The organism is Ruegeria sp. AM7 (assembly GCF_056535965.1).
Genome location: NZ_JBQFJE010000003.1, coordinates 843805 through 900956, shown reverse-complemented (window position 1 = coordinate 900956; position 57152 = coordinate 843805). Strand labels below are relative to the sequence as shown.

The 57152-nt window shown below is 57.5% G+C and carries 54 protein-coding genes (2 of these 54 only partly in view); 22 read left to right on the top strand and 32 right to left on the bottom strand.

The genetic code is table 11. The features are described 5' to 3' along the window. Nucleotides 1-717 carry the 5' portion of a trigger factor gene (tig, locus tag ACR3EG_RS08195; protein WP_480495921.1) on the bottom strand. It extends 615 nt beyond the left edge of the window, so 717 of the gene's 1332 nt are visible here — the first part of the coding sequence; its start codon is at nt 715-717; its stop codon lies off the left edge, out of view. 203 nt (nt 718-920) lie between these two features. Further along, on the bottom strand, nt 921-2708 hold the full coding sequence (locus ACR3EG_RS08190) for an NAD(P)H-hydrate dehydratase (protein WP_480494801.1): 1788 nt from the start codon (nt 2706-2708) through the stop codon (nt 921-923). A 170-nt stretch (nt 2709-2878) separates the two neighbouring features. Between ACR3EG_RS08190 and ACR3EG_RS08185 the strand changes: the two genes are divergently transcribed. The 5 genes from ACR3EG_RS08185 to ACR3EG_RS08165 all read left to right on the top strand — a co-directional run bounded on the left by ACR3EG_RS08185 (nt 2879) and on the right by ACR3EG_RS08165 (nt 7345). Then, nucleotides 2879-3217: a P-II family nitrogen regulator gene (locus ACR3EG_RS08185; RefSeq protein WP_170472761.1), complete on the top strand. Its 339-nt coding sequence runs from the start codon at nt 2879-2881 to the stop codon at nt 3215-3217. A 30-nt stretch (nt 3218-3247) separates the two neighbouring features. After that, nucleotides 3248-4654 carry a type I glutamate--ammonia ligase gene (gene glnA / locus ACR3EG_RS08180; RefSeq protein WP_480494799.1) on the top strand — a complete coding sequence of 469 codons (1407 nt, stop codon included), beginning with the start codon at nt 3248-3250 and terminating at the stop codon, nt 4652-4654. Between the two features lie 98 nt (nt 4655-4752). After that, nucleotides 4753-5382, top strand: a complete 630-nt coding sequence (locus tag ACR3EG_RS08175) for an MSMEG_1061 family FMN-dependent PPOX-type flavoprotein (protein ID WP_480494797.1) — start codon at nt 4753-4755, stop codon at nt 5380-5382. Nucleotides 5383-5442: 60 nt separating this feature from the next. Continuing rightward, nucleotides 5443-6231 (top strand): lytic murein transglycosylase, encoded by a 789-nt coding sequence (locus ACR3EG_RS08170; protein ID WP_170752551.1) that lies wholly within the window; start codon nt 5443-5445, stop codon nt 6229-6231. Between the two features lie 199 nt (nt 6232-6430). Beyond that, nucleotides 6431-7345, top strand: a complete 915-nt coding sequence (locus ACR3EG_RS08165) for a hypothetical protein (RefSeq protein ID WP_480494795.1) — start codon at nt 6431-6433, stop codon at nt 7343-7345. Nucleotides 7346-7380: 35 nt separating this feature from the next. Here ACR3EG_RS08165 and ACR3EG_RS08160 read toward each other — a convergent pair whose 3' ends face one another. Then, nucleotides 7381-8121, bottom strand: a complete 741-nt coding sequence (locus tag ACR3EG_RS08160) for a heme-dependent oxidative N-demethylase family protein (protein ID WP_480494793.1) — start codon at nt 8119-8121, stop codon at nt 7381-7383. A gap of 123 nt (nt 8122-8244) precedes the next feature. On the opposite strand from ACR3EG_RS08160, the gene dddP reads away from it, so the two are divergent. Further along, entirely contained in the window at nt 8245-9588 is a 1344-nt protein-coding gene (dddP, locus tag ACR3EG_RS08155; protein ID WP_480494791.1) for a dimethylsulfonioproprionate lyase DddP, read from the top strand. A 4-nt stretch (nt 9589-9592) separates the two neighbouring features. Here dddP and ACR3EG_RS08150 read toward each other — a convergent pair whose 3' ends face one another. Then, nucleotides 9593-9775, bottom strand: a complete 183-nt coding sequence (locus ACR3EG_RS08150; RefSeq protein ID WP_480494790.1) for a hypothetical protein — start codon at nt 9773-9775, stop codon at nt 9593-9595. A gap of 239 nt (nt 9776-10014) precedes the next feature. Here ACR3EG_RS08150 and ACR3EG_RS08145 point away from each other — a divergent pair, with 239 nt between their 5' ends. Continuing rightward, nucleotides 10015-11229: a bifunctional alpha/beta hydrolase/OsmC family protein gene (locus ACR3EG_RS08145; protein ID WP_170752542.1), complete on the top strand. Its 1215-nt coding sequence runs from the start codon at nt 10015-10017 to the stop codon at nt 11227-11229. A 6-nt stretch (nt 11230-11235) separates the two neighbouring features. On the opposite strand, the gene ACR3EG_RS08140 is transcribed toward ACR3EG_RS08145, so the two are convergent. The 5 genes from ACR3EG_RS08140 to ACR3EG_RS08120 all read right to left on the bottom strand — a co-directional run bounded on the left by ACR3EG_RS08140 (nt 11236) and on the right by ACR3EG_RS08120 (nt 13701). Then, nucleotides 11236-11592 (bottom strand): hypothetical protein, encoded by a 357-nt coding sequence (locus tag ACR3EG_RS08140; RefSeq protein WP_480494789.1) that lies wholly within the window; start codon nt 11590-11592, stop codon nt 11236-11238. Between the two features lie 11 nt (nt 11593-11603). After that, nucleotides 11604-12152, bottom strand: a complete 549-nt coding sequence (locus ACR3EG_RS08135; protein ID WP_480494787.1) for a hypothetical protein — start codon at nt 12150-12152, stop codon at nt 11604-11606. 132 nt (nt 12153-12284) lie between these two features. Continuing rightward, the gene (locus ACR3EG_RS08130; protein WP_170354541.1) at nt 12285-12872 is read right to left on the bottom strand and encodes a biotin transporter BioY; all 588 of its coding nucleotides are present in this window, start codon (nt 12870-12872) and stop codon (nt 12285-12287) included. 77 nt (nt 12873-12949) lie between these two features. After that, nucleotides 12950-13372, bottom strand: a complete 423-nt coding sequence (locus ACR3EG_RS08125) for a DUF6314 family protein (RefSeq protein WP_480494785.1) — start codon at nt 13370-13372, stop codon at nt 12950-12952. Beyond that, complete coding sequence (locus ACR3EG_RS08120) at nt 13369-13701, bottom strand: hypothetical protein (RefSeq protein WP_170354543.1); 333 nt, start codon at nt 13699-13701, stop codon at nt 13369-13371. The genes ACR3EG_RS08125 and ACR3EG_RS08120 overlap by 4 nt, the downstream gene beginning before the upstream one ends. A gap of 89 nt (nt 13702-13790) precedes the next feature. Here ACR3EG_RS08120 and purB point away from each other — a divergent pair, with 89 nt between their 5' ends. From purB to ACR3EG_RS08095, 5 genes are all read left to right on the top strand, one after another. Beyond that, a complete protein-coding gene (purB, locus tag ACR3EG_RS08115; protein WP_480494783.1) occupies nt 13791-15095 on the top strand; it encodes an adenylosuccinate lyase in 1305 nt (434 codons plus the stop codon). Between the two features lie 121 nt (nt 15096-15216). Further along, the gene (locus ACR3EG_RS08110) at nt 15217-15369 is read left to right on the top strand and encodes an adenylosuccinate lyase (protein WP_170752535.1); all 153 of its coding nucleotides are present in this window, start codon (nt 15217-15219) and stop codon (nt 15367-15369) included. A 103-nt stretch (nt 15370-15472) separates the two neighbouring features. After that, on the top strand, nt 15473-16015 hold the full coding sequence (locus tag ACR3EG_RS08105) for a tetratricopeptide repeat protein (RefSeq protein ID WP_480494781.1): 543 nt from the start codon (nt 15473-15475) through the stop codon (nt 16013-16015). Between the two features lie 68 nt (nt 16016-16083). Beyond that, entirely contained in the window at nt 16084-17175 is a 1092-nt protein-coding gene (locus ACR3EG_RS08100) for a flagellar motor switch protein FliG (RefSeq protein ID WP_480494779.1), read from the top strand. A 94-nt stretch (nt 17176-17269) separates the two neighbouring features. Next, nucleotides 17270-18193: a lysophospholipid acyltransferase family protein gene (locus ACR3EG_RS08095; protein WP_480494777.1), complete on the top strand. Its 924-nt coding sequence runs from the start codon at nt 17270-17272 to the stop codon at nt 18191-18193. Here ACR3EG_RS08095 and ACR3EG_RS08090 read toward each other — a convergent pair whose 3' ends face one another. Beyond that, entirely contained in the window at nt 18194-18895 is a 702-nt protein-coding gene (locus ACR3EG_RS08090) for a DUF1223 domain-containing protein (RefSeq protein WP_480494775.1), read from the bottom strand. Between the two features lie 246 nt (nt 18896-19141). Here ACR3EG_RS08090 and acnA point away from each other — a divergent pair, with 246 nt between their 5' ends. Next, nucleotides 19142-21832, top strand: a complete 2691-nt coding sequence (gene acnA / locus ACR3EG_RS08085; RefSeq protein WP_480494773.1) for an aconitate hydratase AcnA — start codon at nt 19142-19144, stop codon at nt 21830-21832. A 106-nt stretch (nt 21833-21938) separates the two neighbouring features. Here acnA and ACR3EG_RS08080 read toward each other — a convergent pair whose 3' ends face one another. From ACR3EG_RS08080 to yajC, 10 genes are all read right to left on the bottom strand, one after another. Continuing rightward, nucleotides 21939-22478 (bottom strand): DsbE family thiol:disulfide interchange protein, encoded by a 540-nt coding sequence (locus tag ACR3EG_RS08080; protein ID WP_480494771.1) that lies wholly within the window; start codon nt 22476-22478, stop codon nt 21939-21941. Then, complete coding sequence (ccmD, locus tag ACR3EG_RS08075; RefSeq protein WP_170354552.1) at nt 22471-22629, bottom strand: heme exporter protein CcmD; 159 nt, start codon at nt 22627-22629, stop codon at nt 22471-22473. Before ccmD ends, ACR3EG_RS08080 begins: the two co-directional genes overlap by 8 nt. Beyond that, complete coding sequence (locus tag ACR3EG_RS08070; protein ID WP_170752529.1) at nt 22626-23399, bottom strand: heme ABC transporter permease; 774 nt, start codon at nt 23397-23399, stop codon at nt 22626-22628. The genes ccmD and ACR3EG_RS08070 overlap by 4 nt, the downstream gene beginning before the upstream one ends. Nucleotides 23400-23460: 61 nt before the next feature. Next, nucleotides 23461-24117, bottom strand: coding sequence for a heme exporter protein CcmB (gene ccmB / locus ACR3EG_RS08065; RefSeq protein WP_170354554.1), 657 nt, complete (start codon nt 24115-24117; stop codon nt 23461-23463). Then, entirely contained in the window at nt 24114-24728 is a 615-nt protein-coding gene (gene ccmA, locus ACR3EG_RS08060) for a heme ABC exporter ATP-binding protein CcmA (protein WP_480494768.1), read from the bottom strand. The genes ccmB and ccmA overlap by 4 nt, the downstream gene beginning before the upstream one ends. Nucleotides 24729-24874: 146 nt before the next feature. Continuing rightward, nucleotides 24875-25228 carry an Mth938-like domain-containing protein gene (locus ACR3EG_RS08055; protein WP_170354556.1) on the bottom strand — a complete coding sequence of 118 codons (354 nt, stop codon included), beginning with the start codon at nt 25226-25228 and terminating at the stop codon, nt 24875-24877. Between the two features lie 9 nt (nt 25229-25237). Then, entirely contained in the window at nt 25238-25996 is a 759-nt protein-coding gene (locus tag ACR3EG_RS08050) for a TSUP family transporter (protein WP_480494766.1), read from the bottom strand. Continuing rightward, nucleotides 25977-26945, bottom strand: a complete 969-nt coding sequence (gene secF / locus ACR3EG_RS08045) for a protein translocase subunit SecF (RefSeq protein WP_170354558.1) — start codon at nt 26943-26945, stop codon at nt 25977-25979. The genes ACR3EG_RS08050 and secF overlap by 20 nt, the downstream gene beginning before the upstream one ends. 2 nt (nt 26946-26947) lie before the next feature. Continuing rightward, entirely contained in the window at nt 26948-28609 is a 1662-nt protein-coding gene (gene secD, locus ACR3EG_RS08040; RefSeq protein ID WP_480494764.1) for a protein translocase subunit SecD, read from the bottom strand. Nucleotides 28610-28642: 33 nt separating this feature from the next. Beyond that, the gene (gene yajC, locus ACR3EG_RS08035; protein ID WP_170325331.1) at nt 28643-28930 is read right to left on the bottom strand and encodes a preprotein translocase subunit YajC; all 288 of its coding nucleotides are present in this window, start codon (nt 28928-28930) and stop codon (nt 28643-28645) included. A gap of 202 nt (nt 28931-29132) precedes the next feature. On the opposite strand from yajC, the gene ACR3EG_RS08030 reads away from it, so the two are divergent. Both ACR3EG_RS08030 and serS read left to right on the top strand, forming a co-directional pair. After that, entirely contained in the window at nt 29133-30794 is a 1662-nt protein-coding gene (locus ACR3EG_RS08030; RefSeq protein WP_480494762.1) for a mechanosensitive ion channel family protein, read from the top strand. Between the two features lie 72 nt (nt 30795-30866). Continuing rightward, nucleotides 30867-32159, top strand: a complete 1293-nt coding sequence (serS, locus tag ACR3EG_RS08025; protein ID WP_480494760.1) for a serine--tRNA ligase — start codon at nt 30867-30869, stop codon at nt 32157-32159. A gap of 55 nt (nt 32160-32214) precedes the next feature. Here serS and ACR3EG_RS08020 read toward each other — a convergent pair whose 3' ends face one another. The 5 genes from ACR3EG_RS08020 to ACR3EG_RS08000 form a co-directional block, all read right to left on the bottom strand. Then, nucleotides 32215-32790, bottom strand: a complete 576-nt coding sequence (locus ACR3EG_RS08020) for a helix-hairpin-helix domain-containing protein (protein WP_480494758.1) — start codon at nt 32788-32790, stop codon at nt 32215-32217. 76 nt (nt 32791-32866) lie between these two features. Continuing rightward, nucleotides 32867-33853 carry a fatty acid desaturase gene (locus ACR3EG_RS08015; protein ID WP_480494757.1) on the bottom strand — a complete coding sequence of 329 codons (987 nt, stop codon included), beginning with the start codon at nt 33851-33853 and terminating at the stop codon, nt 32867-32869. 165 nt (nt 33854-34018) lie between these two features. Next, nucleotides 34019-35482, bottom strand: coding sequence for a ribosome biogenesis GTPase Der (der, locus tag ACR3EG_RS08010; RefSeq protein ID WP_480494755.1), 1464 nt, complete (start codon nt 35480-35482; stop codon nt 34019-34021). A gap of 48 nt (nt 35483-35530) precedes the next feature. Beyond that, nucleotides 35531-36853, bottom strand: a complete 1323-nt coding sequence (locus ACR3EG_RS08005; RefSeq protein WP_480494753.1) for a PQQ-like beta-propeller repeat protein — start codon at nt 36851-36853, stop codon at nt 35531-35533. A 41-nt stretch (nt 36854-36894) separates the two neighbouring features. Then, nucleotides 36895-37566 carry a hypothetical protein gene (locus ACR3EG_RS08000; RefSeq protein ID WP_480494751.1) on the bottom strand — a complete coding sequence of 224 codons (672 nt, stop codon included), beginning with the start codon at nt 37564-37566 and terminating at the stop codon, nt 36895-36897. Nucleotides 37567-37791: 225 nt separating this feature from the next. Here ACR3EG_RS08000 and ACR3EG_RS07995 point away from each other — a divergent pair, with 225 nt between their 5' ends. Together ACR3EG_RS07995 and ACR3EG_RS07990 are read left to right on the top strand one after the other, a co-directional pair. After that, complete coding sequence (locus tag ACR3EG_RS07995; RefSeq protein WP_480494749.1) at nt 37792-39024, top strand: efflux RND transporter periplasmic adaptor subunit; 1233 nt, start codon at nt 37792-37794, stop codon at nt 39022-39024. Next, nucleotides 39021-42782, top strand: a complete 3762-nt coding sequence (locus tag ACR3EG_RS07990; protein ID WP_480494747.1) for an efflux RND transporter permease subunit — start codon at nt 39021-39023, stop codon at nt 42780-42782. The genes ACR3EG_RS07995 and ACR3EG_RS07990 overlap by 4 nt, the downstream gene beginning before the upstream one ends. A gap of 33 nt (nt 42783-42815) precedes the next feature. Here ACR3EG_RS07990 and ACR3EG_RS07985 read toward each other — a convergent pair whose 3' ends face one another. The 3 genes from ACR3EG_RS07985 to ACR3EG_RS07975 form a co-directional block, all read right to left on the bottom strand. Continuing rightward, entirely contained in the window at nt 42816-43214 is a 399-nt protein-coding gene (locus ACR3EG_RS07985; RefSeq protein WP_480494745.1) for a DUF2147 domain-containing protein, read from the bottom strand. Nucleotides 43215-43254: 40 nt separating this feature from the next. Continuing rightward, nucleotides 43255-45060 (bottom strand): ABCB family ABC transporter ATP-binding protein/permease, encoded by a 1806-nt coding sequence (locus ACR3EG_RS07980; RefSeq protein ID WP_480495919.1) that lies wholly within the window; start codon nt 45058-45060, stop codon nt 43255-43257. A gap of 78 nt (nt 45061-45138) precedes the next feature. After that, the gene (locus ACR3EG_RS07975; protein WP_480494743.1) at nt 45139-46551 is read right to left on the bottom strand and encodes a LysM peptidoglycan-binding domain-containing protein; all 1413 of its coding nucleotides are present in this window, start codon (nt 46549-46551) and stop codon (nt 45139-45141) included. 126 nt (nt 46552-46677) lie between these two features. Here ACR3EG_RS07975 and ACR3EG_RS07970 point away from each other — a divergent pair, with 126 nt between their 5' ends. Further along, nucleotides 46678-47241 (top strand): LOG family protein, encoded by a 564-nt coding sequence (locus tag ACR3EG_RS07970; RefSeq protein WP_170752502.1) that lies wholly within the window; start codon nt 46678-46680, stop codon nt 47239-47241. A gap of 35 nt (nt 47242-47276) precedes the next feature. Here the strand turns inward: ACR3EG_RS07970 and ACR3EG_RS07965 are convergent, their stop codons facing one another. After that, nucleotides 47277-47729, bottom strand: a complete 453-nt coding sequence (locus ACR3EG_RS07965; RefSeq protein ID WP_480494741.1) for a host attachment family protein — start codon at nt 47727-47729, stop codon at nt 47277-47279. 803 nt (nt 47730-48532) lie between these two features. On the opposite strand from ACR3EG_RS07965, the gene ACR3EG_RS07960 reads away from it, so the two are divergent. The 3 genes from ACR3EG_RS07960 (at nt 48533) to ACR3EG_RS07950 (ending at nt 52942) form a co-directional block, all read left to right on the top strand. After that, a complete protein-coding gene (locus ACR3EG_RS07960) occupies nt 48533-49597 on the top strand; it encodes an efflux RND transporter periplasmic adaptor subunit (RefSeq protein WP_480596864.1) in 1065 nt (354 codons plus the stop codon). Then, a complete protein-coding gene (locus tag ACR3EG_RS07955; RefSeq protein ID WP_480494737.1) occupies nt 49597-52689 on the top strand; it encodes an efflux RND transporter permease subunit in 3093 nt (1030 codons plus the stop codon). Before ACR3EG_RS07960 ends, ACR3EG_RS07955 begins: the two co-directional genes overlap by 1 nt. Before the next feature lie 82 nt (nt 52690-52771). Beyond that, nucleotides 52772-52942, top strand: a complete 171-nt coding sequence (locus tag ACR3EG_RS07950; RefSeq protein WP_480494736.1) for a hypothetical protein — start codon at nt 52772-52774, stop codon at nt 52940-52942. Between the two features lie 368 nt (nt 52943-53310). On the opposite strand, the gene ACR3EG_RS07945 is transcribed toward ACR3EG_RS07950, so the two are convergent. Next, nucleotides 53311-53910: a superoxide dismutase gene (locus ACR3EG_RS07945; protein WP_480494734.1), complete on the bottom strand. Its 600-nt coding sequence runs from the start codon at nt 53908-53910 to the stop codon at nt 53311-53313. A 100-nt stretch (nt 53911-54010) separates the two neighbouring features. Here ACR3EG_RS07945 and ACR3EG_RS07940 point away from each other — a divergent pair, with 100 nt between their 5' ends. Next, a complete protein-coding gene (locus tag ACR3EG_RS07940; RefSeq protein WP_480494732.1) occupies nt 54011-54772 on the top strand; it encodes an FkbM family methyltransferase in 762 nt (253 codons plus the stop codon). Between the two features lie 784 nt (nt 54773-55556). Here the strand turns inward: ACR3EG_RS07940 and ACR3EG_RS07935 are convergent. Beyond that, entirely contained in the window at nt 55557-56123 is a 567-nt protein-coding gene (locus ACR3EG_RS07935) for a sarcosine oxidase subunit gamma (protein ID WP_480494730.1), read from the bottom strand. Continuing rightward, nucleotides 56116-57152, bottom strand: the 3' end of a protein-coding gene (locus tag ACR3EG_RS07930) for a sarcosine oxidase subunit alpha family protein (RefSeq protein ID WP_480494728.1). The gene runs 1993 nt beyond the window's last position; 1037 of the gene's 3030 nt are visible here — the last part of the coding sequence; the start codon falls outside the window, past its right edge; its stop codon occupies nt 56116-56118. Before ACR3EG_RS07930 ends, ACR3EG_RS07935 begins: the two co-directional genes overlap by 8 nt.

The following is a 57152-nucleotide window of genomic DNA, read 5'->3' as shown; positions in this document are numbered from 1 at the left end:
GCAGGTGAAAACAGCGTCTTTTCCGGCCAGATGCTCGGCACCGTATTCGGCCGGGAAGGTGACGTTAACGTCTTTTTCTTCTTCGGCTTTAACACCAACCAGCTGCTCTTCGAAGCCGGGGATGAAGCTGTTTGAGCCCAGAACCAACGGGTAGTCTTCGGCCGAGCCACCTTCGAATTCTTCACCGTCAACCTTGCCGACAAAGTCGAATACGATCTGGTCGCCATCCTTGGCTTTCGAGCCTTTACGGCGCGCTTTGAAATCCTGCGCGGTTTCTGCCAGGTTGTTCAGCGCCTCTTCAATGGCTGCGTCATCGGCTTTGACGACCAGTTTTTCCAGCTCGACTGATTTCAGGTCAACCTCGGGGATCGCGGGCAGAGCCTCATAGGACATTTCGACATGGACGTCATCGCCTTCTTTCCAGTCCTCGTTGGTCATTTTGACCTCGGGCTGCAGGGCCGGACGATCGCCGCTGTCTTCAAAATGCTTGTTCATCGCACCGTCGATGCTTTCCTGCATCGCTTCACCCAGCAGACGCTGGCCGAACTGCTTTTTCAGCAGCGCCATCGGCACCTTGCCTTTGCGAAAACCCTTCATTTCGACTTCTGGCTGCGCTTCAACCAGTTTCTCATTCACTTTGTCGTCCAGCTCGGCGGCGGATACGACAATGTTATAGCCGCGTTTCAGACCTTCGTTCAGCGTCTCGGTAACCTGCATTATGGTAGTCCCCATAGGATTCGGGGCGCGCAAAACGGCGCGCCGGGCAAATTTGACGCCTTCTATTTGCCCAGCCCCCCGCGTGCAAGAGGCAACTGCCCGATCAGCCTTGTTTTGACCGTCTTTTGTCTAAAATTGTTGGTGACTAGGTTCCCGCGACGTGGCAGAGACAGACAGCAACACAAGACTGCCTCAAAGCGCGATCAGGCTTCGATCTGTTTCAAAACAGCAGGCAACTGCTCGGGCAAATCCTCGGCGATCAGACCCGGACCAAAGTTGCGCGCGCATTCCACATGCAGCCAAGCGCCCGTTTCCGCCGCCTGCATCGGACTGAACCCGCGCGCCGAAAGGCCCGTGATGAACCCTGCCAGAACATCCCCTGACCCGGCCGTGGCCAACCACGGTGCCGCACGATCATAGACAGCGGCATTGATCGAACATCGCCCATCCGGCGCGGCAATCACCGTGTCTGGCCCCTTGAACAGAACCACACACCCCGCCCGCTTGGCGGCTTCGCGCGCGGCATCCACCTTGGAATAGGCCGGGCCTTTGGTTGGCGTAGCCGCCAATTTCTCGGCAATATCCGGGAACAGGCGTGCAAATTCGCCCCCATGCGGGGTCAGAACGCAATTCTCGTGCAACTGCCCGAACAAAGCCGCCGGATCATCCGCAAACGCCGTCAGAGCATCCGCATCCAGCACGGTTGCCCGCTTGGCCTGCAACGCAACTGGCACCAGTTCGCGCGCCCGCTCCATCCCCATTCCCGGCCCAAGACACAGCGCATTCAATCGCTCGTCGCCCAGCACCTCCGCAAACCCCTCGGCCCCATCAACCCGTTGCACCATGAGGGCCGTAACCTGCGCCGCCACCTCCATCTGAGCCGCGCCCGGCACCCCAAGCGTCACCAACCCAGCCCCAATCCGCAAAGCCCCCCGTGCCGCCAACCGCGCAGCACCAGTTTTCGCCGCACCGCCCGAAAGGATAAGGGCATGACCGTGGGTGTATTTGTGATGCTGGTTGTACTTGGGCAAGCGATAGAAAGGCGTTCCCATCCACCTGCGCTCATCTTCAACCCGCCCTTGGGGTTCGGCAAGTTTTAGAAAAACCGGCCGAGTTGCTCCCCTGAAAGATGTGGGGGAAAATGCAAATGCATTGTCAAAAGGTTCCCCATTAAATCGACAACGCTGCCGGGATATGCCGATGTCCTTCACGACAAGTTTTCCACATAAATCGGGCCCTTGTGCTAGAAAGTGACCCGGTTTTGGGCTGTCGAAGCATACAGTCAACCTTGCAAAACGGTCATGCAAAGCGCGCGCGCCTCCGGCATCAGCAACCCTGCTCCGTGCCTCTGGTGGAAGGTTTTCCAGCAACTCTCGCGGCCATAGGCGTAGCGGCTCTTGATGCAGTACACGCCCACTGTCCAAGCACAAGCCAGATGGAGCGTCTATGCTAACCATGCGATCAGCATAGTGGTCCCCGTCCACACCAGAAAGGTGGCGAATGACGCTGAACAATTCGCCGTCCAAACCGCGCTTCAGTCCAGTTCCAAATACAGCGTCAACATAAAGATCCGCGAAAGAACCCTTGCGTAAACGTTTCTGAGACAGCTGTTGGACCACACCCAACTCCACCCACCGCTCATAATTCACCCGCGCATCCGGAGGCAGTTTTTCTGCGTCGCCATACAGAAACACCTCAGCGCCCCACCCCAGCCCATGCAACAGGCGCGCGACGACAAACCCATCACCGCCATTGTTCCCCGGCCCGCACAACACCACGGCGCGCAGCGGATCCCCTTCATCTGGCCCCAAATACCTCGGGGAGCTCGAGGGGCTGGCCCCTCGATCCTTGAACTCGGGCCACTCCTCATAAATGGCATCGACAACGCCCTGCCCAGCCCGCTCCATCAGCTCCAGTCCGGTCACCTCACCAGACTCAATCGCGGCCTGTTCGATGGCCCGCATCTGAGCAGCCGTCAGCAGTTCCGTCATCTCAAAATTCCCAGTCGATTCAATTTCGATTACTTTTTATGCAATCTGATTAAAATTTAAACCTAAGCCTATTTTCCCAGCGGCCAAACGGGACCAAATTCGCAATCCGATTGCCGCCCGATCTTAGACGTGGTCACTGCCATCCTGACAAGAGTTAAAGGGAGCCCGGGATGAAGAAGATCGAAGCGATCATCAAACCGTTCAAACTCGATGAGGTAAAAGAGGCGCTGCAGGACGTTGGCGTCCAAGGTCTCAGCGTGATCGAGGTTAAAGGGTTTGGTCGCCAGAAAGGCCACACCGAACTGTATCGCGGTGCGGAATACGTGGTCGACTTTCTGCCTAAAGTGAAAGTCGAAGTCGTTTTGGACGACGATCAGGTCGATGCTGCCATCGACGCCATCGTCTCGGCCGCTAAGACCGACAAGATCGGCGACGGCAAGATCTTTGTCTCGCCCGTAGAACAAGCCATTCGCATTCGGACCGGTGAGACCGGCTCGGACGCGCTGTAATCGAACACTCCAATCAGAGGAATAGAGAGTATGAGCAAGGACGCAGTTCTTCAGCTGATCAAGGACGAAGGCGCAGAATACGTCGATGTTCGCTTTACCGACCCGCGCGGCAAGCTGCAGCACGTGACCCTGATGGCCGATCAGGTTGACGAAGATTTCCTGGACGAAGGCTTTATGTTCGACGGTTCGTCGATCGCAGGCTGGAAGTCGATCGAAGCATCAGACATGAAATTGGTTGTCGACACCGACAGCGCCTATGTCGATCCGTTCTACGCGGAAAAAACCATCTGCGTACACTGCTCGGTTGTCGAGCCCGACACCGGCGAAGCCTATGAGCGTGACCCGCGCGGCACTGCACAGAAAGCCGAAGCATACCTGAAAGCATCGGGTATCGGCGACGTTGCCTACATGGGCCCCGAGGCCGAATTCTTCCTGTTCGACGACGTCCGTTTCTCGAACAGCATCAACAAAGTATCCTACGAAGTTGATGCGACCGACGCGTCTTGGAACACCGACACCGAATACGAGATGGGCAACATGGGCCACCGTCCGGGCGTCAAGGGCGGCTACTTCCCGGTCAACCCGATTGACGAAGCACAAGACCTGCGCTCGGAAATGCTGTCGACCATGAAGCGTCTGGGCATGAAAGTGGACAAGCACCACCACGAGGTTGCGTCCTGTCAGCACGAGCTGGGCCTGATCTTTGACAGCCTGACCAAGCAGGCGGACGAGCTGCAGAAATACAAGTACGTCATCCACAACGTTGCGCACGCCTACGGCAAATCGGCGACCTTCATGCCGAAGCCCATCGCAGGCGACAACGGCACCGGTATGCACGTGAACATGTCAATCTGGAAAGATGGCAAGCCGCTGTTTGCTGGCGACAAATATGCCGACCTGTCGGACGAAGCGATCTACTTCATTGGCGGCATCCTGAAGCACGCCAAAACCCTGAACGCCTTCACCAACCCGGCGACCAACAGCTACAAGCGTCTGATCCCAGGCTTTGAGGCCCCTGTTCTGCGCGCCTACTCGGCCCGTAACCGTTCGGGTTGTGTCCGTATTCCGTGGACCGAAAGCCCGAAAGCCAAGCGCGTCGAGGCCCGCTTCCCTGACCCAGCTGCGAACCCCTATCTGGCGTTTGCTGCTCTGCTGATGGCTGGTCTGGACGGCATCAAGAACAAGATCGATCCGGGCGAAGCCATGGACAAAAACCTGTACGATCTGCCGGCCGAAGAACTGGCCGACATCCCGACCGTATGTGGTTCGCTGCGCGAAGCGCTAGAAGCTCTGGCCTCCGATCACGACTTCCTGCTGCAGGGCGACGTGTTCACAAAAGACCAGATCGACGGTTACATCGCGCTGAAGATGGAAGAGGTCGAAACCTACGAGCACACACCGCACCCTGTAGAATACGGCATGTACTACAGCTGCTGATCCAAGAATTTTCGATGAAAATTCTTTCAAGGGCGCCCAACCGGGCGCCCTTGTCTCATTCCGGGTGATCTTCCACACTAACGACAGGAGGAGATCGCATGGACACCGAATTCACCAACTTCGTGACCACACCCGAAGAACTGGAACGGATCACCGGCGCGCCCCTGCCCCAGATCATCGCCAAGGAACTGCCCACGCTTGACCAGATGTGCCGCGACTTCATCGCGACCTCGCCGTTCTGCCTGATCGCCTCGGCCAATCCGGACGGGCATTTGGATGTATCCCCGCGTGGGGATCCATGTGGCTTTGTTCAGGTGCTGTCGGACGACTTGATCGCCATCCCTGACCGACCCGGCAACAAACGGGTGGATACCTTTCACAACATCCTGAAAGACCCACGCGCCAGTGTCATCTTCTTCGTGCCAGGAAAGATGGAGACGCTGCGTATCCGAGGAACTGCCCAAATATGCGCTGATCCAAAACTGCTGGCCTCTATGACTGTGCAAGCCCGGCCGCCCAAACTTGCACTTCTGATTAAGGTGCAAACTGTTTTTGCGCACTGCCCTAAATGCGTGATCCGCGCGAACCTGTGGAGCCCCGAGGACTGGCCGGACTCGTCCAACCTTCCGAACATGAACGCCATGATGGTCAAACATGCCAAGATCAACAAAACGCCGGATGAGTGGTTTGAGGCCCTCAAGCACTGCGGAGAGTTGGACCTGTACTAAGCCCTTTGCCAGACCAAAGACGCATCGTAAGGTTGGGGTGTGTATTCTGGGATTATTCTGATGCTGCGCTTGGCAATTGCTCTGACCGTTTTCCTTCCTACAGCTGGGCTTGCTGCCCAATGTGGAAACACCAGCGCCGGGTTTGAAGCCTGGAAAAAAGACTTCTCGCGACAGGCAAAACGTGCTGGCGTCAAGAAAAAGGGGCTTCAGGCATTGGCCCAAACGACCTATGCCACCCGAACAATTGCCGCAGACCGCAATCAGAAAAGCTTCAAGTACTCGTTAGACAAATTCATGCAAGTACGCGGAGCGGACACAATCGTCGCGCAAGGGCGCAAACGAAAAGCACGAAACCCTCAGTTTTACGCCGCTCTCGAACGGCAATACGGAGTGCCCGCAGGTGTTCTTATTGCCATCCATGGGATGGAAACGGGCTTTGGTGGTTTTATGGGCGACAGTCAGGTTGTATCGGCTATCACCACGCTGGCCTATGATTGTCGTCGGTCCGAGTTCTTTATTCCCCACGCAATTGGTGCCCTTAAACTGGTCGATCAAGGCAGCATTACGACAGCTACCAAGGGCGCAAAACATGGCGAATTGGGGCACACACAGTTTCTACCCGGCAATGCGTTGACCTACGGTGTCGACGCAACAGGTGACGGTAACGTTGACTTTTACAACATGACTGACGCGCTGGCATCGACAGCCAACTTTTTGCGCAAAAAGGGTTGGAAACCGGGGCGCGGCTACCAACCGGGGCAGCCGAATTTTGCGGTCATCCAGCAATGGAATGCGGCTACTGTGTACCAACAATCGATCGCAATCATGGCGGCCCGAATCGACGGGTGACCCTGGCCACATTTCCGCACAACCACCCCACATTTTGGTCACATTCTTGCCATGAACATTAAACGGCCCCCAAAATGCCTAGGTTTCCAGAGCGTAATCAATCTTTGCAATTTGTGATTTTTTTCCATCACCGCCCAAATCTGCCCTATTTTCCTTGTTAACCTGTTCTTGAACTCAACGTGCGGCGAAGGAATGCGCAGTGACTCCGAAGAACAGCTATCATGGTGGCCTGCAGTTTGACGGCGATACCGATGGCGCGATCGAGCGTTTCAGCGCGATTGTGGCTGCGACTTTGGAAGATTACGGCCATCTGGTAGAGCGTAAAAGCGTACTCGATTCCACCGAAGCCAGCATCGTTTGCAGTCAGTATCTTGTGCGACTGACTCTGGACACTCAGGTGCCAGCAAGCGAGACACGGATCGAACGTGTGGACCGCGCGGCCGGGTTGAAAACGATTAAACGCCCCGTCGTGACCTTGCCGCAAAATCGACTGACAATCACTGTGTCTCCGGTTTCAGAATTGCTGGATGACACTGAAATCTCGGAACTAATGTTGGTGGTGATCCTGTATCGTATGGTCGACATCTGCGCGACCAAACGGATCGAGTGGTTGTCACCCAACACGGTTCTGACCATCGAACAATTCATGAGCGCATTTGACACTCTGCCCCCCGCTAAAAAAAAGCGGAATAGAAAGCAAGTTTTCGAGGCGGTTTCTGGCCCATTTGCGGGGCTGGACACTATTGAGGAAGACCCTCTGGACGAGCCACAAAAAAAGGCGCCGCCTCCGGCAGCCCGGCCGATCCAGTTGTCGGATGAGCAGTTGCTCAGCATCGCTTTTCGGACAGAACCTATCGAGCAGCCAATAGATCAGGAGGACACGCCCCCCCTCGACCACGAACAACCAAGTGACATCCTTCGACTTACAAGTTGGGGACTAACCGGTGCCGTGGCCAGTGTGTCTGTCCCGATCGCGGCCTCAATGGCCGCTGTGAACCTGATAAGGGGCGAAGACTTTCGCCTGAACACCCAGGTACTTGCCTATTCCGTAGCGATCTCTGCTCTCAGCACAAGCGGGGCTTTCGCGGGCGTTGCCAGCGCTTTGGGCATGTAACTCACAAAACAAGACCCTCCTAGGAGGCCCCGCCATCAGGCGGGGTTTTCTATTTTGCGCAGACTCTCTGCTGCCAAAACGTATGTGTGGATCGAAAATATGACTGCCTGCGATTTGGGAAGACGCAGCAGGGTTTGGCGCTCGCTTCGTAAATAAGGCGCAGTACCGGGGTCCTTGATGTGGCGTGGTTCTTGCGCACTGCGTGGCTGGTACAACTCGGCGTCGTCGTACCACAAAGCATTGTAACGCCACAGTGGTCGGCCGGGTTGAATTCCATCAAACAGGCGTTGCACGCGGCGCGCAACGTTTTCGTCGTAGCTGTCTACCGGCAGATGGATGTCTATCAACGGACGCATGAATTTCTCGGACAATCGCCAACTGGCCGGAAAGCACAGTATTGCACCGGTCAGAACATGCTCTTCACCCCGCTTTTGCAGGATGCAAATGTCCTCTTGCACCAAATTGCAAAGGGTCTCCATCGGGTGTTTGCGATCAATGCAAACCTCTTGCCCATCCGGTCGAATGACAGTGCCAGAACACCCCGGATAAGCGTGGTGAAGCACCAGATCCAACACTTCTTGCGCGGCAGGCTCGGCGGCGGGATCCAGCGCCAAAACGTCAGCGCGACGATCGCGCAGCAACGCCCCTCGATGTTGCATCTGTGCGGCGAAGGCATCATCACGTTGCAGCCACGTCTCCATGCTGGCTGGTTGGATGCCCGGCAGGGGCTTTTCCGAAAGAGGGTCGTACGGGATCGAGCTTTGCAAAATCGTCATGCGGTCGACTTACCACCACACCATTCTGATGTCGGTCAAAAAGCGACGAGCCGACCGTCGCAAAATATCAAGACGACAGCGTAATGATTCTCCACGCTTAATAAATAGGCAGGGAGGGCCGCCATGAACACTCACTACCGCGATGGCCGAAAGATCGACCCGACAAAGGGCGCAACCCTTGGCGACGGTACACCAAACAACTTGGACCGGATTGAGATAGGCCCAACACAACTGGCCTTTGCCGAATGGGAGGCCACTGGCCTGACCCTGCCCAATCTGGCATCAATGCGCGAATATCGATGGAAACGTCTGACCCAAGCTGTCGTTGATCGTGGTTACGGCGGCTTGCTGATGTTTGACCCGCTCAACATCCGCTATGCGACCGACAGCACAAACATGCAGCTGTGGAACACACATAACCCGTTTCGTGCCGTGCTGCTCTGTGCGGACGGCTACATGGTAATCTGGGACTACAAGAATTCTCCGTTTCTTTCGACTTACAACCCCTTGGTACGCGAACAGCGCTCGGGCGCGGATCTGTTCTATTTCGACCGTGGCGACAAGGTGGATGTGGCGGCAGATGTGTTTTCGAACGAAGTACGCGCCCTGATCGAAGAACATAGTGGCGGCAACATGCGGCTGGCTGTCGACAAAATCATGTTGCACGGGTTGCGCGCTTTGGAAGCGCAAGGGTTCGAGATCATGGAAGGCGAAGAGGTCACCGAAAAAACCCGCTCCATCAAAGGACCGGATGAGATTCTGGCGATGCGCTGCGCGAACCACGCTTGCGAAACAGCCGTCGCCGAGATGGAGAAATTTGCCCGTGCCAATGTGGGCGACGGCAAGACGTCCGAGGACGACATCTGGGCTATTCTTCACGCTGAAAATATCCGGCGCGGCGGCGAATGGATCGAAACCCGACTGCTGGCCTCGGGGCAGCGTACGAATCCTTGGTTTCAGGAATGTGGCCCGCGCATTACGCAAGCCAACGAGATCATCGCCTTCGACACGGATCTTATCGGCTCGTACGGGATTTGCATCGACATCTCACGCACATGGTGGGTCGGTGATCAAAAACCGCGACCCGACATGATCTATGCCATGCAGCACGCCCATGAGCATATCATGACCAATATGGAGATGCTGAAACCCGGCGTCATGATCCCAGAACTGACCGCCAACAGTCATCGACTGGACGACAAGTTTCAGGCGCAGAAATATGGTTGCCTGATGCATGGGGTGGGGCTGTGTGACGAATGGCCTCTGGTCGCTTATCCGGACAAGGCAGTGCCGGGCGCGTATGATTACCCTCTTGAGCCCGGCATGGTCCTTTGCGTCGAAGCCGCCGTCGGCGAAGTGGGCGGGGACTTCTCGATCAAACTGGAAGATCAGGTTCTCATCACCGAAGACGGGTATGAGAACCTTTCGACCTATCCCTTTGATGCCCAATTGATGGGGCTCGTTTGACCTTTTAATCCGGCCAGGTCGAACGCTTGACGTTACCATGCCAGTCCTCGGCCATCACTGCGCTGACCGAGTGCGTGTTCGGCCAGTTCTGACCGGCTGAAAAACCGATAACCCCCGCCAACGCGATAACGATCAGAATGTCTGGGCGCGGTGTTGCGCCACGGGGTGCGGAAGTGACATGTGCCATGATTGCCTCCTTGGCTGCTTTGCTTCACAAGCCCAAGATGGGGAAGGTTCTTCCTTTATTAAAACGAATATTTGAAAGTCTATTCATCACAATCGGTGATACTTTAACTTCTCTGCTTTAACTGCCATGATCTATAGGGGCGATCTTTCCTCACCTTCCCGTGACGGCCACGACAAATGGGTTGAGCGACCCCAAGTAAGCCCACAGTATTAAGGCAACTCGCGACGTAAGGAACTGCCATGCCCACCGAACGTATTACTTTTGCCGGTCACGACGGCAACCAACTTGCTGCGCGCTTTGACCTGCCGGACGGTCCGGTGCTGGCCACCGCTTTGTTTGCACACTGTTTTACCTGTTCCAAAGACATCCCCGCAGCCCGCAGGATCGCTGCGCGTCTGGCTGGGATGGGTATTGCTGTTCTGCGCTTCGACTTCACCGGGCTGGGCCATTCCGATGGCGAGTTTGCCAACACCACGTTCTCATCCAATGTCGAGGACCTGATCGCGGCGTCGCACTACCTGGCAAGGCGCGACATGCCACCGTCTCTGCTGATCGGGCACTCGCTGGGCGGCGCCGCTGTTCTGCGCGCGCGTGCTGGAATTCCCAGCGTCAAGGCCGTGGTTACACTGGGTGCGCCTGCCGATCCGGGCCATGTATCGCACCATTTCCAAGCAGCGCTGCCCGAGATCGAACAAGAAGGCTCGGCCGAGGTGACATTGGGTGGGCGACCCTTCCGCATTGGCAAAGCGTTTGTTGACGATATCTCGGAATCCGCGATGACGCCTGCCATCAAAGAGCTGAAGGCCGCGCTGTTGATCCTGCACGCCCCACTGGACGAAACGGTCAGCATCGACAACGCCAGCACGATTTTCCTGACTGCCAAGCATCCCAAAAGCTTTGTCACGCTGGACGACGCCGACCACCTGATCACCCGCGCCTCGGACGCTGAATATGCTGCGGACGTTATCGCAGCCTGGGTGACGCGCTATGTCGCGCTCCACCCGCCTGCCCCACCACCCGGCGCGCCCGAAGGCATCGTCCGCGTGACCGAGGCTGATCCGAATGGCTTTTTGCAGGATATTCAGTCCGGCCCCCGACACCACGCAATCGCGGATGAACCCGCGTCCTATGGCGGCACTGACCGGGGCATGTCGCCCTATGGTTTTGTGTCCTCAGGTTTGGGGGCCTGCACCTCGATGACAATACGGATGTATGCGCGCCGTAAACGGTGGCCCTTGACGGGTATCACGGTCGATGTCTGTCACAACAAGGTCCACGCGCAGGACGCCGGATTGATAGGCGACGGCAAAGTCGACCTGTTCCGGCGCAAAATCCGGTTGGAAGGCCCACTGGATCAGGAACAACGCGCAAGGTTGCTTGAGATTGCCGACAAGTGCCCCGTTCACAGGACACTTGAAGGAACGGCTCAGATCACCACCGAATTGCTGGCTTGACGCCCGTTACCGTCGCGGCGACGGGCGATGAATCGGTGGGCGCGCGGTTGGCGGTCGCGCGACCGGCGGGCGCGGTCGTGCCGGAGGTTTCGCAACCGGCGGACGAGGCCGCGCGGGTGGTTTACCAATTGGCGGCACGGGTCGCGCAGGGGGGCGCCCCTCTGGCGGTCTGGGACGAACAGGGCGATCAACATCAATATCGACGTCGACATCGTGATAATAGTCGTTCCATAGCAGCGAGTCATAAAACGGGTCATACCCGTAGCCGACACCTACGGTGACTCCGTCGCAGGCCGTGAGCGTGAAACTGGCGGCACCCAAGCTTAGCGCCAGAAAGGTTCTTCTGATCATTTTACTGGTCATGTCCACTCTCCTCACCGCGCTGCCTGGAACGAATCGAACACCGCGTTCAGGTCGTCCACGTAAGCCGGATCCGCGCCGTCGCGCAGAACAGCGACAGCAACGGCCACACGGTCGCGCGGCAGATCGATCACGGTTGCGGTAAAGTTGACCCCCCGTCCTTCACGGGTTCCGGTGCCACGGATCACCTGTGCGGGAAGCCCGCCGATCCGGGTCAAGACGGTATCGGATACAACCGGGGACTTAACCAGAAACTTGTCAATGTCCTGCAAATACCGCAGCCCGCCATCTATAGAGGCGACCCCGACCGGGGATACGAACCCGATCCAAACCGTATCATCGGTCACAGGCCGGACGCCCATCACCCGCGCGACAGCACGCGGATCACCCAGTTCGGTATCCTCGATCTCGCGCGGGCCACCGGTGCGGACCGCCCAAAAGTCGGGCACAGAAAAGCTGAACAGCGCGCGCCCGTTATCGGTATACGTGACAGGCGTTTCGGCCAAGGCCGGAACAGCGCTTAACCACATCGCCGCAAAAGCAGAGCTCAATCGCAAAAACATATCCAAATAACCTATTGTTTCTTTTAACGTAGACTGACCTGTGATCTTCGGGTTTGTCCAGTCTTGGCACAGCAAAAAACCCGCGCCGGGATTGCTCCGAGCGCGGGTCGTAAATGTAAGTTGTGCGGAAAATCAGGCGCGGGCGTCGCCCACCAGCTTCCACAAAGCGGGGATCAACAGGGCTGCAAGCGCCAGTTTAACCGCATCGCCCACCAGGAACGGAGTCATACCCCACTCCAGAATCGGTTGGTCCCAGCCATAAAGCTGACCCAGCCACAGCAGGCCCGGAACGTAGATCAGGACGTTAGCCAGAACCAGCGCCAACGCCAGCTTTCCGACCGAACGGTCCCAGCCGCGTGCTGCCAAAGCGCCCAACAGAACGGTCGCCATCAGATAGCCGACAAGGTAGCCGCCAGTGCCACCCATCATGTAGGTCAGACCAAATTTCTCGGCCGACGATCCCGCGAATACATCAAAGCCCAACGCACCAATCAGCAGATAGCCCAGCATGGTCACAAGACCCAGACGCGCGCCATATGCGGTGCCGATGCTCAGCACTGCAAAAGTGCCCATTGTCATCGGTACCGGAAACATCGGTACTTTGATTTTCGCGGCAACGGCCAGAGCAACGATGCCCAGCGCGACCAGAACCACTTGCTTGACGCGCAGTGCTGTGCCCTCACGCGGGCCAATCGCGTTGGCCAGTACGTTTGCATTCATCTTCACTTCTCCCCAATTCGGATCGGAATTCCGCAACAGCAATGCCCAATCCGGGCGATCACTTCAAGGTGAATACGTTATCGCAGGACGTATTGCGTGTCCATTTCATAGGATTTTCGCGGCCCGGATACGACCCAACGCACGTTCCAGCGCGGCCAGTTCCCAAAATCATAAGTCGCGTCATAGCTGTCAGGTGCGCAATCATGGTGATCGGCAACCTGCTGCAAACCTAGTTTCAACCGGTGAAAATACCGTCCGTCCTCGAAATGTATCGCGATCCCATCACGATCCGCGTGCCACATATAGCGCCGGGTCCCCTTCATCTCGGCCTGACCGGGAATGCGTAGCGTGACCTCTTCGTCATAGACCAATCCGTGATCGGCGCGGCGCAGAACGGCCGTTCCGTCCGCCTGCACCACCTGCCCTGCCCGCGCATCGCGGATTGTTCGGGTTAAGGTCCATTGGCCTTCAAAATCAAACAAATCGCTGGGTGCGTTCATTCGGACAGATACCCATCCGTGATTTCGCCATTGTCATCAATAAAGCGAATGATCAAACCACTTTGCAAAACGTCATAACAAGCCCACAGCTCGGACGGTGGCCAGGTCGAGCAATACCTGTCCTCTCGCACCGCCCAACGTCCAGCACTGGGTCGCCCCGAGAAGTAATGCGTCACTCCGCTTGCTTCGAAGTTCTGCGTTACGCCCTCTGCGTAGCTAAGTGTCTGCCCGGCCAAAGTCGACTGAATCTCATCTCCGGTCAGCGGCCAGAACTCAGTCGCGGCGGCAAAACCGGGCCAGAGGGCCAAAATAAGGGCAAACCGTCTCATCTGCGCACTCGCACCTTGTTCCTGTGGCGGGTCGGGTTTAAACCCCGCCGCAACGCCTCCTGCCAAATCACAATAAGGTGCCGCTGCCAATGATTCCACGTTATTCCCGCCCTGAAATGGTTGCCATCTGGTCGCCCGAAAGCAAGTTCCGCATCTGGTATGAGATCGAAGCCCATGCCTGTGACGCCATGGCCGATCTGGGCGTGATCCCGCGCGAAAACGCCGAGGCAGTGTGGAAAGCCAAGGATGTGGAGTTCGACGTAGCACGGATTGATGAAATCGAAGCCGTCACCAAACATGACGTCATCGCCTTTCTGACCCATCTGGCGGAACATGTGGGCAGTGAAGAGGCACGCTTTGTGCATCAGGGCATGACCTCGTCCGACGTGCTGGATACCTGCCTGAACGTGCAGCTGACCCGCGCCGCCGACCTGCTGATCGCCGATCTCGAAGGTCTGCTGGCCGCCCTGAAACGCCGCGCGATCGAACATAAGAACACCGTCCGCATCGGCCGCAGCCACGGCATCCATGCCGAGCCCACCACCATGGGTTTGACCTTTGCGCGTTTCTACGCCGAGATGGACCGCAACCTGTCCCGGATGCGCGACGCGCGGGCCGAGATTGCAACCGGCGCCATCAGCGGCGCGGTCGGCACCTTTGCCAATGTCGATCCCGCGGTTGAAGAGCATGTTTGCGACAAACTAGGTCTGGTGCCCGAGCCGATCAGCACGCAGGTCATCCCGCGCGACCGTCACGCCGCCTTCTTTGCGACACTGGGCGTGATCGCAAGCAGCATCGAAAACATCGCTATCGAAATCCGCCATATGCAGCGGACCGAGGTTCTGGAAGGGGCCGAGTTCTTCTCGATGGGCCAAAAAGGCTCGTCTGCGATGCCGCATAAGAAGAACCCAGTTTTGACCGAAAACCTGACCGGTCTGGCGCGTATGGTCCGCGCCGCCGTGATTCCGGCGATGGAGAACGTGGCCCTGTGGCACGAGCGTGATATTTCACATTCCTCGGTTGAACGGATGATTGGCCCGGATGCGACGATCACGCTGGACTTTGCGCTGGCCCGTCTGACCGGTGTGATCGACAAGATGCTGATCTTCCCTGAAAACATGCTGGAGAACATGAACAAGTTCCCCGGTCTGGTCATGAGCCAACGGGTTCTGCTGGCCCTGACCCAAGCGGGTGTCAGCCGCGAAGACGCCTATGCCATGGTCCAGCGCAATGCGTTGAAGGTTTGGGAACATCGCACTGATTTCAAAAAAGAACTGCTGGCCGATGCGGATGTCACTGCCGCCCTCAGCCCCGCCGAGATCGAAGAGAAATTCGACCTTGGTTATCACACCAAACATGTAGACACGATCTTCGCCCGCGTCTTCGGCGAGTGAGCTGACTATTATCAATCCTTTCAAAGGCCCGGACTGCATTGGCGGATCCGGGCCTTGTTCTTTTGAAAATTCGACCAAATTCAGATAGAATGCTTGTGTATTTCCAATCAGGAGAAACACAATGATCCGATCTCTTATCTGCGCGTTGGCGCTGGCAAGTTCGACCACCGCCGCTTTGGCTTGCGGTGCGCACACGGAACAAACACAGTCCTGTGCGCCCGGAACCTCTTGGGACGCGGTAAGCCACAGCTGTAAAGAAAACGTCAGCGGCTAAGAAATTATTTCCTACTCGTGAATAAAAGCGAGCCTGCGGTTGTTAGCTTTTTGTCAGATCGCACTATGATTGATCAGAACAGCCCAGAGAACGGAGTAGGAATATGCGCCTCGTACTAGCTTCTGCCATTGCCCTTCAGGCATTTGCATTCGCACCCGCCGTATATGCAGCGGGTGGAAACGACACCCGTCCCCCCAAAACAACGAACACGACAAAGAAATGCCTGTTTGGTCGGGTGTATGACAAAGATCGTGGCCGTTGCGTAAAGCCCGACAAAACCAGCTTTTCGGAAGACGAACTGTATAGTGCAGTGCGCGAACTTGCGTATGACGGACAATTCGAAAATGCCCAAAGCATTCTGCGCATCATGGATCAGGACGATGATCGCGTGCAGACCTATTGGGGCTTTACCTTCCGCAAGATGGGTAAGCTGGAACTGGCAAATGCCTATTACCAGGACGCCATCAAGACGAACCCTGACAACATTCTTGCACGGTCCTATATGGCGCAGGGATTTGTGGCCGCGGGTAAAACTGATCTGGCCATCGAACAATGGCGCGAGATCAAGGCACGCGGTGGTGAGGGTACTTGGGCCGAGGCATCCCTGCGCGAGGCGATCCGCAGCGGGCTGACCTTCAACTACTAAGCTTCAGCTTTTCTTTACCCGACTCTCTGTAGTCTGCCTGCGGAACAGCAATTTGGCACCGCAGGCAGATGCAGGACACAAACACATTGATACAGGTGGCACCGGGGGCCACACCTTCCGCAAGCGACAGTGTTGACGATGCCCCGCGCGTTGTACCACGCGCACTCAGCAGCCGGGAAAAGGCTGCCGTCGTTGTTAGGCTATTGCTGAACGAAGGGGCCGACATTCCCTTGGAGGAGCTTCCCGACGAGCTACAGGAAAAACTGACTCATCAGCTGGGGCAAATGGGGCTGGTGGATCGCGTAACACTGGACGCCGTCGCTGCCGAGTTTGCCGAGGCTCTGGAAAGTATCGGCTTGTCCTTCCCTCACGGATTGGCGGGCGCATTGGACGCCGTGAACGGCAAGATCGCTCCGGCAACAGCGGCACGATTGCGCAAAGTGGCCGGTGTACGCCAGGTCGGTGATCCGTGGCAGCGTCTCAGGGAAATTCCGGCCGAAGATCTGGCTCAGATCGCGCAGGCCGAATGCCTCGAAATCGCCGCTGTCATGCTGTCCAAACTGGAAACCGCCAAGGCTGCGCAAATGCTGGGGCATCTGCCCGGCCCCGTGGCGCGGCGCATCACTTACGCCGTGTCAAAAACCACCAATATCACGCCCGAGGCTGTCGAACGGATTGGCTGGTCTCTAGCGGCGCAGCTTGATCAACGACCAGCAACCGCCTTTAACGACGGCCCCAGCGAACGGGTCGGCGCCATTCTGAACCAATCTGCTGCGTCCACTCGCGATGGCCTGCTAACGGCGCTGGACGAAGAAGATTCCGATTTTGCCAGCCTCGTGCGGCAATCAATTTTCACCTTCGCCCATATCCCTGCCCGCATCTTGCCCAGGGATGTTCCTGCAGTCTTGCGGAGTGTCGACCAACCCGTCCTTGTCACCGCCCTTGCAGGGGCTGATACCGAAGGCGACAAGGCCTCAGTCGAATATCTTCTGACCAACATGTCTTCGCGGATGGCAAACAATCTGCGCGAGGAAATGGCTGAGCGCGGCAAGGTCAAACAGGCAGAAGGTGAAGACGCCATGACACAAATTGTCGGCGCCATTCGCGCCCTGGTGGACGACGGTGCGATCTCTTTGGTGGAAGACGAAACCGAAGAATGACCGTGCCTTCAGCATGTTTCGCTGAACGCTTGTGGTTGCGACCATCGGCTTGTATGTCTGAAATCCAAATGGAAGCAGCCGCCGAGACCTCTGAATGCCCGTTGAAAAGTCTGAACTCAGCCGTTTTGAGCTTGGCCAATACTATGTGACCGGTCTTTTTCTGAGGGGCGTAATCGGCGCAATGCGGCTGTTGCCCTACGAGCGGCGGATAGCAACCATGGGCGCGCTCATGCGCGCTCTGGCTCCTGTGGTCGGCTTTACAAAACGCGTAAGAACCAACCTCAAGCTGACCTGCCCGGAGCTGCCGGAAGAAGAGGTCAGCCGGATCTGCAAGGCAGTACCCGACAATGCCGGGCGCGCAATCATGGAGCATTTTTCACCCGCAGGCTTCACCGAACGCCAAAGCCACGCCAAGATTTCTGGTCCTGGTATCGCCGCGTTTGACGACGCGGTTGCACAAGGCAAGCCGGTGATGATGATCACGGCGCATTTTGGGCATTACCTTGCCGCGCGGATAGCCCTACAAACCCGCAGCGGGCAACCCATTGGATGCCTGTATCGCCGTATGGCTAACCCATACTTCAACGATATGTATGTTGAGGCCTTCTACAAGACCGGCGCCCCGATGTTCGAACAGGGTCGCCGTGGCATGGTCGAAATGGTTCGCACGCTTAAGAAAGGCGGAATCATTGCGATTGTGTCCGATCTCCACGCGCATGGCGGTGAAGAGTTGACGTTTTTCGGAAAACCCGCTGTCACCTCGGTACTGAATGCGGAATTGGCGATGAAATACAACGCCGTTTTGATCCCTTGTTATGCTGTACGCCAACCTAACGGTATTGATTTCGAAATCGTGCTGCACGACCCTGTCGAGCACACCGACCCCAAAACAATGACCCAGTTCACCAATGACGATCTTGAGGCCATGGTTCGTAAAAACATGGGTCAGTGGTTCTGGATTCACCGCCGGTGGAAAACGTGGAATGGGCTGGGGGTGCAGCCCGAGGACATGCCCTGATTACTTGACCTTAGCGGCCGCAACAATCGGGCCGTGTCCGGCCATCTGCACCAGAACGACCGCGGGCAAATCCGATGTCAGCTGCGCTGAAAACTGCTGCGGCGCGACCCCATCCCATTTCCCGGCCATCTGCCAGGATTCGACCACATTGGCATAGTCAAGCTCATGCCCCGCCAGCTCTCCGCGACGGATCGAGGCATGGCGCATGGGTGAATACTGCACCACCCGCACGTCGTAGGTCCCGCCATCTGGCAGGTCGACTGGGGTGACATCCACCGTCACATCATTTCCGACACGTGCAGCCACGACCTCGGCCTCGGGCGCGGCAGTCAGGTGGGCGTCGATGATCCGTTCAAGCTCTTGCGATTTCGCGCCGACAACATCTTGCTGACCGTTGATGACCATCTGCGGCGTGTAAATCATCGAGCGCCCCCCCCAACGGGCATAGGCCCGCTGGCGCAAGGTGTGGTCGGGCTTGGCATATTCATCCTCCCAACCGATGTAATCCCAGTAGTCCACATGCAGGGCCAGACCGATCACATCATCGCGCTTGACCAGCTCGTGCATCAGCTTGTCGGCAGGCGGGCAGGACGAACAACCTTGTGAGGTGAACAGCTCGATCACGACCGGGTCGCTTTCGGCCTCTACAGGAGCGGTCAAAACAAGTGAAAGCAAAGAGGCAACGGCGGCGGTTCTGATCATATCTGACCTCGGGCTGATAACTATTATGTCTGGATGCGATAACCTGCGTGAATGGTGTACCATTCTTTGCGCTTCACCCACCAATCAAGGTTTCTTGAGAAACCGCAACAGAAGCCTCTTGAATTGCATACCACCGCATACAAGATAAATGGGAACGGTTTCCTGCGCCCAAACAGGAGACAATCATGCTACAGAAAACCCATAGCGAATCCCAATTTCCAAGTCATTTGAGAGGGAGGCCACCTGATGCCCATCAAAACCGGACAGGACACCGCCAAGACACGCCGCAGTCTAAGCGTGAATGGCAAGTCCATTGCCTATTATTCAATCCCCGCCGCGCAAGAGGCCGGACTTGGCGATTTTTCGCGCTTGCCTGCCGCCCTGAAAGTGGTGCTGGAAAATATGCTGCGGTTCGAGGATGCGGGCTTTTCCGTCTCGGTCGATGACATTAAGGCGTTTGGCGAATGGGCCAGCAATGGCGGCAAAAACCCACGCGAGATCGCCTATCGTCCGGCCCGCGTATTGATGCAGGATTTCACCGGCGTTCCGGCGGTGGTCGATCTGGCCGCGATGCGCGACGGGATCAAGGGCTTGGGCGGTGACGCGCAAAAGATCAACCCGCTGAACCCGGTCGATCTGGTCATCGACCATTCGGTCATGATTGACGAATTCGGCAATCCGCGCGCATTCCAGATGAATGTAGACCGTGAATATGAGCGCAACATGGAACGGTACCAGTTCCTGAAATGGGGCCAGTCGGCGTTCAACAACTTTCGCGTAGTACCCCCCGGAACCGGCATCTGCCATCAGGTGAACCTTGAATACTTGGCGCAGACCGTCTGGATCGACACCGACCAAAACGGGGATGAAGTCGCCTACCCCGACACGCTGGTCGGCACCGACAGCCACACCACCATGGTCAACGGCATGGCCGTTTTAGGCTGGGGCGTTGGTGGGATTGAGGCTGAGGCAGCCATGCTGGGTCAGCCGATCTCGATGCTGATCCCCGAGGTTGTGGGCTTTGAATTGACGGGCGCAATGGTCGAAGGCACCACCGGCACCGATCTGGTGCTGAAGGTCGTGGAAATGCTGCGCGAAAAGGGCGTGGTCGGCAAATTCGTCGAATTCTTTGGCGAAGGTCTCGACCGTCTGCCACTGGCCGACCGGGCGACCATTGCGAACATGGCACCGGAATATGGTGCGACCTGCGGGTTCTTCCCGATCGACGGCGAGACCCTGCGCTATATGCGTAATACCGGCCGGGATGAAGATCGTCTGGCGCTGGTTGAAGCCTATGCCAGGGAAAACGGGCTCTGGCGGGATGAGAATTACAACCCGATCTACACCGACACGCTGAGCCTGGACATGGGCACCATCGCTCCGGCGATCTCGGGGCCCAAACGGCCGCAGGACTACGTCGCCCTGACCGATGCCAAATCGGCGTTCGAGCGTGAAATGGCCGAGACGTTCAAGCGCCCAATGGGCAAGGAAGTCCCCGTCAAAGGCGAAGATTACACGCTGGAATCGGGCAAGGTCGTGATCGCCTCGATCACCTCTTGTACCAACACCTCGAACCCCTATGTGATGATCGGCGCGGGACTTGTGGCGCGCAAGGCCGCCGCGTTGGGGCTGGACCGCAAGCCATGGGTCAAAACCTCGCTCGCGCCGGGGTCGCAGGTTGTCTCGGCCTATCTTGAGGCCGCCGGTCTGCAGGCCGATCTGGACAAGATCGGTTTCAACCTTGTGGGCTATGGCTGCACCACCTGCATCGGCAACTCGGGCCCGATCCAGAAGGAACTGTCCGAGGCGATTGCCGAGGGCGATCTAGTCGCCACCTCGGTCCTGTCGGGCAACCGCAACTTTGAGGGGCGGATTTCGCCGGATGTACGCGCCAACTATCTGGCCTCGCCGCCGCTGGTGGTGGTCTATGCGCTGGCAGGAACGATGGATATCGACCTGACCTCGGAACCGATCGGGCAGGACAAGGACGGCAACGACGTCTTCATGAAAGACATCTGGCCCACCCAAAGCGAGATTGCCGAGTTGGTCCAGCAGACCGTCACCCGCGAGGCGTTCCAGTCAAAGTATGCCGATGTCTTCAAAGGCGATGAGAAATGGCAGGATGTCGAGGTGCCCCAGCAAGAAACCTATGACTGGCCGCCCACATCGACCTATATCCAAAACCCGCCCTACTTTCAGGGCATGAGCCCCGAGCCGGGCACGATTTCAAACGTCGACGGGGCCAAGGTTTTGCTGATTCTGGGCGATATGGTGACAACCGACCACATCTCGCCCGCCGGGTCATTTGCCACGCAGACGCCTGCGGGCAAATATCTGACCGACCGTCAGGTGCAACCGCGCGAATTCAACTCCTATGGGTCCCGCCGGGGCAATCACGAGGTCATGATGCGCGGCACCTTCGCCAATATCCGCATCAAGAACGAGATGCTGGATGGCGTTGAGGGCGGCTATACCAAAGGGCCGGATGGGCAGCAGACCTCGGTCTATGAGGCGTCGATGGCCTATCAGGCCGAAGGTACGCCGCTGGTGGTGTTCGGCGGCGAGCAATACGGCGCGGGCTCCAGCCGCGACTGGGCGGCCAAGGGAACGGCGCTGCTGGGCGTGAAGGCGGTGATCGCCGAGAGCTTTGAGCGTATCCATCGCTCGAACCTTGTGGGGATGGGTGTCATTCCGCTGGAATTCACCGGCGGCGATACCCGCAAGTCGCTGGGTCTGACGGGGGACGAGACGGTCTCGATCCACGGGCTGGACACGATCCAGCCGTTGCAAGAGGTGCCCTGCACCATTGTCTATGGCGACGGGTCCGAGAAGACCATCACCCTGAAGTGCCGCATCGATACCGCGCCCGAGATTGAATACATCGAAAACGGTGGCGTGCTGCACTATGTGCTGCGGAACCTCGCCAAAGTGGGGTGATCTAAGGCCAGGTCTGAAACCAGAAAGGACGCCAGCAGGCGTCCTTTGTTTTACGAGGCTTTGCCCCCCGCTCCGAAGTGTTTTTGAGCAGAAGAAGGGGCGGGTTCTAGTTGGCTGCCGCCTTTTCCAAAGCCGGGCGGATCGTACTTTCGATCACCCTCTGCGTGATCGGGCCGGCAAAGCGCAGGATGATCGTACCCTCGCCGTCGATCACATAGGTTTCCGGCACGCCATAAACGCCCCAGTCCAGCCCCATGCGGCCCTGCTCATCACGTCCAATTCCTGCATAGGGATCACCCAGTTCAGTCAGGAAGCCCTCGGCATTGTCCAACTGGTCCTTATAGTTGATTCCATAGACCGGGATGCCTTCGTCAGACAGCGCCTGCAGGTTCGGATGCTCAACCCGGCAGGGCGCACACCAACTGGCCCAATAGTTGACCAGCTTGACTTCACCATCGCGCAGGGTGGCATCGTCGAAATTTGGCTTGCCCTCGAACTGTGTCAATACAACCGGCGGCGCGGGTTGTCCTTCGCGGGCTGAGGGGAGCGCGTTCGGATCGTCGCGAAACATTCCCACGGCGGCCAGCACGGCGAACGCCCCAAAAATCAGCGGTGGCGCAACCATCAGAGGCGAGATTTTAGCCATTGCGCGTCATCCTTTGCTCGACCTTCTCCATCTCGGCGCGGACTTTTCGGCCTCGCATCACGCTGAACACGATCAACGCGACCAGCAAAGCAATCGAGACGACATAGGACCACATCACCGTGTCGGCGTATTTTCCAAGATCAGGGATCATCCGTTTACCCTTTCTCGCGCCAGCAGCGCCTTGATCCGGCGCGCGCGGATCTCCGTACCCGTGCGATACAGCACCAGCGCGATGAACAGCAGGACAAAACCGATCATGCACAGAAGCAGCGGATAGAAATAGATATTGCTGACCTTTTCCTCGGTATCTGCACCGGTCACTGCCGCAGCCCGCATGACAGACGCACCCTGATGTAGCCCCTGATTCCAAAAATTCACCGCATAGCGGCTGAGGAGCGCAAAGACGGATCCCACTAGACACAGAACCGAGGTCAGATCGGCGGCGGTATCCGGGTCTTCGATCGCTTCCCACAGGGCGACGTAGCCCAGGTAGAACAGGAACAGGATCAGGAATGAGGTCAGGCGCGGGTCCCAGGCCCACCACGTGCCCCACATGGGCTGACCCCAGATTGCGCCCGTCGCCAGTGCGATCAGTGTCATCACGATGCCAATGGGCGCAGCCGCGCGGGCAGCCAATGCGCTGACATGGTGGCGACGCACCAGCCAAACCAGCGAGGTGGCCAACATCATCAGCCAGCAATTGATTGCCATCAGCGCCGCCGGGACGTGCAGGTAGATGATCTTGACGGTTGATCCCTGTTTGTAATCATCGGGCGTGAAGAAGAACCCCCAGATCAGCCCCACCACGATGCAGGCGATGGACGTAATCCAGAAAAACGGCATAACACGTTCACTGGTCGCAAGGAACTTGCGCGGGTTGGCGTATTCCCAGAGGGCGTTGGCTTTGGCTGCGATAGACATGGGCCTTATCTAGTCCGAGTCGGGCGTGTTCTCAATTGACCTCAGTCAATGTTTGAGCACGTCACCGAAGGTTGATACGCAAAACGGCGGCGCTGGCAAACGGCAGCAACGCAATAGTGGCGGCAGTGATCCCCGCCAGCATGAGCAGTGGGGTCTGGGTTTCCATCCCCGTGGCGCCTCGGCGGGCGACTTCAGCGCCGAAGATCAGCGTGGGGACGTAAAGCGGCAAGACCAGCAGCGACAGCAGCAAACCGCCGCGCTTCAGGCCGACGGTCAGGGCAGCGCCGAAGGTGCCGATGACGCTCATGGCCGGAGTGCCGATCAGCAGCGAGATCACAAGCCACGAAAACCCCGGCACCGGCAGGTTCAGCAGCACGCCCAGAAAAGGCGCGGCCAGTACCAGTGGCAGGCCGGTGGTCAGCCAATGGGCCAACGCCTTGATCGTGACCACCGATTCCAGTGGCAGCGGTGCCGTGGCCAGCAGGTCGAGCGAGCCGTCCTCCCAATCCAGCGCCAGCAGGCGGTCCAACGACAGCAGGCAGGCCAGCAGAGCGCCCAGCCACAGGATACCCGGCGCGATGGTCGAGAGCAGCGAGGACTGCGGCCCCACTGAGAACGGCACCAATACGGTGACAATCAGGAAAAAGGCTAGACCAAGGCCGAACCCGCCGCCCGCGCGCAGCGCCAGTTTCAGGTCACGCAACAGCAGGGCGATCACAGGAAACCTCCGTCGAAATCGTCGATGGGTTTGGGTTTGGCCTTGTTGGGGCCGACATCCAGAACCTCTCCGTCCAGGCCGAGGTCGATATGGGTGGCAATCAGGGCCGAGCCCCCCTGCCCCAGATGCGTGCGTACCGCGTCGGCGAACATCTTCACCGCGTTTTGGTCCAGCGAGACGGTCGGTTCGTCCAGCATCCAGATCGGCCGCCCCGTAACCAGCATCCGCGCCAGCCCGAGACGCCGCTTCTGCCCAGCCGACAGGTTGCCCGCGTGGCGGTCAGCCAGATCATTCAGGGCAAAAGCGTCCAGCGCGGGCTGGATGCCTTGCGTGCCAAAGACCGAGGCCCAGAAGCTGAGGTTCTCGACAACCGTCAGCGTGGGTTTCAGCCCGTCGGAATGTGAGGCATAGGCGATCTGATCCTCGGCCCCTTCAATGCGGCCTTGCAGCGGAGGCTGTAGCCCGGCCAGCGTACGTAAAAGAGTGGTCTTGCCGATTCCGTTTGGCCCACGCAGGATCAGCGCTTTGCCGGCAGGCAGCGTAAAGCTGAGCCCTTCGAGCACGGGAATGCCGCCACGGGTAATGGCCAGATCGGTCACGGTCAGTGTCATAGCGTCCGCTTAACGGATTGTGGAGGCGGACAAAAGGTGGGAATTGCCGCAGAGCTTTGGCGGTGGCTTTGTGTGGTCAGGTCAGGAGTGAGGGGCCAGCCCCTCACACTCCCCGAGGTATTTATGGCCAGATGAAGGAAGATCCTTCAGACAGGGAGCGCGGCCATCGCGATACGGCGACCCTCAGACAGCAACACATTGTAGGTGCGGCAGGCGGCCGGGGAATTCATGATCTCGACGCCGATGCCTGCGTCTTCGAGCGTGCGGCGCAGGGTGGCCGAGATATGGGTCAGCTCGGCACCGGTACCGATGAACAGCACGTCGATGTGATCGGCGAGGTCTAGCAGAGGTGTTTGGTCGTCATACCCGTTCCACCCAGTTGTTCCGTTTGGGCCGGTTAGAACCGGACCATCGTGGACCTGTCCGCCGATACGAAAAAAGCCGGGGCCGTAGCCGTCTATCGGGGTGGCGTTGGTATAGGTGATCTCATTCAATCGCATGGTGGGGTTTTAGCCCCAAAGTGGTAGGCCCGACAAGGCGGCAAGCGCAATCGCGACATATGCAGCCGCGCGGTAGAGCCGCTCGTATTCGGGGCGGAACATCTTGCCGCCCAGCCAGTTGCCGATCAGATTGGGGATGGCAAGCATGAGGCCCAGCAGCGCGGCCGCGAGGGTTACACGGCCCATTCCGGTCAGATAGCCGAACAGCAGGAAGTCAAACGCGAACAGGAACAGCAGGATCGTTGCGCGGATGACGGTAACTGGCAGAGGGCGCGACATGTAGAACAGGATCACGGCGGGGCCTGGTAGGCCCGCGACTCCGCCCAGGAACCCCGCCGCGCAGCCGATTCCGACCACCATCGCGCGGCCGACAGGACCGTGGTAGCGCAGGCCCAGGATCAGGATAGCCAACATCGCAAGGGCCAGCAGGCTGACCGCGTATCGAAACACATCTGGGTCGACTTGCGTCAGCACCCAAAGCCCAGCCGGTAAGATCAGCGCGCATCCAGCCACAAGGCGGATCAGGTCACCCCGCTCAACCTCGCGCCACGCACGGCGCAGGTTGGGGAGCGGCCCGAAGATGTCCATGATGGTTAGCCCTATCAGCGCGCCGAACGGGCCCAGAATGGGCGTCGCGATAGGCAGGAAGATCAAGGCCGTGCCAAAGCCGGAAAAGCCGCGCACGATGCCGCTGAGGAAGGCGGCGCATAAAAGGATGGCCAGCCCCACAGGGGACTGGCCGAAAAGATCAGGCGTCGACGTTTGCAAACTGGTTGCCCGCCGTATTCGACGGCTTGGACCAGTCGCGTTTGACCCCCAGCCACAGCAAGATGGTCGAGGCCACGAAGACCGAGGAATACGTCCCCACGATCACACCCCAGATCATCGCGAAGACAAAGCCACGGATGACGTCTCCGCCCAGCACGTACAGCGAGATCAGCGCCAGCAGGGTTGTGACCGAGGTCATGACCGTCCGGCTGAGGGTCTCGTTGATCGAGATGTTCAGCACCTCTTTCAGGTCTTTCTTCTTGTACTTGCGTAGGTTTTCGCGGACGCGGTCGAAGACAACAACGGTGTCGTTCAGCGAATAACCCACGATGGTCAGCAGCGCCGCGATGATGGCCAGATCAAACCGGATTTGCAGTTCCGAGAAGATGCCGATGGTCAGGATCACGTCATGCACAAGCGCGGCCACCGCCCCCAGGGCAAACTGCCATTCGAACCGTAGCCAGATATAGACCAGCACGGCCCCGATCGCGAGGACAACGGCGATCACGGCGGTCTGGATTAACTCGCCCGAGACTTTGGGGCCGACGGATTCGACCGACACGAATTGAATATCGGGGGCTGCCGCCTTCAATGCCTCTTCCACGGCCGTTACCGTCGCGGCCGAGACCGCTTCGGCGTCGTCCTGCGCCTGAATGCGGATCATGGCGACGTTTTCGTCCTCGCCAAAGGTCGGGTCGAAAATCTCGGTGATGGTGACATCGCCCAGTTCAAGCGGAGCGATGGCGTCGCGATAGGCGCCTACGTCGATCTCTTGCGCGGATTGGGTGCGGATCGTGGTGCCGCCCCGGAAGTCGATGCCGAAGTTCAGACCTTGCAGCATGAAGGACGTGAAGGCCACGACCATCATCAGGCCGGAAATGCCCAGCCAGACCTTCCAGCGGCTGAAGAAATCGAACGAGGTTTCCTGCGGGACAAGTTTCAGTCTCATGATCAAACCTCGATCGTTTTCGGGCGGCGGCGTTCGAACCAAATCACGATCATCAGGCGCGTCACGAAGATCGCGGTGAAGACCGAGGTGAGGATACCCAGACCCAGAGTGATGGCAAAACCGCGCACCGGCCCGCTGCCCATGGCAAAGAGGATCGTCGCTGTGATGAATGTGGTGACGTTCGCGTCCAGAATGGCCGACAGGGCCTTTTCATAGCCCAGTTCGATGGCACGCGCCGGACCTTTGGCGGATTTCAGTTCCTCGCGGATACGTTCAAAGATCAGCACGTTGGCATCCACCGCCATACCGACGGTCAAAACGATGCCCGCGATCCCCGGCAAGGTCAGCGTGGCCCCGATCAGCGACAACAGGCCAAAGAGCAGCCCAACGTTCAGGATCAGCGCGATATTGGCGAAGATACCGAACAGACCATAGCTGAGCGCCATAAAGACCAGCACGGCCACAAAGGCGACGATGGTCGCCACTTTACCGGCGTCGATGCTATCTTGCCCCAGTTCTGGGCCGATGGTGCGCTCTTCCAGAAAATCCAGCCCGGCAGGCAGCGCGCCTGCGCGCAGTAGGACGGCCAGATTGGTGCTTTCCTCGACGGTGAAATTACCGGTGATGATGCCCGACCCGCCCGGAATATGACTTTGGATCACGGGGGCCGAGATTACCTCATCATCCAGCACAATCGCAAACGGCGCGCCGATGTTTTCCAGCGTATAGTCGCCGAATTTACGCGCGCCCGAGGTGTTGAACCGGAAGCTGACCGCCGGGCGGCCGTTCTGGTCGAACGCAGGCTGGGCATCAACCAGCTCCTCGCCCGTTACAACAGGGGCAGAGTCGATAATGTAATACACGCCCTCTTCATCAATCGAGGGCACAACTTCCTGCCCGATACCCGGCGTTGCATCTGCGTCGGTGGTGCGACCGCCGACGGGATTGAAGGTCAGTTGGGCTGTCGTGCCGATGATGTCCTTCAGCTCTCCCGCCGAGCCGATGCCTGGCACCTGAATCAGGATACGATCCGCGCCCTGACGCTGAATAGTGGGTTCGCGGGTGCCGACCTCGTCAATCCTGCGGCGGATGATCTCAAGCGACTGTCGCACGGTGCGATCGTCTGAGGCCAGCTTTTCGGCATCCGACAGTTGCACAACGATGGTGTCACCCTCGGCGCGGGCTTCAATATCCGTTGCGCCAACGCCCGAAAGCGTCTGGACCTGACGGGCCAAACCGCGCACGACCTCAAGAGCACGGGCCATCCCCTCGGGCTGGCTGATGCGCACGCGAATCTCGTCAGGGGCCGAGTCCTGACGGCGGATCGTGCCAACCGTAGCCCGCTCATCGCGCAAAGCGTCGCGGATTTCCGGCCACATGGCATCCATGCGGGATTCGTAGACGTCCTGAACCTTGACCTCGGCCAAAAGATGCGCGCCGCCGCGCAGGTCCAGCCCCAGATTGACCAGCGAGGACGGCAGCCATTTCGGCCACTGCGCCGCCTCAGCCTGCATGTCTGAGGTGTCGATGCCAAGCTCGATCGCGGCTTTGGCATCGTTGGATTGCTCGACGCGCGTGTAGAACGCATTCGGCAGGGCCAAGAGCAGGCCGATCACGCAGACCGACCAGATCAGAACCCGCTTCCAGGTATCAATTTGCAGCATTACCCTGCCTTTTCAACGAGATATCGCGCGAAATTACTTCGCAGGCTCGGTCTTGTTCAGAACCTGAGCGATGGTCGATTTGACAACACGGACCTTGACGTTTTCAGCCAGCTCGACCTCAATCTCGTTCTCGCCTTCTTTAACCTTCGACACTTTGCCGATCAGACCACCTTGGGTGACGACCTGATCGCCCCGGCGCACGGCCTCGACCATGGCCTGATGTTCCTTCATCTTTTTCTGCTGCGGACGGATCAGCAAGAAATACATGATCGCAAAGATCAGGATCAGCGGGAGAAACTGGGCGATTGCGCCACCTTCCATGGGATATTCCTTTTGGTTTGGTGTTTGCGGAAAGGTCCGCAAATTTTGCGAGAACCTATTCTTTGCACTGCCTGTTTGCAAGGAATGGCATCGCAAGTTTTTGCAGGTATTGGATCATTATGATCACAGAATTGCTTCTTGGTTGCAGAAAGCGACTTTGAACACATGCGCGATCAGATATAGTTGGACGGCAGGAGGCCCAATGTCGTCGTTTATACAATCACTTGCCGTATTCTTGCGCCTCTGGGCATGCATCGTCTGCACAGCGCTTTTTCCCTTTAGCGCATTAGCGCAGGACGCGCCTGCCGAAGCCCCTGAGGTCGAGGAGGAATCGGAATCATTCAAGGCACCGGTGATTATTGACGGTGACATGCTGTTTTTCCTGCGCGGCTCCAGCGCGCTGCCTGCACCCGAGCGCGCGGCAACCGTTCAGGACAACATCATTCAGGCGGCCGAAGCATCAGACAACGAGGACGTAAACGTCACTTATGAGGTGACGGATCTTGGCACCCGCATTCTGGTGGATGGTCTGGCGGTTTCTATCGTGACCGAAGCCGACTCCGAGCTGGATCAGATGGAATTGGATGTCCTCAGCTTTTTGCATGGCCAAGCAATACATGATGCAATTGTTGCCTACCGGGCCAATCGAACCGAACAGGCTCGCGTGTCGGGTGCTCTGGAAGCCATTGCCTGGACCGTGGGCTTTGCCCTGTTCATCGTAGTTATCCTATGGCTGCACCGTCGCATTCGCCGCAAGACCCTGCAATTTGTCGCCAGACATCTGAAGGACGTGGAAACCGCCACCGCCAAAAGCGTCCAGGCCGAGGCGATCGCCGCGCTGGTGCGTTATGGTTTGAATTTCGTCCTGTTGGTCGTCTTTTTTCTGGGCTTCTACTACTACCTGTCCTTCGTCCTTTTGGCCTTTGCCGAGACGCGCTACTTCGCACAGCTTCTGCTGACCTACCTGACTGAACCTGTTCTGGTGATCTTTAGGGGTATCCTAAGCTACTTCCCCAATTTGATCATGCTGGGTCTAATCAGCTGGGTGACGCTTTACATTATTCGGGGCATGCGCGTGTTCTTTGACGCCGTCGAGGCCGGGTCATTCGATCTGAGGGATTTTGAAAAACACTGGGTGAGTCCAACTTTCAACATTGCACGCGTCGTCGTCGTCCTGATCGCGCTGGTCTTTGCCGTTCCTTACATTCCGGGATCAGATTCGGCTGCCTTTCAAGGCTTGACCATTCTTGTAGGCGCGATGCTGTCACTAGGTGCGAACTCGGTCGTGTCGAACATGCTGGCCGGGCTCTTCGTGATTTACCGCCGCTCGACCTCAATCGGCGACCGTATCCAGATTGGCGACCACATTGGTGACGTGGTTCAGATCAAGCTGATGGAGACACATCTGAAATCCATCAAGAATGAGCTGATCTCGATCCCCAACGCGCAGCTGATGAACTCGGACGTGGTGAATTTTTCCAAGAAAACCGATGGCAGCGGGCTGTTGCTGCACACCACTGTCGGCATCGGATATGAGGAACCGCCTGAGAAGGTCGAGGCCATGCTGATCGAGGCCGCCCGCCGAACCAAAGGGATCAAAGCCAAGCCCGAACCCTTTGTTTTGTGGACCGCTTTGGCCGATTACGCGATCAACTACCAAATCAATGGCTATACCACGCGCGGCAGTATCATTCCCAAGATCCGATCCGACCTGCACCGCAACATCGTGGCCGTGTTCAATGAGAACGGCGTACAGATCATGACCCCATCTTACATGGCTGATCCACCCGAACCCAAGATCCCGGTCGAAGAATGGGATGGCCATCTGGCGCATGAATCCCACGAGGGGGCAGATAAGTCGTAACCGGTGCTACACCCCGCCTTTCAGATGGTGCATAAGCGGTCTCAGTGATTCACGCATTCAAGGATCTGAGACATGCACGACATCCGCGCCATTCGCGAAAACCCTGCCGCCTTCGACGCCGCCCTTGCGCGCCGTGGGGACGCGCCGGTGTCGTCAGCTATCCTTGAACTTGATGAACGTCGACGTTCCAAAATTCTGGCCGCTGAGACAGCGCAGGCAGAACAGAACAAAGCCAGTAAAGAAGTTGGTGCCGCCAAAGGGCGCGGTGACGAGGCAGAGTTCGAACGTCTGCGCGCGCTCGTGGCCGAGAAAAAAGCCGCAGTCGCGGACCTTCAGGAGAATGCACGCGATCTGAACAATGCCCTGAGCGACGCATTGTCAGTGATTCCCAACCTGCCCGCCGAGGATGTGCCCGAAGGCGCGGACGAAAACGACAATGTCGAGGTCAACCGCTGGGGCACCCCGCGCGAACTGGACTTTGCACCGAAAGAGCATTTCGAAATCGAATCCGTTCAGCACGGCATGGATTTTGAAACCGCCGCCAAACTCTCTGGCTCGCGTTTTGTACTGCTGTCCGGCGGCGTCGCCCGCATCCACCGCGCGTTGGCGCAGTTCATGCTGGACACGCATATCAATGAAAACGACCTGACCGAGGTCAACGGCCCCGTTCTGGTTCTGTCAGAAATGATGCAGGGCACCGGCCAATTGCCGAAATTCGACGAGGACAGCTATCAGACGCGCGAAGGCTGGTGGCTGATACCGACGTCCGAGGTTTCGCTGACCAATATCGTCAACGACACGATGATCGAGGAAAGCTACCTGCCCCGCCGCTATACCGCGCATTCGCTGTGCTTCCGGTCCGAGGCTGGCAGCGCGGGCAAAGACACACGCGGCATGCTGCGCCAGCACCAGTTTGAAAAGGTCGAGATGGTCTCGGTCACGCATCCGGACAACTCAGACGACGAACAGAAACGCATGTTGCGCTGCGCCGAGGGCATTCTGGAGAAGCTGGGCGTGCCCTATCGCACCGTTATCCTGTGCACCGGCGATATGGGCTTTGGCGCGCGCCGCACCTATGACATCGAAGCGTGGCTGCCCGGTCAGAACACCTATCGTGAGATCAGCTCGGTCTCGACCTGTGGTGATTTTCAGGCCCGCCGCATGAACGCGCGCTTCCGTCCCGAAGGCGGGGGTAAGCCGGAATATGTCCACACCCTGAACGGCTCGGGTCTGGCGGTGGGGCGTTGCCTGATTGCGGTGCTGGAAAACGGCCAGAACGCCGATGGCACAGTCACCCTGCCCGAGGTGCTCTCCCCCTATCTGGGCGGCAAGCTGACGCTGCAAACGGACGGCACACTGGCATAAGAAAACCGGCGCGCTGCAGCCGCCGGTTACAACAAGATCAAAGGGCGAAGAGGTCTTACTTCTTCGCCTTTTTCTTATCCTTTTTCTTGCTGCTTTTCTTGTCATCTTTTTTCTTACTGTCTTTGGCTTTGTCGTCCTTTTTGGACTTTTTGCCCTTCTTCGTCTTGGCCTTCACCTTATCCTTGGCTTTCGAGAACACGGCCTCCATTTCGGCCCGTTTCTTTGCCGCCTTTTCAGCCTTGGCCTTAGCTTTGGCTTTTTTCTTTGCCTTTGCTTCGGCAGCTTCTGCTGCTGCTTTCTCTTCGGCCGCTTTACGCGCAGCCTCTTGCGCACGTTTTTCGGCGGCGGCAGCCGCCACGGTCTTGCGAGCCGCAGGTTTACGCGTGGCCGGTTTGCGTACGGCCGTCCGACGTGCTGCAGGTTTTGCAGTTGGTTTGGCTGCAGGTTTGGACGATACCGCTTCTTTCGCGGCGGCAATCAACAAAGGAGCGCGCGCCGCCCCAATTCGCGGGACCTTGACCAGATCAGCGGGCTTTGCCTTGGCAATGGCTTCGGCTGTCTTGAAGCCATTGGCTACAAGCGCTTTTCCCAACGCTTCGCCTACACCTTTGACATTAGTCACTGCGGTCATTCTTTGTCCTTTCTTCATCACCCAAGAAATTGTATATACACAGAATATACATTTCGCAAGCGATATAATCTATAGGCTAGCTGCTATGGGCCAGATTTGTTGTCCGCGTCTTCTTTGGGAACGGTACCAGTCGTTTGGCATCCTCGTCCCACAGCTTGAGGTTCAGTGCCGCGACGGCCTCGGGGAACTTGATCCGACGGGGCGTATACTCGGCAGGAAGGTTATAGTGGCATTCGCGCAGCCGATAGGATGGGATACGCGCATTGAAATGATGGATGTCGTGCAACGTGATGCAAGCGACAGCATTGTCGAACCACCAGCCGAAATCCAGCGCAGAGGAACCGTGCAAAGCTGCCAGCTTGGGGTCAAGATCGGGACGGCGGTCCCAGTAGGTGTCCTCGAAATTGTGCTGGAGGTACACGAGGAACACACCCAGCATCCCGCCCAGAAATGAGAACACAATCCACACCAAAATGCCGGTACCGCCAGCGATGAGGTAAAGCAGACCCAAAAATACGACGATCGACAGGTTGTGCAGTACCACCCCCGCCACCCCAAACCGGACAGTGTTTTTGGGCCAGCGATAACGAATGAAATAGGTAAACAACGCACCTACTGGAACCAGAATGAACGGATTGCGATAAAGGCGATAGAAAAAACGGGTTTTCCAGTCTGCCTCATTCCATTCACGCAGGGTCATGGTGTGGATTTCCCCTGTTTCGCGATGTTCCAGATTGCCTATGCCCGAGTGGTGAAGGTTATGGTTCTGCTTCATCACTTCAAAAGGGGCAAATGTGAAGGGGGACAGCCCGTGCCCCGCCCACTCGTTTTGCTGGCGCGTCTCGAACAGTGAGTGATGCCCGCAATCATGCTGCAAGACGTAAAGCCGCACAGCTGAGAAGGCAAAAACAACTCCGGCAGGGATCATGATGAACCATTGATCCACATATGCAATCGCCAGCGCCAGCGACGTAAAATAAACGGCAAAAGTTCCAAAGTAACTCAGCGCAGCCAGCCGGTTGTCCTGGACTGCGTATTGCCGTGTGTATTCCCTAAGATCCATCCAGCCCGCCCCTCACGATGGCCCGGTTCAATATCAATTTGAAATTAGGTGCGGAATCTCCGCATGCAACCCGTGCGTGCAAAAACAGATGCACGCGCTTGAATGCTAGCGCGCAGTTCGAGGCATGTCACGCCCTACCGCCGAAAATGCTGAAAATTGGCGCAGTTACGCGCGACCTTTGAGATGCTTGGCTAAAGCACCAGCGTTTTTCTTGCGCCGTCCCTTGTAGGGGTTCTTGTCACCCTGCCCGCGCAGCGTCAGGCGGATGGGTGTGCCGGGCATGTCAAAATCCTCTCGCAGACCATTGACCAGATAGCGGTTATAGCTTTCGGGCATCTTGTCAGGGTGCGAGCACATCACCACAAATCCCGGCGGGCGGGTTTTGGCCTGCGTCATATAGCGTAGCTTGATCCGGCGGCCCTGCGGTGCTGGCGGCGGGTGCTGCTCCAGCATGGCGGTCAGCCAGCGGTTCAGCGCCGCAGTCGGTACACGGCGGTTCCACACATCATGGGCGCGCAGGATGGCAGCGCGCAAGCGCTCCAGCCCTCGGCCTGTTTTCGCAGACACGGTGATCAGAGGCGCACCGCGTAACTGCGGCAGCAGACGTTCAAAGGATTCCTTGAGGTCGCGCAGTTTCTCTTGCTTGTCCTCTTCGATATCCCACTTATTCACCGCGATCACGACCGCACGGCCCTCACGCCCGGCCAGATCGGCGATGCGAAGGTCTTGCTGTTCAAACGGAATCGCCGCGTCCAGCAGGACCACCACGACCTCGGCGAATTTCACCGCGCGCAGGCCGTCCGAGACGGATAGCTTTTCCAGCTTTTCCTGAACTTTTGCCTTTTTGCGCATACCCGCCGTGTCGAAAATCCGCATCGGCGTGCTATCGCCATCCGGGTCAGCCCAGTCAATACGCAGGCTGATCGCGTCGCGGGTAATCCCGGCCTCGGGGCCTGTCAGCAGACGATCTTCGCCCATGATCTTATTGATCAACGTGGATTTTCCGGCATTCGGGCGACCTACTACGGCCACCTGCAATGGCTTGGCCGCAGTGATCAGAGGCGTTTCGCCCTCTCCATCCTCATCCAGTTCGATATCGGTTTCCGGGGCCTCATCCTGCGCCTGCTCTTCGGCCGCGTCGGCCAAAGGCATCAGCTGAGTATAAAGGTCCGTCATCCCCTCGCCGTGTTCACCCGACAGGCGGACGGGTTCACCAAGGCCAAGGTTATACGCTTCAAGGACCCCGGCATCCGCGGCCGAGCCTTCGGCCTTGTTCGCTGCAAGGATCACATGTTTCGAACGTTTGCGCAGGATATCCGCGAAAAGCTCATCGGTCGGTGTCACGCCCACGCGCGCGTCGATCATGAACAGACAGACATCGGCCATGTCCACCGCACGCTCGGTCAGACGGCGCATCCGGCCCTGCAAGCTGTCATCGGTCGCGTCCTCAAGCCCGGCGGTGTCGATCACGGTAAAGCGCAGATCCGCCAGACGCCCCTCGCCCTCGCGCAGGTCACGCGTCACGCCGGGCTGGTCGTCGACCAAGGCCAGACGTTTGCCCACAAGGCGATTGAACAGGGTGGATTTGCCCACATTGGGGCGCCCCACGATGGCGAGGGTCAGCGACATAACATTCAACTTTCAAGACTCAGACGCGCCCTTTAGCGCATCTTTGCGTCAACGGAAAGCGTGTAGATCACCTTTGGTCGATACGACATACAGCGTCTGCCCCGCTACAACCGGCGCAGTTGTCGCCCCGCCAGGCACTTCCACACGGTTTAACAGCGTCCCGTCAACGGGATTGTAGAACCGTACAAAGCCGTCATTCGAGGCAACAACAATGCGCCCCCCAGCCAGAATGGGCCCATAATGGGCAACGATCGGTCCTCGGCGATTGGGCTTGTCCTTGACAAAACCCGGCAGATCCTGCGCCCAGATGACCGCCCCATCGGACGAGTCCAGACGCACCAACTGGCTGCGATCGCTGATCTGAAACAGGCTTCCGCCAACCGGCCATACAGTGTCAATTGCACCTTCATCGGCGGTCCATTTCCGCTCGCCCGATCCGATCTCGAACGCCACGGTCCGGCCCGAATGGTTGCCGATATAGATAGTGTCCCCGGCCACCATCGGCCCTCCGGTCACATCCACGATCTGAGCCGCCGCCCGTCCACGACGCCCTCCGGCGACCGAAGCATTCCAGCGACGAATTCCGCCCTTGCGAAAAGTAGCAGCCACATCGCCAGACCCAAATGCAAACACCGCAAAATCCTGCGCGATCACAGGGGCCGGAGCCCCCAGAACATTACCCACGCTCGGTGTGCCTTGAATCTGCCAGGCAATGCGTCCGTTGCTGGTATCCACGGCCCAACCTGTTTCGTCCCCTGCCACCAGATAGAGCAGCCCATCGTTGACCAGTGGCGCGCCACTTCCTGTCGCGTTCAAGCGCTTTTGCCAGCGGACTGCCCCAGTCTTGCCATCCAGAGCTGTCAGACGGCCAAACCCGGACGACACGTAAAGCACTCCGTTCGCATACGCCATTCCGCCGCCGGTTGCGTCCTCATCACCATCATTTGCGGGAATAAGGTTCGTGTTCCAAGCTTTCTGACCCTGGGTCGAGGTCGCGGTAACATTAGCCTCGGAATCCAGTGTGTAGATCAAGCCGCCTGCGACGACGGGCTCTGCTGTAATCCGTTGTTTGCGCGAATCCCCTTTCCCAATCGACGCCGACCAAACCCGTTGAGGGGTCGCACGCAGTTGCGGGTGCGTTGTACGATAGGCAACAGTGCCAGGACTTTGCGACCAATTGGCGTTGGCCTGTTGTGCCGGCAGGCTGATCGGTTTCGATCCGCGTGTTTCAACTGCTTCATTGTCCGAGGCTGGACGAATATCCTCGCGGACGCCAGCCAGGATGACCTGAGGTTCCTCACATGCCGCCAAAAGCGTGACAGAGGCCAATGCGACCGACACTCCAACGCGAGAAAAGAGACTTGTTACCATGATGATCCGAACTCGTCTGTCAGTGTTGTTTGCGCCGCAGGTCAGCCCTGACGGGCCACCAAGGGTTCCGGTATGCCCCCAAGGGCCACAATCAGTTGCGCAGCGCGCTGCTGCAGGTCAACACCGATCTCGGCATCTTGCCGCAGTGTTTGTAACCGTTCGATAGCCGCATCGGTGTTGCCCTCGGCGACATCTATCAGCGCCAGTTGTTCTTCAGCCAGCAATCGCAGCGGTGCACCGGGCGCAGCCAGCGCCTCGAATTGTTGGCGGCGGTCGGCTGCGGGCATCGTATCGCTTTGCAACAGAAGCGCTTTGAAGGCAGCAATCGCACGGTAGATTTCTGGCAGGTCCCCCTGAACCGAAATCGTGTTCAGGCTATCCACTGCATCCTGTTCGGATCCGGCTTCAACCTGTGATGCGGACAGCAGCATGTTTAGAACAGCGTCACCACCCGGCGAGGCACTCTCGACGGCTGCAAGATCGGTTGCGCGTTCACCCGAGTCGTTCTTTGCCAGCGCCGCAAGAATCGCGTCGCCCAATTCCTGAGCCTGCGAAGTTGCCCGCGATTTGCGGATTTCGTTGAACGCGGCACCGCCGACGATAAGAACCACAAGCAGGACACCAATCCACCCCCACCGGCGCAACAGCAGGTAAAGGCGGTCTCGGCGCACCTCTTCGGTCACCTCATCAATAAAACTGTCGACGTCGCTCATCCCTGCCCTCCGGGCTGTGTCAGTGGTGTATGGCGCCATGTCATACCCCGGCACCCTTGCCAAGCCAAGGGCCGGAATTCGCACATTTTCACCCTATCCCGTCAGGGTTGCGCAAAAATGTGAACCAAACTATTCAGTTCAGCGTAGAAAAGATACATAATCGGGCCCACATTTATGCCTGAGCGCCGAAGAAATCTTGGCGAAGAATTCTGGGAGAAATTCTACATGCGTTTGATTTCACTGGTAAATGCCTTGCTCGTTGTCGTCGCGCTGTTTCTGCTAGTTTTCGAACGCGACGCCCTTTTCGCTTTGGCTGGCCGTGCGGAAGCCGACGAAAATGTCGTTTCTGACGCACAAGGTGAGGCTGTTTCGGGGACTTCTCAGGCCGTCGTCGGCGTGGTTGCCGTTAGGTCATCCGCACGCGAAATTGACAGTGCTGTTCTGCTGCGTGGGCAGACGAAAGCCAACCGGCAGGTCGAAGTTCTGGCCGAAACAACCTCGACCGTGATCTCAGATCCCAAACGCAAAGGCAGCTTTGTGAAAGCCGGCGACTTGCTGTGTGAACTTGATCCGGGTACGCGTCCAGCCAGCCTGGCCGAGGCCATGGCGGGCAAGCTGGAGGCCGAAAGCCGTATCCCCGAAGCCGAAGCCCGTCTGGAAGAGGCGCACGCCCTGGTCGCAGAGGCCGAGATCAACCTGACCGCCGCCGAGCGCCTGTCTGAAACCGGGTTCGGCTCGGAAACACGCAAAATTTCAAGCCAGGCGGCCATGCGCACAGCCGAGGCAGGGATCAAGACCGCCGAGGCTGGGCTTGAGGCGACACGCGCTGGTATTGAAGCCGCCATCGCCGAAGTCGAAGCCGCACGGCGCGAAATTGATCGTCAGACCATCGAGGCACCTTTTGACGGCCTGCTGGAAAGCGATACTGCTGAACTGGGTAGTCTCATGCAACCGGGCTCTTTGTGTGCGACCGTGATCCAGCTGGACCCGATCAAGCTGGTTGGGTTTGTCCCCGAAGCCGAGGTCAACCGTGTGATTGTCGGGTCCGAGGCCTCGGCAACATTGGTAACCGGACTTCAGGTCGCCGGACGCGTAACATTTCTGAGCCGATCGGCCGATGAAACCACGAGAACCTTCGAAGTTGAAGTTACCGTTCCCAACCCCGATCTTTCGATCCGCGACGGTCAGACTGCGGACATCCGCGTTGCCGCGGAAGGCGCCAAAGCCCATCTGCTGCCGCAATCGGCCCTGACCCTGAACCACGAAGGAAAAGTGGGCATTCGGACGATCGGCAGTGGCAACGTGGTCGACTTCAAGCCTGTCAGTCTGCTGCGCGACTCGTCGGAGGGCGTGTGGTTGGGTGGGTTGCCCGAAACCGTTGACGTGATTGTTGTGGGTCAGGAATTCGTAACCAGCGGTGTGACGGTTGAGCCTACATACAAGGAACCCTCCGAATGACCGGTATCGTCAGTTGGGCCGCTGGCCGGGCCCGCATGGTTCTCGCCTTTATCGCGATCTCGCTGGTGATCGGTGGTTTTGCCTATGTTGGCCTGCCCAAGGAAGGCGAGCCGGACATAGAAATCCCTGCCCTGTTCGTTTCGGTTCAGTTTCCGGGGATCTCGGCCGAAGACTCTGAGAACCTTCTGGTCAAACCGATGGAGACCGAGCTGGCCGACCTGGACGGCCTGAAAGAGATGACCTCGACGGCGGCAGAAAGCTATGCCGGGGTCGCGCTCGAGTTCGACTTTGGCTGGGACAAGACAGCCATCATGGCCGATGTGCGCGACGCGATGAACAGCGCTCAGGCCGAGTTTCCGGACGGGGCCGAACAGTATTCCCTGACCGAGATCAACTTTTCCGAATTCCCGATCGTGATCGTCAACCTGACCGGAGCGGTCCCCGAACGCACGATGGCGCGCGTTGCCAAAGATTTGCAGGACGATCTTGAGGCCATGGATTCGGTTCTGGAAGCCGGCATTGCGGGCAACCGGGACGAACTGCTTGAGGTCATCATCGACCCGCTGCGGCTTGAAGCTTATGACGTCACGGCCGCTGAATTGATCAACGTCGTCCAGAACAACAACCAACTGATTGCAGCCGGTGAGGTCGAAACCGAACAAGGTACCTTCTCGGTCAAGATTCCTTCATCTTTCAAAACGGCTCAGGACGTGTATGACCTGCCGGTCAAGGTTAATGGCGACCGCGTCGTCACGATGGGAGAGCTGGCGCAGATCAATTACACGTTCGAGGATCGCGAAGGCACTGCCCGGTTCAACAGCGAATCCACCGTCGCGTTGCAGGTGGTCAAGCGCAAAGGTTTTAACCTGATCGACACGGTCGCAGACGTCAAAAAGACCATTGCCGAGGCTCGCACCAAATGGCCCCCCGAGATGCAGGCCGCGATCCAGCTTGGCACATCGAACGACCAAAGTCGCATCGTCGGATCAATGGTCAGCCAGCTCGAAGGCTCGGTCCTGACGGCGATTGCACTGGTTATGATCGTGGTGCTGGCCGCATTGGGTACACGTGCAGCCCTGCTGGTCGGGTTCGCCATTCCGACTTCGTTCCTTTTGTGTTTCGCCTTTCTTGCAGTCATGGGTGTCAGTATCTCAAACATCGTTATGTTTGGTCTGATCCTTGCGGTGGGCATGCTGGTCGACGGCGCGATTGTTGTCGTGGAGTATGCTGACAAACGCATCAAGGACGGCGTCGGACCAATGCACGCCTATGTCGAAGCCGCCCAGCGGATGTTCTGGCCCATCGTGTCCTCGACCGCGACAACGCTGTGCGCGTTTCTGCCCATGCTGTTCTGGCCCGGCGTACCGGGTGAGTTCATGGGCATGCTTCCGGTCACCCTGATCTTTGTTCTGTCAGCCTCGTTGATCGTTGCCCTAATCTACCTGCCCGTCATGGGCGGTGTTTCGGGCCGTCTGAGCCGTATGTTTGACCGCGCCTCGCACTGGCTACGTGCGCGGTTCTCATGGAACATGCGCGCCCTTATGGTGCCGCCCGCCCTTCTGCTGATGTTCCTCGGCGCGATGCAGATGTTGAACCCAGCCTTCCTGATCCCTGCGGGTGGCCTTTTATTGGGCGCGGTTCTGTTCATCCTCGGAGCTTTTGCCGGGTCGATCACGCTGAGCGCGATCAAGATCGAGCGCGCTCCGGATCAGCATGTGCATACTGTGCGCGAACACACTTGGTTCGGGCATTTCATCAAGTTTCTGGTTGGCAACCCGATCATGCCGGTCGTTTCCATCGTCGTCGTTGCCATTCTGGTGATGCTGGTCATCACCGCCTACGGCAATAACAACCGCGGGGTCGAGTTCTTTGTCGAAAGCGAGCCGGAACAGGCCACGGCCTATGTCCGCGCACGGGGCAATATCTCGTTGGTGGAAAAAGACGAGATGGTGCTGGCCGCTGAGGAAATCATTGGTGCCCATCCTGCGGTAACGAATGTCTTTTCGTTTGCCGGTGAAGGGGGGCTGAACCAGAACAACGGTGGCGCACAGGAACCAGCCGACACGATCGGTCGCGTACAGTTCGAGATCATCCCGTGGGAGGACCGCCCTACCCTGTCCGAGCCGATCCTCTTTGGCCTTTTGGACCGCCAGACGATCGCTCCGGAATATGACGGTGACTTCGTTCTGGATCAGTTGAACGCGGAACTGGCGACGTTGCCAGGGATCGTGGTGGAAATCCTGCCCTTGGAACAAGGCCCGGCTTCGGCCAAACCCGTGCACCTGCGCCTCAAGGGCGACAACCGAGAGCAGCTGACAGCCGCCACGACCGCCGCTCGGGCGATGTTCGATGAAACTCCCGGCCTGATCAAGATCGAAGACACCCTGCCACTGCCGGGTATCGACTGGCAGATTGACGTCGACGTCGCAAAAGCGGGCCGGTTTGGCGCAGATGTAGCCACCGTAGGAGCGATGGTGCAACTGGTTACGCGGGGCCTGTTGCTGGGGGAAATGCGCCCCGAAACGGTCGATGAAGAGATCGAGATCCGTGTTCGCCTGCCCGATGAAGATCGCGTCTTGTCGACGCTGGATACTCTGAAAGTCCGGACAGCTGACGGACTGGTCCCGCTTTCCAACTTTGTAACCCGCCAGCCGGTTGCAAAACTGGCCGAGATCAACCGTGTCGACCAGCAGCGATACTACGATGTGAAGGCGGATGTGGAACCGGGGCTCAGCAAGGTTACAACTCAGGCCGCTGACGGCACCTCCACAAGGTTGGCCGTGTTGCGACAGGTCGCTGAAGACGCAACTGCAACCAATTTAAGCCTGACTGGCACCAACGGCGTTGAATACGATGTTGTGTTGCTGACCGGGTCTGAAAACGTGGGCGCCGTTCAGGCGTTGATCGACCAAGGGTCCGCGTCGATCTCGCCGGTGAATCCCAACGAACGCATTGCAGTGCTGACAGAATGGCTGGACACGAACCCCTTTGGTCCGGCGATCACTTGGGAATGGACCGGCGACCAAGAGGAACAGGCCGAATCCGGGGCTTTCCTTGCCAATGCATTCTTGGGTGCGCTGGGGTTGATGTTCGTGATCCTGTTGGCGCAATTCAACAGCTTCTACAACTCGGTTCTGGTGCTGTTGGCGGTGGTGCTGTCGACCACCGGTGTGTTGCTGGGCATGATGATAATGCAGCAGCCCTTCTCGATCATCATGACGGGGACGGGGATCGTGGCATTGGCCGGGATCGTGGTGAACAACAATATTGTTCTGATCGACACCTATCAGGAATACAGCCGCTACATGCCCCGGATCGAGGCGATCATCCGCACCGCCGAGGCCCGTATTCGTCCGGTTCTGCTAACCACCCTGACCACTATGGCAGGTCTGACCCCGATGATGTTCGGCCTGTCGCTGGACTTTATCAACGGCGGTTATTCCATCGACAGCCCGACTGCACTGTGGTGGAAGCAACTTGCAACGGCTGTGGTCTTTGGTTTGGGAATTGCCACCATCCTGACCCTGATCGTCACGCCATCATTCCTAGCCCTGCGCGTCTGGGTTTCGACCTATGCAGTGTTGCTTGCGAAACTTGTGGTCCGTGCGTCCAGCGGTCAGTCCAGCCAGGTCGCCCAGGACATGGAGACCGACAAGGCTGCACTTGAAGCACAATCGGCCGAAGTGATCTGGGACGACAAACCCGAAGACCCGCGCAAGGACACTCCCCCGGGGTCACCTCTTAGGGCCGCTGAGTAATACATCGGGGTCGGCAGTGCCGGCCCCACTTCTTTACAGGCGCGTCCAGGATTGATGAGCGCAGATATGATGCTCGCAGCCCTTCACCCGCAAAGTATCGCCCTCAAGCGTCATCTGCGGCACGGCATCCACGTCAATCAGGGGAACCCAGAATTCGCCCCCTCCGTATTTGCCATTGCCTTCGCTGGTCACATCCCAAAACAGTTTCTTACCGATGTTGGGCGTCTGAACCTCTTTGCCCGACGCGTCATACGCCGACAGGATTTGCCCGCAAAACGCATCGCCACACGCGGTGATCTTGATGTGAGACGTCAGGTTCTTGCGATCCGGCTCGGTCTTCCAGACGCCTATGATGGGATCATCTCCGGCCCAAGCTGAACTACATGTCAGCGTTGCCACGCAAATAAAGAAGATCCACAAAAACTGACGCATTCCAACACCTCCGGAGAATATCCCGAAGTCTAGCACAAGATTACGCTGCTTGCGCATCCGATTGCTGCCGGTTCCACAATTGCGCGTACCGACCTTCACGCTGCAGCAATTCGTCATGAGTGCCTTGTTCGATGATCTCGCCACGTTCCAACACAACAATACGATCGGCCTCGGCGATTGTGCTAAGACGATGGGCAATGGTCAGCACCGTGCGTCCCTTGCCAGCTTGGGCCAACGCGTCCTTGATCTCTTGCTCGGTGTCGGTATCCAGCGCCGAGGTCGCTTCGTCCAGCAACAGGATCGGAGGGTTCTTGAGCAACGTGCGCGCGATCCCAACCCGCTGTTTTTCCCCGCCTGACAGTTTCAGCCCACGTTCCCCAACCTTGGTGTCATAGCCTTCGGGCAATGTAACGATAAAGTCGTGGATTTGCGCCGCTCTTGCGGCGGCTTCGACATCCTCTTGCGTGGCACCATTGCGGCCGTACGCGATGTTGTATCGGATCGTATCGTTGAACAATACGGTATCCTGCGGGACAACTCCGATGGCCGAATGCAGGCTGGTTTGCGACACGTCCCGTACGTCCTGCCCGTCGATTTTCAATGCCCCTCCGGTCACATCATAGAACCGGAACAGCAGACGCCCTATTGTGGATTTACCCGACCCTGTTGCCCCCACGATTGCCACAGTCTGCCCCGCAGGAACGGTCAACGACACGCCCTTCAGGATTTCACGGTCAGGATCATACCCAAAGCGGACATCCTGCAGCGTCACCTCGCCGCCGGTCACATCCAGCGCAGGCGCATTGGGCTTATCCGTTACCTCGGCCGGCTGCTCTAACAGATCGAACATCTGCCCCATATCAACCAGAGCCTGCCGGATCTCACGATAGACCGTTCCCAGAAAGTTCAAGGGCACCGTAATCTGGATCATGTAGGCATTCACCATCACGAAATCGCCCACGGTTAATGTACCCGCCTGCACGCCCAGCGCGGCCAGCACCATGACACCGATCAACCCACAGGTAATCAGGAAGGACTGCCCGAAATTCAGGAAAGCCAATGAGTACGCCGTTTTGAGCGCGGCCCCCGCGTACGCCTTCATCGACACGTCATAGCGTTCAGCTTCGCGTTCTTCCGCATTGAAATACTTGACGGTTTCAAAATTCAGCAGACTGTCGATGGCGCGTTGGTTGGCTTCGGTGTCCTGATCGTTCATCTCACGGCGCAATTTTACGCGCCATTCTGTCACCGCAAAAGTGAACCAGATGTACAGCCCGATGGTGACCGCGACCACAACCAGATACCACACGTCGAACAGCCACATCAGGATGATCGCAACCATTAGCAGCTCAAGGATCAAAGGCCCGATGGAGAACAACAGGAATCGCAGCAGAAACTCGACCCCCTTGACGCCACGCTCGATGATCCGGCTAAGCCCACCGGTACGGCGGGTCACGTGATAGCGCATCGACAATTGGTGAATGTGCTGAAAGGTCTCAAGCGCCAAGGCCCGCAATGCCCGCTGACCGACAGGTGCAAACGCCGCATCGCGCAACTGCTGGAACCCAACCGTCATCATTCGTGCAACACCGTAAGCGACCGTCAGCCCAACGGCTCCAAGTGCAAGCGGAGGCACCCCCTCGGCGGCAAGGCTGTCAACCGCGCCCTTGTAGAGGATCGGCGTGTAGACAGCGATCAGCTTGGCGATAACCAGCATACTCATGGCGATGATGACACGTCGTTTCACCCATGCATCATCCTCGGGCCATAGATAGGGGGCGACCTTGCGGATCGTTCGCCACCCGGAACGGCGTTCGTCGACCTCGGGCATGTCGTCGGAATGCATATGGGCTGCTCGTCTCATCACGTACCAAAACTGCGGTCAGAGATTGGCCCCCGACCCAAGAGGGCCAGAGGTACAGGATTACTCGGGAATGGTGAAGACCTGCCCTGGATAGATCAGATCAGGATCACGGATCGCATTGCGGTTGGCTTCGAACACACGCACGAACAAAAGCCCGTCCCCATAGCGATCACGCGAGATTGCCCACAACGTGTCGCCCTCTTGAACAGTGACCGAACGGATGACCGGCGCATCGGGTGCGGCAGACCCATTGGCGGTATCCGCAGCGCGAAGAACCTCTAGCGGTTCGCGTTTGAAGGGCGTCTCAAGACGGCTGACGACAGTTCCGTCCGTACCGACCTCATCCACCCGCAAGGTGTAAACACCGGGGTCGACCCCCTCAAGCTCGCTGCGCCACTTACCGTCATCGGTTGGAGGCAAATCCGCAACCAACCGGTTGTTCAGGTAAAGGCGCACCACCGAACCGTCAGGCACGCGGCCCGTCAACTCGACATCACCGGCGTCGGAATACCCGATAGTGTCCAGTGCAACCTGATCCGATGCGCTGTCCTGCGGAGACGCAGGTTGCACCAGCTCAACCCCGTCTTCACCCGAACGCAGTATCGCAACCTGTTGATTTTGGGTTTCTTCCTGCACAGGCTCTTGCGGAGCGTTAGGCACAGCATCCGCGGTCGGAGCGGTTTCCGCTTGCGCGGTGTCTAGCTGTTCGCCGCCCTGTGTCGGGGCGCCCGTCTCGTTATGTTCATCGTCGGACTGCTTACTGGCGCTCGCGACCTGATCATCCTCGGGCGCTGACGTCTCGGTCTGCGCAGTTCCAGCACTTGCCGAAGAGGATTCCTGCACTTCGGGCGTTGCCACCGTGTCTTCAGCGGGTTCAGCCGCCGCAATTTCGACCTTGGGCTCGGGCAAGGCAGCGATCAAGTAGTCATCCGACCGGACCGGCTGATCGCCTCTGTCTGTCTCCAACACAAGCCCCCGCGCGGTGTTGGCGAACGGGATCGTGACGAATACGGCAAACTGACCGCTGCCGTCGACCGTAAAGCTGTGCAGAGTTTCCCCATCCAGCAGGACGCGCACCAAAGCACCTGGCTCAGCCGAGCCGGACAAAACCGCGTTCCCGTCCGGTTCAACGAATATCTGATCAAGAGTCGGCGGTGACAATTCGGGCGCCGCTTCGGTTTCTGCTTGGGCCGTTTCTACTTTCGGCTCTGCGGGAGCCTCGGTCTCTTCCGCTTCTGTGTTTTCCGAAGGGCTTGGTTTGCTGCCTTCACCCTCGGACACGGCCGCGCTTTGCTCTGTTGCGGTGTCTTGAACCGGCTGATCGACTACACCCGTTTGAGCGCCCGACTCTTCGGGCCCTTGGTCAAACACCCCGGACATATAGGCCCCCGTGGCCCCGACCAGAACCAGTATCCCGATGATCACCCCCCAGGTGACAGGACCGGTGCTTTCGCTTCCCGACTTGGCGTCCATTTTTTTCCTTTCACTCCGCAGCGCAAATGCTTTGACTTCCACACATTCTGCGTGACGGTTGAGCCAATCTATCAATCCCGCTATCAGGGGTCAAAACCGCAGTTACAACCCCGGAGAGCCTATATAATGACCCAGAAATCCGTCTGTGTGTATTGCGGGTCACGCAATGGTGTTAATTCGGCCTATGCGCAGGCTGCACGCACATTCGGGCAGCACCTTGCCAAAGAAGGCTGGCGTCTGGTCTACGGCGCCGGAGATGTGGGGCTGATGGGAGAGGTCGCCCGCGCCACACAAGACGCAGGCGGAGACACATTCGGCGTCATCCCAGTTCACCTGTTGCAGCGCGAGGTTGGCAAGACCGACCTGACCCGTTTTGTGATCACCGAAACGATGCACGAGCGTAAGAAGGTCATGATCATGAACGCGGATGCGGTTGTCGTCCTTCCCGGCGGACCCGGATCGCTGGACGAGCTGTTCGAAGCGTTGACATGGCGCCAGTTGGGCCTGCACGACAAACCCATTCTGGTGATGAATGTGGACGGGTATTGGGACGCCCTGCACGATCTGGTGCAGCAGGTCATTGGTCAGGGCTTTGCCGACGCTTCGCTGGGCGATTTCATTACGTGGGTCGACGGGCCGGAAACGGCCATGGCAAATCTGCGGACACTGTTGGCTGCCCCCAGGGGATAAGCAGGCGAGCGTGTCGCCTGCTTTCGGAATTTAGTCTAAGTTGCAGGCTTCAAACGGTTAATCAAAACCTGCTCGACTTTATGGAGCGGGTGGTTGGTCAAGGTCTTGTCAACTTCGGCCACGACCTTGCCCAGAACTTCGCTGTGCAGACGCCGACGCAAAAGACCCAGGACATGAGGGCTGGCGACCAGGACAAGCCGTTTATACGCTCCCTTCAACCCCTTTCGGTTCAACAGGTTAGCGACGTCTTGCACGAACAGAGACTTCGCCTGTGCTTTCCACCTGGGTTCTTCAACTGCGGATTTCTGGTTCGGACCAGCATCAGCGCGCCGCCCTGCACGATCCGATGGTCGGCCTGCCGGCCCGTCGGTCTCTTCGACGGAAACAATCATCAAATTCGGGTCTTCCGCGTCTGTAATGTTCTCCATGAACAGTGCTTTTTCGCCGTCAGCAATGACAATCCAAGTTCCCTGTGAAAGTGCGACCATCGTGATCTCCTGTTGTGGTTTTATATGACTATCCCTTGTTCAACGGACATAGGTATCCTGTTGCGCGCCAACGGTTTTTCAGCGCGCTCCTTGAGCATTTTTAGCAGATTGGCGGTTCTCTCCCTCCGCCTAATATAGCTAGGGACGACCGGGGCCCGTACAATACTCATTCAGATTAATTCGAATTTATCGGCGGGAAACTACCGATGGGTACGCTAGCGAACCAGAAACGGATGAAGATGCTAATAAGCGAACCGACAATCAAAGTCTGCCGCACAGTGCAACCAATTTTGTTTTCTGCCGTGCGAGGCGAAGCTGCCGTTTGGCCGCACCGCAGCACGCCTTACCCGAATGAACGTCCGGTTGGCGGGACAATGCCGCTATTGGCTCAAAAGTAGGCAATAACAGCGGTTCGCCAAATGCGGACATTTCCGCTCCACACGTTAGCCGGGACGACGGTCGTGGCTTTGCTCAATCGCGGTGTAACCTCTGCACGCTTACCTTTTGACGCAGCTACACTAACTCGAAAACCAGCCTTCTGTGCTGCCTATAAGACAAACAGCAGCATCGAGGCGACGTCGTACTGCGAAGTTGTCTTGTCAGTTTGACAAGAGTTACTCGGGTTTCTCTCCACCTCCCTCAAACAAATTCGAATTTTTGACTTTGATTGGTAAGCGCGTACAATTGTAGCAGCTTTAGGCGCAAAATCCGCAAGTTAGGCCACCTTCAAAGAGACGAAGAAGGGAACGCGTGCGGCACGGGAGGGGGATATGAAGAGATTATCGGTTTGGCTTTTAGCCTTCGTGTTGCTTGCCGGCTGCTGGGAGAAGGAAGAAGATGCGACCCAAACACTTATTCGACCTGTCAGAGCCATCGAGATTTCCGACCTTTCCAGTTTGCATGACCGATATTTTGTCGGAACAGCCAGGGCCGCGCGCGAAGTCTCTTTGGCCTTTCGCGTACCGGGCAATGTTGTTGGCGTCGATGTTCAGGTTGGCGATCTTGTAACGAAGGGTGCCATTATGGCAGCCTTGGATCCTGCCCCATACCAGGCTGAAGTAGACCGGCTTAACGCCGAACTCGAAAGCGCACAGGCAACGTTTGAGAACGCCAAGTTGCAAACAGATCGGCAACGATCGCTGGTCGAAAAGGACGTTGCTGCTCAGGCTACACTCGACCGATTTATCGCTGGCGAGACATCCGCTCAGGCGGCCATCAATTCTGTTCAAGGCGCTCTGGACAGAGCCACTCTGGATTTAACCTATACGAGTTTGGCGGCACCGTTCGATGGTCGTGTTGTCGGCAAATACATTGAAGATTTCGAAGAAGTCGCCGCTCAGACTCCGGTGCTGCGCATTTTGGATGCCGAACGCATCGAAGTGGTGATCGATATCCCCGAACGATACATCGCCCTGATCCCCCACATTGAAGACATCACCGTTACTTTTGATGCTCTGGGGGATGTGGTTCTACCGGCGGAAATCAGCGAGATTGGATCCGAGGCTTCGGCGACGACCCGAACCTTCCCTGTCACGTTGATTATGGATCAACCGGAAGACGCACTTGTTCTTCCGGGTATGGCTGGGCGCGTCCGTGGCCAGCCAAAGGAGGGGCACGAACCATTCGATGCGATCATGGTTCCTGCCAGCGCGGTTTTCGTGCCTGAAGGGGAAACAGATCCGCATGTCTGGGTATTCGATGCCAGCTCAGAAACCGTAACGGCGAGGAAGGTTTCGCTTGGCACGCCCCGGTCGCAAGGGGTGGCCGTTAGTGAAGGTCTGGAATTTGGTGATGTGGTCGTCACTGCCGGAGCGAACTCTTTGCGAGAAGGCCAAAAAGTTTCACGACTCTCCGAGGATACAGAGTAATGGGTCTCGCGGCGTTCTCCATCCGCAACGCCAAATTCGTTTGGTTCACGGTAGTCATGCTTACGTTGGGCGGCATTTCGGCTTTTTTTAGTCTGGGGCAGCTAGAAGACCCCGAGTTCACTATCAAAACTGCGGTTGTTACCACCCTCTATCCCGGCGCCAGCCCTGAAGAAGTTGAGCAAGAGATCACAGAACGGATCGAGCTGAAACTCCAGGAAATTAAGGAGATTGATTACATCTCGAGCGAAAGCAGGGCGGGTGTGTCGACGATTAAAGTCGAAATTCGCCCGAACTATTGGTCGGACCAGCTACCGCAAATCTGGGACACACTGCGTCGGAAAGTCAGAGACGTGGAAACAGACCTACCCCCTGGCGCGGGTCGTCCTGCCATCAACGATGATTTCGGTGATGTCTTTGGTCTGCTTCTGGCGATGACGTCCGATGGGTTCTCCGCTCAGGAGCTTGATGGGTATGCCGAAGACTTCAAGCGAGAGCTCTCGTTGATCGACGGCGTCGGCCGCGTCGATCTTTGGGGCGAACGCGACAGAGTCATTTATCTGGAAACACGGGAAGAAGCCTTGGCCGCATTGGGAGTCTCGGCTCAGACAATTCTCAACACGTTACAAACCCAGAATGCGATCGTGGATGCAGGGCGGGTAAACGTCGGTGACTACCGCATGCGCATTGCGCCCAGCGGAACCTTCACAAGCCCAACTGACATCGCAGATCTAGTCGTCCGACCGAGTGGTCTGGATCAGGCTCAAAGCGGTCAACGTCGTGGGCCAGAGTTGCTAAGGCTGGGCGACATCGTTGAGGTTAAAGAAGGCTACATTGACCCACCGATAACTATGATGCGCTATAATGGCCTTCCATCTATTGGGTTAGCCATATCCTTCCAGTCTGGTGTCAACGTTGTCAGTGTTGGTGAGGCGGTAGATGCGAGAGTATCAGAACTGATCGCAAGCCTGCCGATGGGCATCGAGGTTGAACGGGTTCATTGGCAATCCGATGACGTAAACCTTGCGGTCAGCAGTTTTCTTGTGAGCCTTGCCCAAGCCGTCGCAATCGTCCTGGTCGTTTTAACTTTGGCGATGGGTGTTCGGATGGGGATCATCATCGGCAGCGGGCTGATTCTAACAATCCTTGCCACCTTCATACCCTTGGCAGCACTGGGCATAGATCTTCAGCGCATGTCCTTGGGTGCATTGATCATTGCGCTCGGCATGATGGTAGACAACTCGATCGTCGTAGCGGACGGCGCGATGGTACGGATGTCGCAAGGAATGGACCGAGCAAAGGCCGCGATTGAAGCCGCAACGCGTCCCGCCATGTCGTTGCTTGGGGCCACGTTTGTCGCGGTCATGGCTTTCTACCCGATCTTTGCATCTGTCGAGAGCGCAGGGGAGTACTGCCGAACACTCTTCTCAGTTGTCGGGATCGCGCTGCTGGTCAGTTGGTTGCTGTCGATGACGGTTACGCCACTGCAATGCGTTGCCATGCTACCGGAGCCAAAAGGTGGAGCAAGCGAGACTTTTGACACCGGTTTCTATGCGATTTACCGCCGCTTTCTGGCTGCGGCGATCCGCGTTCGCTACGTAACGATCGGCGTGGCTTTGGGTGCCCTAATTATTGCTGGGGTTGGTTTTGGCTCTGTCACGCAGCTGTTCTTCCCGACCTCGTCGATGACCAAATACATGATCGACTATTACGCGCCCGAGGGAACTCGGATTGAAGCCGTGTTAGAAGCGATCTCACGGATCGAAGAAAAGGTTGAAATGGACGATCGTGTGACCGGCATCGCCAGCTTTATCGGAGCTGGCCCGCCGCGTTTCTACCTGCCGGTCGACCCCGAGGGAACCAACCCGTCCTACGCGCAAGTCATTGTGAATGTCGAGGACTACCGCGACATTCCCGAGATGACCAAAGAGATATCGCTTTGGATATCAGCCAACATGCCTGAGGCGACCTCTTTCACACGTCAATTCGGTGTGGGCCCCAGCAACACCTGGGCATTCGAGAACCGCATCATCGGCCCATCGGATGCTGATCCTGAGACTCTGCGCGAAATTGGTGACAGAGCAGTTGCGATACTGGATCAGCATCAATGGACGAAAGTGGCGCGCACCGATTGGCGCAACCGTGTCCTGAAAACTGTCCCAAACTATGACCAGGACCGAGCACGGTGGACCGGTATCACCTATGAAGATCTTGGAAACACAACAAAACGTGCATTTGACGGGCGTTCGGTCGGCCTCTACCGCGAAGGTGACGAGTTGCTGCCAATCATCGTTCGGCCTGGCGCAGAAGATGTGGCAGCCGTCGACAACTTTGAACTGCTGCAACTTCAGTCTCCGTTTTCTGTTGAGCCTGTCCCATTGGCACAGGTTGTACGCGGCGTGAATATTCAGCCCGAAGATCCAGCGATCAATCGTCGCGACCGGCGCCGTGTTCTGACTGTGCAAGCCAATCCAATCGATAGCGTAACTCTGCCAAGTTATCGCGCCGCAGTTCTTGCCGAATTCGAAGCTTTGGAGGCTGACTTGCCACCGGGCTACAGCATGGAATGGGGTGGAGAGTACGAGGACACAGTGTCCGCGCAAGCGTCTTTGATTCCGGGTATGATCCCCGCGTTTTCGATCATGGCACTGATTGTCGTTGGGCTATTTAACTCATACCGCAGACCGTTGGTCATTTTCCTGACTGTACCTTTTGTGCTGATAGGTATTGTTCCGAGCCTACTTCTGACAAATACACCGTTTGGGTTCGTTGCATTGCTCGGGGGCATGAGCCTAGCGGGCATGATGATCAAAAATGCAATCGTTCTGATTGATCAGATCAACGATAACTTGGCCGAAGGTCAGCCGGGCTATGACGCCGTTTTGAATGCCGGGGCCTCAAGACTTCGCCCCGTCGTACTGGCCGCCGCCACTACCGTTTTGGGTGTGATACCGCTACTCCCAGACGTTTTTTGGGTCGGTCTTGCTGTCACGATCATGGGCGGTTTGACGGTGGGTACGATGCTCACAATGATCCTGGTCCCGGTCTTGTTCGCCACGCTGAGCGGCATTCGACAGTCACCGAAAGAGGTTTGACGTCACCTTTTTTAGCGGTCTTTGGGTCGTTTTTTGTGGAGCATGTAGTTGTTGAGTTTAGACAACTCATTCGGGGGTAAAGATGGACAATACGGTACTCTACTTTTTAGTAGGCATCTTCGTGGTTGGCTTAGTTTCATTGGGATATTTTGCCAAAGGTAGCGTGGCACTGCTTGTGATCGTCATTCTGGTTGGTGTTTTGTTAGCAATGAGCGCATATTTTGGAGGTTTCTTTGGCGAAACCCCGAAGTGAGCTTGCAATGGCGTTATTGAAGACGCGTCGCTAGTTGCACGAAACGTCAGTTGATCCGAGAACGCGGCTTACTGGATTCTCTGTCTTTTTGCTGCTCAGAGGAAAAAATGGATTTCCTGTGCTAGTGGCCGACTTTCACTAGCGTCTCCTGAGAATGTTGCCGCTGCGAAACTCCCGCTGCTGAACCGTTGTTGCTTGGCTCGCTGTAAAGCCCACTCTGGAGAATGTCGGCTTTGGGCTGAAAGCGGTCATAGACATGTAGGGTACAACCGAAACCTCAACCTCCTTTCGCAAGTGTTTCCTTGACAAGAAAAAGGCCCACTCACTTACGCAAGCAGGCCCTCAAAAAAGTACAATCGGTCAGCCGATCACATCCGCGAGGCGACGTTTTCCCAGTTGACCAGATTGTCCAGGAAGTTGGTCAGGTAGGCCGGACGCTTGTTGCGGAAGTCGATGTAGTAGGAATGCTCCCACACATCGCAGCCCAGCAACGCGGTCTGACCAAAGCACAGCGGGTTCACGCCGTTTTCTGTCTTGGTGACAGCCAGCGAGCCGTCGGCGTTCTTAACCAGCCATGCCCAGCCCGAGCCGAACTGGCCAGCACCTGCCGCGCTGAACTGCGACTTGAATTCGTCAACCGAACCAAAGCTCTCGACCAGAGCCTTCTCCAGCTCACCGGGCACGGCGTTATCGCCGGGGCCCATCATCTCCCAGAACTGGTTGTGGTTCCACAACTGGCTGATGTTGTTGAAGATACCATTCTGGGCGACAGCATTCGCGTCATAGGTGCCCATGATGATCTCTTCCATCGACTTGCCGTCCCATTCGGTTCCGGCGATCAGCTTGTTGCCGTTGTCGACATAGGCCTTGTGGTGCAAGTCGTGGTGATATTCCAATGTTTCCGCGGACATGCCCTTGGCTGCCAGCGCGTCATGTGCATAAGGAAGATCAGGAAGTTCAAAAGCCATCTCGGCCCCCTGTTGAAATGATTGTTGCGGTTCCAAAGGTTAAATGCTTTGGCAACGGCCATAGGTCAAGGGCAGAGACAAGAAAACCCGGAGGTCCGCGATGCTGACACAGGCGCGCAAGATGTTTTACCGCGCCCGCGGATACTATGCAGGCAGTCTGAATGGAGAACGGTTTCGACTGGACCCCTACCATTCGAAATTCTGGCGCAAGGCCACTGCTGGTCAGTGGGAGCCCCAGACTTTTGCCGTGTTGGATAAATTCTTGCGCCGTGACGGCGATTATCTGGACATTGGGGCATGGATCGGCCCTACCGTTTTATACGGCGCGCGAAAGGCACGGCATGTGTGGTGTTTCGAACCGGACCCAACAGCCTTTCGCCATCTTGCGTGGAATCTGGACCTGAACGACATCCGCAACGTTTCCGCATTTGGTGTGGCGCTTTCTGACGCGTTTGGTGTGGCCCGCATGGCGTCAACACGAGGAGAGCCGGGGGATTCTACCAGTTCTTTATTGCACGATGGCTTACATGGAACTGACGCGCTGACGATCGCATGGGAGCAGTTCGAGAAGACTGTAAGCCTGTCTTCGGTGTCGCTTGTTAAAATGGATATCGAAGGGGCGGAATACTTTGTTCTGCCAACTCTACTGTCGTGGTTGAAACAACATCGCCCCCCCTTGTTACTTTCGCTTCACGCCCCGTTGTTGGAGGATAGCGAACGGTCGCACAAAATGCGCGAGCTTCTGGACAGTTTGTCCTTCTACGGGGCCGTTCTGGATGACAACCTGCGGCCCTGCGCGCGCGACGATCTTCTGTCGCCTGAGTCATTGTCACGGTTCAGATCGATTCTGCTGCACGATTAAGACGCTCCTTATTGTAAGACTAAAGAACCTTGAATACGCCCTGACAGCCTCCTGCTATGAACCGAAAAATTCCCTACAAACAGTGAGCTCATACGTTGCAATTATCAGTCCCAATTCGGGTTGAGACTGATCTATCCGGTGTCCAAAGAATAAAACCGGGCAATGGATCTGTTTATCAGGAGTGCGATACATGAAGTATGTAGCATTTACCCCATCTTCCTCCACAGACTTTATGTAGGTTAATATCCCGTCAGCTTTTCTGTAGGCTATCCACTGGAGAACCTCGTCGACTTCGTCTTGCACGCTACCTTCGAACCTGCTTGCAAATCGCAGATTCAACCCACAAGAGGTTACGCTGCTTTCAGGGTTGGAAACAGCAACAGCGTATCCGTTCTCCAAGTCAAAGAGCGTATATCCCTCCAAGTCCTGTAGCTTGGATGGCTCCAAACCTGAAAGACTCGGTCGAAAGCCGGAAAAATAGGCTTCGCCACAGTTCGAAAGGAAGTTTCTTAGTAGGCTGGTTTCAGCCGATCCCGGAGTGGCGGTCGTCAAAGCCAAAATCAAAAAAATATATGCTCGAAAGACAATCACCAAAACAGCATAGCTCCATATTGTGAACGTCGGGCAGCCTTGATGCCCTCTCTAAATCCGTGATCAAAGTCGTCTTAGTCCCAGCCCGAACAATCCAACCAATTCGCAAAACGCAGCAAAAAGCTTACTACTGCTCACCGCATAGCCCGCTGGCATTTGATGCGCGCCGGGCGCGCGCAACGTCCTGCCGGGTTCAATAAACCCCAACTTCGCTGCCCGGTTGTGCCGCAACGCTCAACAGTTTGAAGACGTAATCCGCAGCCGAGCGGAAGCAGACCACGCGGAAGGTCTCGGCGTCGTCCATCCAGAACGCGCCCGCCACCTGCGCCAGACGCGAGCGGCGGATCTCGCCGGGCTGGAACGCCGCGGCCGACAGATCGACCGGGGCGAGTTTGCTCAGTACTTCGCGCGCGTTTGTACCCGAGATGCTGAACACCGCCCGCGCGTCCGACACGTTCACGGCCAGCGCATGTGTGCCACTAAGCGTTTCGGTCATCTGCGCCAGTTTGGCGTTCACCTCTGAATAGGGCACCAGCACCAGCAATTCGTCCGGAGACATCCAGCACACGCCGGTATCCCCGTTGACGCTTGCCTCGCGCTGACCGGGCACTTTCTGCCCGGTAGCGTCCTTGACGGCCTTGGCCAGTACCTTGTCGGACGGATCGCCGCGCAGAGTGATCATGCCTTGCAGGCCGCATTCCGCTACCTTGGCGATGCCGTCATAACTAGCGTGGTTCAGTGCGCTGATGGGTTCAGACATTCTGCTTCTCCCCGTCCTTATCGTAGAAGATCGGATCGACGATCTTGGCTTTGTAGGTTTTGCCGTCGGTTCCCGGAAACTCGACAATCTCGCCCATCCGGTCAGGACCGTGCTTGATCAGGCCCATGGCGATGCCTTTGCCCAGATTGGCCGAGTAATAGGTCGAGGTGACGCGCCCGATCATGTTGCGCTGACCGTTGGCGTTGACGCCCTCGCCCACTGCATAGGCACCGTCGGGAATGACAGAACCATCCACAGTCTCAAGACCCACCAGTTTCCAACGGTCCGGATCCGCCATATGGGTGCGCGTGTGGGCGCGCTTGCCCAGATAGTCCTCTTTCTTTTTCGACAGCGCCCAGTGCAGCCCCAGATCCTGCGGGATCACGGTGCCGTCTGTCTCGTCCCCGATCATGATAAAGCCCTTTTCGGCCCGCAGGATGTGCAGACATTCAGTGCCGTAAGGCATCACGCCGAACTCTTTGCCCGCGTCGATCAGAGCATCCCAGAACGCCTGACCCTGAGACGCGGGAACCGCGATTTCATAGGACAGTTCACCCGAGAACGAGATGCGGTAGGCCCTCGCATCGAACGCGCCGATCTTGCCGTCACGCCATTCCATGAAAGGCAGCGCTTCTTTCGAGACATCCATGCCGCCGCCTGCTTGGGCGTTCAGCTTCTCAAGCACCTTGCGGGCGTTGGGGCCAACCACCGCGACCTGCGCGTATTGCTCGGTGACGTTCGCGACGTAGACTTTCCAGTCCCACCACTCGGTCTGCAGCCATTCTTCCATGTGACCATGGATACGCTCGGCCCCGCCGGTGGTGGTGTGGCACAGCCATGTGTCTTCGTCGATGCGGGCAACAACGCCGTCGTCGATCAGGAAGCCGTTCTCTGAACACATCAGGCCATAGCGGCATTTGCCGACCTTCAGCGTGGACATCATGTTGGTGTACATCATGTCCAGAAACTTGCCTGCATCGGGGCCCTTGACGATCAGCTTGCCCAAGGTCGAAGCATCCAGCAGGCCGA

Bases quoted from the DNA above. Each gene is read 5' to 3' on its own strand.
- ACR3EG_RS08000 (WP_480494751.1), bottom strand. From the start codon at position 37,566: ATGAGCGACGTCGACAGTTTTATTGATGAGGTGACCGAAGAGGTGCGC.
- ACR3EG_RS08100 (WP_480494779.1), top strand. From the start codon at position 16,084: ATGCAGGACACAAACACATTGATACAGGTGGCACCGGGGGCCACACCT.
- secF (WP_170354558.1), bottom strand. From the start codon at position 26,945: ATGAGACTGAAACTTGTCCCGCAGGAAACCTCGTTCGATTTCTTCAGC.
- ACR3EG_RS08020 (WP_480494758.1), bottom strand. From the start codon at position 32,790: ATGACCGCAGTGACTAATGTCAAAGGTGTAGGCGAAGCGTTGGGAAAA.
- ccmD (WP_170354552.1), bottom strand. From the start codon at position 22,629: ATGATCCCTGATCTTGGAAAATACGCCGACACGGTGATGTGGTCCTAT.
- ACR3EG_RS08015 (WP_480494757.1), bottom strand. From the start codon at position 33,853: ATGGATCTTAGGGAATACACACGGCAATACGCAGTCCAGGACAACCGG.
- ACR3EG_RS07945 (WP_480494734.1), bottom strand. From the start codon at position 53,910: ATGGCTTTTGAACTTCCTGATCTTCCTTATGCACATGACGCGCTGGCA.
- ACR3EG_RS08070 (WP_170752529.1), bottom strand. From the start codon at position 23,399: ATGTCTATCGCAGCCAAAGCCAACGCCCTCTGGGAATACGCCAACCCG.
- ACR3EG_RS07995 (WP_480494749.1), top strand. From the start codon at position 37,792: ATGCGTTTGATTTCACTGGTAAATGCCTTGCTCGTTGTCGTCGCGCTG.
- ACR3EG_RS08160 (WP_480494793.1), bottom strand. From the start codon at position 8,121: ATGACGATTTTGCAAAGCTCGATCCCGTACGACCCTCTTTCGGAAAAG.
- ACR3EG_RS08145 (WP_170752542.1), top strand. From the start codon at position 10,015: ATGCCCACCGAACGTATTACTTTTGCCGGTCACGACGGCAACCAACTT.
- ACR3EG_RS08005 (WP_480494753.1), bottom strand. From the start codon at position 36,853: ATGGTAACAAGTCTCTTTTCTCGCGTTGGAGTGTCGGTCGCATTGGCC.
- ACR3EG_RS08150 (WP_480494790.1), bottom strand. From the start codon at position 9,775: ATGGCACATGTCACTTCCGCACCCCGTGGCGCAACACCGCGCCCAGAC.
- ACR3EG_RS08125 (WP_480494785.1), bottom strand. From the start codon at position 13,372: ATGAACGCACCCAGCGATTTGTTTGATTTTGAAGGCCAATGGACCTTA.
- ACR3EG_RS08120 (WP_170354543.1), bottom strand. From the start codon at position 13,701: ATGAGACGGTTTGCCCTTATTTTGGCCCTCTGGCCCGGTTTTGCCGCC.
- ACR3EG_RS08030 (WP_480494762.1), top strand. From the start codon at position 29,133: ATGTCGTCGTTTATACAATCACTTGCCGTATTCTTGCGCCTCTGGGCA.
- ACR3EG_RS08170 (WP_170752551.1), top strand. From the start codon at position 5,443: ATGCTGCGCTTGGCAATTGCTCTGACCGTTTTCCTTCCTACAGCTGGG.
- ACR3EG_RS08130 (WP_170354541.1), bottom strand. From the start codon at position 12,872: ATGAATGCAAACGTACTGGCCAACGCGATTGGCCCGCGTGAGGGCACA.
- purB (WP_480494783.1), top strand. From the start codon at position 13,791: ATGATTCCACGTTATTCCCGCCCTGAAATGGTTGCCATCTGGTCGCCC.
- ACR3EG_RS08190 (WP_480494801.1), bottom strand. From the start codon at position 2,708: ATGACGGAACTGCTGACGGCTGCTCAGATGCGGGCCATCGAACAGGCC.
- ACR3EG_RS08055 (WP_170354556.1), bottom strand. From the start codon at position 25,228: ATGCGATTGAATGAGATCACCTATACCAACGCCACCCCGATAGACGGC.
- dddP (WP_480494791.1), top strand. From the start codon at position 8,245: ATGAACACTCACTACCGCGATGGCCGAAAGATCGACCCGACAAAGGGC.
- ACR3EG_RS08175 (WP_480494797.1), top strand. From the start codon at position 4,753: ATGGACACCGAATTCACCAACTTCGTGACCACACCCGAAGAACTGGAA.
- ACR3EG_RS08080 (WP_480494771.1), bottom strand. From the start codon at position 22,478: ATGGCTAAAATCTCGCCTCTGATGGTTGCGCCACCGCTGATTTTTGGG.
- ACR3EG_RS07980 (WP_480495919.1), bottom strand. From the start codon at position 45,060: ATGCATTCCGACGACATGCCCGAGGTCGACGAACGCCGTTCCGGGTGG.
- der (WP_480494755.1), bottom strand. From the start codon at position 35,482: ATGTCGCTGACCCTCGCCATCGTGGGGCGCCCCAATGTGGGCAAATCC.
- ACR3EG_RS08105 (WP_480494781.1), top strand. From the start codon at position 15,473: ATGCGCCTCGTACTAGCTTCTGCCATTGCCCTTCAGGCATTTGCATTC.
- ACR3EG_RS07955 (WP_480494737.1), top strand. From the start codon at position 49,597: ATGGGTCTCGCGGCGTTCTCCATCCGCAACGCCAAATTCGTTTGGTTC.
- ACR3EG_RS07985 (WP_480494745.1), bottom strand. From the start codon at position 43,214: ATGCGTCAGTTTTTGTGGATCTTCTTTATTTGCGTGGCAACGCTGACA.
- ACR3EG_RS07970 (WP_170752502.1), top strand. From the start codon at position 46,678: ATGACCCAGAAATCCGTCTGTGTGTATTGCGGGTCACGCAATGGTGTT.
- ACR3EG_RS07990 (WP_480494747.1), top strand. From the start codon at position 39,021: ATGACCGGTATCGTCAGTTGGGCCGCTGGCCGGGCCCGCATGGTTCTC.
- ACR3EG_RS07940 (WP_480494732.1), top strand. From the start codon at position 54,011: ATGCTGACACAGGCGCGCAAGATGTTTTACCGCGCCCGCGGATACTAT.
- ACR3EG_RS08110 (WP_170752535.1), top strand. From the start codon at position 15,217: ATGATCCGATCTCTTATCTGCGCGTTGGCGCTGGCAAGTTCGACCACC.
- ACR3EG_RS07965 (WP_480494741.1), bottom strand. From the start codon at position 47,729: ATGGTCGCACTTTCACAGGGAACTTGGATTGTCATTGCTGACGGCGAA.
- yajC (WP_170325331.1), bottom strand. From the start codon at position 28,930: ATGGAAGGTGGCGCAATCGCCCAGTTTCTCCCGCTGATCCTGATCTTT.
- serS (WP_480494760.1), top strand. From the start codon at position 30,867: ATGCACGACATCCGCGCCATTCGCGAAAACCCTGCCGCCTTCGACGCC.
- acnA (WP_480494773.1), top strand. From the start codon at position 19,142: ATGCCCATCAAAACCGGACAGGACACCGCCAAGACACGCCGCAGTCTA.
- ACR3EG_RS08140 (WP_480494789.1), bottom strand. From the start codon at position 11,592: ATGACCAGTAAAATGATCAGAAGAACCTTTCTGGCGCTAAGCTTGGGT.
- ACR3EG_RS08090 (WP_480494775.1), bottom strand. From the start codon at position 18,895: ATGATCAGAACCGCCGCCGTTGCCTCTTTGCTTTCACTTGTTTTGACC.
- ACR3EG_RS07975 (WP_480494743.1), bottom strand. From the start codon at position 46,551: ATGGACGCCAAGTCGGGAAGCGAAAGCACCGGTCCTGTCACCTGGGGG.
- glnA (WP_480494799.1), top strand. From the start codon at position 3,248: ATGAGCAAGGACGCAGTTCTTCAGCTGATCAAGGACGAAGGCGCAGAA.
- secD (WP_480494764.1), bottom strand. From the start codon at position 28,609: ATGCTGCAAATTGATACCTGGAAGCGGGTTCTGATCTGGTCGGTCTGC.
- ACR3EG_RS08095 (WP_480494777.1), top strand. From the start codon at position 17,270: ATGCCCGTTGAAAAGTCTGAACTCAGCCGTTTTGAGCTTGGCCAATAC.
- ACR3EG_RS07950 (WP_480494736.1), top strand. From the start codon at position 52,772: ATGGACAATACGGTACTCTACTTTTTAGTAGGCATCTTCGTGGTTGGC.
- ACR3EG_RS07935 (WP_480494730.1), bottom strand. From the start codon at position 56,123: ATGTCTGAACCCATCAGCGCACTGAACCACGCTAGTTATGACGGCATC.
- ccmA (WP_480494768.1), bottom strand. From the start codon at position 24,728: ATGACACTGACCGTGACCGATCTGGCCATTACCCGTGGCGGCATTCCC.
- ACR3EG_RS08185 (WP_170472761.1), top strand. From the start codon at position 2,879: ATGAAGAAGATCGAAGCGATCATCAAACCGTTCAAACTCGATGAGGTA.
- ACR3EG_RS08135 (WP_480494787.1), bottom strand. From the start codon at position 12,152: ATGTTTTTGCGATTGAGCTCTGCTTTTGCGGCGATGTGGTTAAGCGCT.